Below are 57671 nucleotides of genomic sequence, written 5' to 3'. Positions count from 1 at the left end.
CATTCTCCAACAAAAAAAGTATCAATCTTGAGCTAAAAATCAACTCTTTTGGCGACAAAACTATCACAAACAAAGAGCTTTTGATAACTACTCCATATAGCAGTGAGTTTGATCAAAGACCACCAGCCACGATAAAAGATGGCACTCTTAAGGTAGATCCTATAAACTTAACAAAAGTTGGAAGATATCAACTCATCTTAAAGCTAACTGATTCTGATGGCAATGTTGGATTTTTTAAATTTGAGTTTTTTGTAGGCAATGATTGATGAGACTTTTAGTCTTTTCAAACAGTAGAAAGATAAGGGCACAAAGAGAACTTTTTAGCGATGGTTTTATTCCAGAGCTTATGACTATTGGCGAGTTTTTTAAAACTCTCCTCTATCACAAAAACCTAAAAGAGTGTGATGAGATAAGTAGAATTATCTTTATGCAAGAGGCTATCAAGCAGACTCGCATAAACTCTGCCTATCTAAACATTCCAACCACTTTTTACGCCTTTTTAAAAAACAGCCATTATCTTTTTTCGTTTTTTAAAGAGCTTGGTTATATGAGAGTTAGGATAGATGATCTTAGGCTAAGCGATACTTATGCAAATTATGATGAACACCTAGATATTTTAGAGGAGCTTTTGACTAACTACAAGGCGCTTCTTAAAAAAAATGGCTTTTATGATGAGATTACGATTTGCGATGAATTTGAGATAAATAGTGAGTTTTTAGAGCAGTTTAGTCAAATTTGCTTTACAGTTGATGGAGTTTTGACGAAATTTGAGATATTGCTTCTAAAAGAGGTGGCAAAGTTTTGCAAGATCGAGTTAAATTTTGAACTAAATCATCTTCTTTTAAAAAACTTATTAGATTTTGGAGTTACAAAAACTCTACAAATTGGACTAAATTACAGGCTAAATTTAAAGACAAAAGAGATAGTAGAGATAGAGAGCCAAAAAAGCCAAAAACCACTTATCTACCTTAAACAATTCCCAAAAAGAGCAATGCAGGCCTTTTATGTTTTTGAAAAGATCTCTACCTTTATAAAAGATGGCGTTGATCCTACAAATATAGCAGTTATCTTGCCAGATGAGAGTTTTGCCACTCTTTTGAAGGAGCTAGATAGCGCCAATATGCTAAATTTTGCCATGGGTATTCCGCTAAGCTCGGCTCTTTTTGCAAGAGTGCTGCTTTGTATTAAGGAGAGCATAGATCAAGAGCTTGATATAGAGATAAAAAAAGATTATTTTAAAGAGGCTGATGAATATAGGCTAGAAGATGTTTTTTTAAACAACATAGAGCTAGATTGCAAATTTGTAGAGATGATAAGAGAGCTTTATAACAAAGAGTGCGATTATGAGAAGTTTTATGAGATTATAAACTCTTTGCTTATCCAAACTTCAAATACCAACTATCTAAAAGAGCTAAAACAAGAGCTTTATGAAATTGAGCTTTTATCTAAGAGATATAAGTTTAAGCTAGCCGATCTGATTGAGATTTTGCTTTTGAAGATAGGGAGGATAAAGATAGATCACGTAGGTGGCGGAAAGGTTAGTGTTATCGGACTTTTGGAGAGTAGAGGTATGAAATTTAGCCACCTTATCATAGTTGATTTTTGCGACAATCTCGTTCCAAAAAGAGAGATAAACGATATGTTTATAAATAGCTCTGTAAGGCAACATGCAGGGCTAATTGGTAGGCTTGATAGAGAGGAGTTGCAAAGATTTTACTATCAAAGTGCCATTTTAAACTCCAAAGTAACAGCCATCTCCTATCACACAGAAGATGGTTTAATTCCATCAAGATTTTTGCTTAGTCTAGATACGATAGATGATAAAAATTACTCTATAAATGACTATTTAGAGCTATTTAAGGGCAGTTTGAAAGCTAGAGTTTATGATGATAGTAGCGAGTTTATAATAGCTCATGATTTTTTTAAAGAGCCACTCTCTTTTAGCAGACTGAAGTGTTTTAGTGACTGCCCAAAAAAGTATGCCTACTGCTACATAAAAAATCTCTCGCCCGCCAAAACTATCTCTCTTAGTTCAATGAATGCGGGATTAATTTTGCATAAAGCATTTGAAGAGAGCTATAAATTTAACAAAAATAGTTTTGACTTTGATAAATTTAAAGAGCTCTTTAGCTCTTTGGCAAAAGACAAGCTCCCTTTGCTTGAGATAGAGCTTATCCTTAAGAAAAGTAAAGATTTGGCATCTATTTTAAAACTTCACCATGATGATGGTTGGAGTGTCTATGCAGTTGAGCAAAATATAGAGTCAGTTTTATTTGAAGGAGTTGCTCTAAAGGGACGTATTGATAGGATTGACAAAAGAGGCGATGAGTTTTTTATCATCGACTACAAGCTTGGCGATGGCAATTCTAGCTCTTTACAACTTCCATTTTACCAAGCAATTTGTGGGTTAAAAGATGTAAAAGTAGCATATCTATCTTTAAAGAGTGCCAAATTTATCGGCAGTTCCAAGAGCTTGGAGGATTTAAAAGTAGCAATTGATGAGTTGAAACAAATTTCAGGCAAAGAGTTTGAGTTTGCCCCAACCACCAACACCACAACTTGCCAATATTGCGGCTACAAAAATATCTGTAAGCAGGAAAGTTAAGATGAAAGATAGATTTTTGGCGCTTGAGGCAAGTGCAGGAAGTGGAAAGACCTTTGCCATCGCAGTTAGATATATCGAACTTTTTTTAAGCGGTGCAAATAGCTCTGAAATTTTGGCCTTGACCTTTACTAGAAAAGCAACAGCGCAGATGAAAGAGCGCATAATAGATACTTTTTTAAATTTACAAGACAAAGAGGCAGAGCAGCTAGAGTTAGCAAAGGCGCTAAATATCGACAAAGCCAAACTATCCAACCAAAAAACCAATCCTCTCATCAAGCTAAGAGATGAAAATTTAAAGAGATTTTTAAACTCAGAGATTAAGATATTTACCTTTGATGCCTTTTTCTCTTTGATACTTCGCTCTTTTGCACTTAAATTTGGGATAAATTCCAACTTTTTAACTGTTGATGACTTGAGTGATATTGTAAAAAGAGAGTTTCAAAAGGAGCTTGAAAAGGACAGAGAGGCTCTTGATGAGGTTGTTGAATATCTCTATTTTGATACAAATTTGGATAGATTTTTAATAACGCTTGAGTATTTTTATAGTCAAATGAACTTTACGAAAAAAAGTTCGCCATACCCAAATTTGGAGCATTTAAACAGAAGTTTAAAAAAGCTAGAGGGTTTTTTAAAAAATAGCATTTCAAATTTGGAGATAGAGCTATCGCAAGCCACTACAAAAACCGCCATTTCAGACCTTTCTAAGACTATCAATCAAGCATCAAAGCTAATAGATGAGCTAAAGCAAAGTCCAAAAGAGCTACTTGGTAGGCCTTTTATACAAAGAGAGACACTAAACTACTCAACATTTAAAAAGATTTATGAAGTTGATCGTTCGATAGATTCGCTAGTTGGCGAGATAAAAGAGGAGCTAAGAAGATATTTTAACGAGCTTGAAGAGTATAAGCTCTACAAACTAAGCAAAGTTTTAGATCTCTACAAAAGGGCGAAATCCAACATCTACTCAAGGCTAAACACTCTAACTTTTGGAGATCTTTCAACATTAGTTTTCAACCTCTTAAGCGATGAAGAGGTCATTAATACCATCTATTTTAGGTTAGATAGCAGGATAAATCACATCCTAATAGACGAGTTTCAAGATACGAGCGTAAAGCAATATCAAATTTTAAAGCCGCTAATTAGTGAGATTTTGGCTGGATATGGACAAAAAGGTGTTGGTAGCTTTTTTTATGTTGGCGATATAAAGCAGAGCATTTATCGTTTTCGTGATGGTAAAAAAGAGCTTTTTAACATATTGGCAAATGAGTATAAGCAGATAGAGAAGAAAAATCTTGACTACAACTATAGAAGCTATAAGGCGATTGTAAGCTTTGTAAATGCTGTTTTTAAAGACAAAATAGATGGCTACACCATTCAAAAAATCCCGCAAAATAAAGATTTTAAGGATACTTTACAAGAGGATATAGAGAAAAATAGGGCACTTTTAAAAGAGTCCAAAACCAATCCCTACTTCAATGTAGAGGGTGATGAGTATGGCTATATAAAGATTCAAGAGGTAGAAAATGCCAAAGAAAATCTCTTAAAAGAGGCTGTTGCAAAGGTAGAGTTTCTTTTAGAAAATGGCGCAAGCCCAGAGCAAATAGCGATACTTTGTTGGAAAAACAAAGAGATAGATGAACTATCAGTACTTTTAAAAGAGAAAAAAATCCCATTTAACTCAGAAAGTAGTGAGCTTTTAGTTTGTCATCCTTTGGTTTTTGCGATTTTAGAGTATGCAAGATATTTAGTTACAAAAGAGGAAATTTACAAAGAGAGCCTTAAGCGAATTACTGGCAAAACTCATAAATTTATCACTCTTGATAAGAAAAAAAGCACGATGGAAAACATCAACTACATCAGAGAGCAGCTTGGTATTGGGCTTGAGGATAGCAATGTTTTAAAACTTATAGAGATTGCTTCTGAGTATAAAGATATAAGCGAGCTTGCCTTTTCCAAAATCGCGGTCAAAAAAGATGAAAGCAAAGAAAAGGGTATCAATCTCTTGACATTTCACAAGTCAAAGGGGCTTGAGTATAACCATGTCATAATTTGTGACAAAAACTCAAGAGATACAGCCGATTTTAACGAGTTTATCTATGAGTATGATAGCCAAAATGGCTGGGAGATAAAGCTTAGAGTTTCTGGTAGAGAATTTGTAGATAACAGCTACAAAGAACTTTCGGAAAAGATTGCGCTGCTTAATAGAGAAGAGCTTTTAAATATCCTATATGTTGGCTTTACAAGGGCCAAAAAGTCACTCATCATACTAAAGTCAGACAACAGCAGCTCACTTCTTTCGTTCAAAAAGGACAAAGAGGCGCTTTTAGAGCTGGAGGATTTTGAGTTTGGTATGGTTTTGAAAGATATTATAAGCAGCAAAGAAGAGGGTGGAGCTCAAAAGAAGATTGAGTTAGCAAAGGTTGAAAGACAGAAGATAAAAGATCTCAAAGAGGAGCCACTAGATAGCAATATTCACGCCATAAACTATGGTATTGCGCTTCACTACACCTTGCAAATGAGTGGAGATTTTACAAAAGATCTCATAGAAAAAGCGGTGCAAAAGAGCAAAAGCAGATATGGTAAATTTTTGCAAGAGGATGACTTTGCCGATATAAAGAGGCGAGTTTTTTCGCTTTGTGATAACGTGAAATTTAAAGAGCTTTTAAGTGGCTCTGAAATTTACAAAGAGCGCTCTATCAAGGTAGGCGGCAAGTTTATAAGACTAGATCTACTTCTTGTAAAGGAGAGTGAAGTTATTGTTGTTGATTATAAGAGCGGACTTGGCTTTGTAGAGGCCAATCAAGAGCAAGTTAGCTTCTATAAAGAGGTTTTAGCCTCGTTTTATAAAGACAAAATAATAAAAGCCTACATCATACGACTTTTAGAAGATGAGGTAAGGATAAATTTAGTTTAAAATATACTTAAATTAAGCTATCTATAAGTATAACTTCATTACAATAACAACTTATTAAATTTATTTCAAAAAGAAGGCATAACATGACAAAAAGTATAAAATCCAGCCAAGTAGAGCGTGACTGGGTAGTTATCGATGCTACCGATAAAATCTTTGGTAGAATGCTAACTCAAATCGCTACTTTACTAAGAGGAAAACACAAACCTTGCTATACACCAAATGTAGATTGTGGCGACTATGTAGTTGTTATAAATGCTTCAAAGGCAATTTATACAGGGGCAAACAAAGGTAGCGACAAACTATATCATAGACATTCAGGCTATTTTGGAAGCGTAAAAAGTGAGAAATTTGAAGATCTTTTAAAAGACAATCCAGTAAAACTTTATAGACTTGCAGTTAGAGGAATGCTTCCAAAGACAAAGCTTGGAAAAGAGATGATTAAAAAATTAAAAGTATATGAGGGAAGTGAACATCCTCACACCGCTCAAACCAATACACAAAAAGGAAATAAATAATGGCTTCTATAGTTTATGCAACAGGTAAAAGAAAAAGAGCAGTAGCTAAGGTATGGTTGAAGCCAGGAAGTGGCAAGATCGTAGTAAATGGTAAAGATCTAAACTCATGGTTAGGCGGTCACGAGGCAGCAAAACTAAAAGTTGTCCAACCACTATTGGTAACCAAACAAGAGAGCTTAATGGACGTTGTCTCTACTACATTTGGTGGCGGCTTCAATGCACAAGCAGAAGCTTTAAGACATGGAATCTCAAGAGCACTTTCACAACTTGATAGTGACTTTAGAGCACTTTTAAAACCGCAAGGACTCTTAACTAGGGATAGTAGAGTTGTTGAGCGAAAGAAATTTGGTAGAAAGAAGGCAAGAAAGAGCCCACAATTCTCTAAGAGATAATTTTTTAAAAGGGTGGAAAATGAAAAAGAGAGTTTTTGTATTAGCTTTGTTGCTATCAGCGTTACTTTTTGGCGATGAGAGCTACTATCATTGGGAATTTACACCAACAGTTGGTGGTGTCTCTGCTAGCCCAAAGAAAGATATAAAGCAAGGAACTCTCTTTTATGGTGGAAAGATTGCCAAAAATACAGCAACCGGTGTGGTTGATCAGTTTGAATTTGGCTATGACTATATAAATTTAAAGCTAAAAGAGAGCGATGCAAAGAGCAAGCTCCATCTCTATCAGATAAATTTAATCAAAAATATAGTCGATTTTAAAGAGCGATTTAAAATTTATGGTCTTCTTGGTGGTGGTTATATTGATGTTAAAAGCGGTGCCAAATCACTCACAAATAGAGGCTTGCAATATGGCGATAGCACCGGTTTTGGTCAGTATGGCTTGGGTATGAAACTCTATATTACTAGAAATTTTGCCGCAAGATTGGAGGCAAGACATGCCATAACTGTTGAAGAGAGGCAAAATCTCTTTTTATATACATTTGGTTTGTCGCTAGATTATGGCAAAAGACACAAAACTTCTATGCTAGATATCTCAAGAAAAAATCTCAAATTCGTAGATAGTGATAAAGATGGGGTTGTTGATAGTCTTGATCTTTGCCCAGACAGTCCAAAGGGAGCTGTAGTAGATGAGTTTGGCTGCGAAAAGATAGTTAGGCTTGGATTGATTTTTAAGAAAAATAGCACAAGAATAAGTCCAAAAGAGCGGCTAGAGATCGAAAAGATTAGCAACTATCTAAAAGAAAATCCCAACTACAAAGTAGTTGTTGAGGGTCACACTGACAATACAGGTAAGCCAACTTATAACCTAAATATCTCCAAAAAAAGAGCAGATGCCGTTGCAGCTGTTTTGGTAGAGCAAGGTATCGCTAAAGAGAGAATTGCAACTATGGGTTTTGGACAAAACATTCCTATTGCTAGCAACAATAGCAAAAAAGGGCGCATAGAAAATAGACGTGTTGAGCTTAAATTTCAAAAATAACTCTTTTTTACTATGAGCCAAAAACCTACAATTCTTTTTGATCTTGACGGAACGTTGCTTGATTCGGCAGAGACTATTTTAGACGCCTTTTACTTTGCTTACAACAAATTTAATCTCCCTTTGCCAAAAGAAGATGAGATAAGGGCGCTTATTGGATATGAGCTTAAAGATATGTTTAAAAAACTAAAAGCAAAAGATGTTGAGGCGATGATTGAGAGCTACTCTTTGCGCTATAAAAGCTCCTATCTTGACAATACCTACTTTTTTAGTGGAGCAAAAGAGGCTGTTTTAGAGGCTTCTAGCTTTGCAGATATTGCAGTTGTTACTACAAAGGCGGCAAGTTCATCAAGACCAATTATGCAAAAAGCAAATCTTAGTGATAAGCTAACTGTCATCGTAGGAAGAGGCGATACAACATATCTAAAGCCCCATCCAGAACCCATTCTAAAAGCGCTCTCTCTTTTAAATAAATCAACCAAAAATGCCTTTATGGTGGGTGATACAAAGCTTGATATGCTTGCAGCAAAGGCAGCAGGAGTTGTTGCCATTGGCGTTAGGTGTGGATATGGCGATAAAGATGAGCTTGCAAAAGAGAGCGACTATCTCTTTGATGATGTAAAAGAGGCGGTTGATTTTATTAAAAAACTGAAACTGACTCTTTAAATTTATAAATACTTTACCAAATATCACAAAATTACAATTTATTTTTAAAAAATTCTCTTTTTAAAGTGCATTATTTTTATAATAATGTTTTTTAATTATAATAGTTAAAAGCTTTTGATTGAGGAGAAAAGATGAGACTAAAAACAATGAAAACCATGGATGGCAATGAGGCGGCAGCCTATGTTTCATATGCCTTTACAGAAGTTGCAGGAATTTATCCTATAACTCCAAGCTCTCCGATGGCTGACTATACAGATGTTTGGGCGAGCAAAGGCAAGAAAAATATTTTTGGAATGCCTGTAAAAGTTGTTGAGATGCAAAGTGAAGGTGGCGCGGCAGGTGTTGTTCATGGCTCACTTCAAGCCGGTGCACTTACTACTACCTACACAGCTTCACAGGGTCTTTTGCTAAAAATCCCAAATATGTATAAGATCGCTGGTCAGCTACTTCCTGGAGTGATACATGTAGCAGCTAGAAGTATCGCCGCCCAGGCCCTCTCTATCTTTGGAGATCATCAAGATATCTATGCTTGCAGGCAGACTGGCTTTGCTATATTGGCAAGTGATAGTGTTCAAGAGATTATGGATATTGGTGGCGTTGCTCATCTTAGCGCTATCAAGGGCAGAGTGCCATTTTTGCACTTTTTTGATGGTTTTAGGACAAGCCATGAGATTCAAAAGGTCGAAGTTATGGACTATAGCCACTTTGAAAGATTGCTAGATAAAGAAGCACTTAATGAGTTTAGAAACAACTCACTAAATCCAGCCAATCCAAAGACAAGAGGCACAGCACAAAACGATGATATCTACTTTCAAACTAGAGAGCTTTCTAACCGCTATTATGACGCTCTTCCTGATATTGTAGAGCGCTATTTAGATGAGATCTCTAAGATAACGGGTAGAATTTACAAACCATTTGTCTATTATGGGGACAAAGAGGCAAGCGATATTATCATTGCTATGGGTTCAGTCAATCAAACTATAGAAGAGGTTGTGGATTTTTTAAATTTACAGGGCAAAAAAGTTGGACTTATAAAGGTGAAGCTCTACAGACCTTTTAGTGTAAAACATCTTCTTAAAGTTCTTCCAGAAAGTGTCAAAAAAATAGCTGTGCTTGACCGCACAAAAGAGCCTGGAAGTATCGGCGAGCCACTCTATCTTGATATCAAAACAGCTCTTTTTGAAAAAAGAGAGCAGGTGGTAATAGTAGGTGGGCGATATGGGCTTAGCTCCAAAGATGTTGATCCATCTCAAATCATCTCAATTTTTGAAAACTTAGAGCAAAACAATCCAAAAGATCACTTTACCATTGGTATAGTAGATGATGTAACAAATAGCTCTTTACCTTTAAAAAAGCGCCTATCTTTGGGAAATGAGGGCGATATTGAGTGCCTCTTTTATGGACTTGGTGCAGATGGAACTGTTGGTGCAAATAAAAACTCAATAAAAATCATCGGCGATAAAACCTCTCTTTATGCGCAAGCCTACTTTGCATATGACTCCAAAAAATCCGGTGGCTATACAAGAAGTCATTTAAGGTTTGGAAAAAAGCCTATCCGTTCAACATATCTAGTATCAACTCCTCACTTTGTCGCCTGTTCTGTTGCTGCCTATCTTGATATTTATGATGTAATTGGTGGCATTAGAGAAAATGGAGTCTTTTTGCTTAATTCCATTTGGGATGAAGAAGAGACTGTAAAAAGGCTTCCAAATAGTGTAAAAAAGATATTGGCAAGCCGCAATATAGAGTTTTATATCATCAACGCCACTAAACTAGCCTATGATATTGGTCTTGGCAATAGAACCAACACCATCATGCAGTCGGCTTTCTTTAAGCTTGCAAACATTATCCCTTTTGATGAGGCAAAGGTTTATATGAAAGAGTTTGCTAAACAAAGTTATGCAAAAAAGGGCGATGCTATAGTCCAGATGAACTATAGAGCCATAGATGAGGGGGCAGATCGTCTTATAAAGGTTGATGTCAAAAAAGAGTGGCTAAATTTAAGCGATGAGCCGCTCTGTGATGATAAATTTGACTCCAAATTTTATAGTAGTCAAAAAGAGCAAAAATTTATAGAAAATATTGTCAAGCCAATAGATAGCGCAAGGGGCGATGAATTGCCTGTTTCTGCCTTTTTAGGCTATGAAGATGGAAGTTTTGAGCCAGGTACTACCAAGTTTGAAAAGCGCGGAGTTAGCGTAGTTGTTCCAAAGTGGATCAAAGAAAACTGTATTCAGTGCAACCAATGTGTCTTTGTCTGTCCGCATGCGGTGATTAGGTCATTTTTGCTAGATAGTGATGATGAGAAAGATTCTCCAGCAACACTCAAAGAAAGAACGCTTGAGGCAAAAGGAAGAGAGCTAAAGGGACTTAAGTATAAAATCCAAGTAAGTCCGCTTGATTGCACAGGCTGTAGGCTTTGTGAGCAAATTTGTCCTAGTAAAGAAAAGTCCCTTATAATGGTCCCACTGCAAGAGCAGTTAGATGAGGGCGAGCAAGAAAATGCCAACTATCTTTTCAATGAAGTCGGCTATAAATCAGAGCTTATAAACAAAGAGAGCGTCAAGGGTGTTGGATTTGCCAAGCCATACTTTGAGTTTCATGCAGCATGTCCAGGGTGCGGTGAGACGCCCTATATCACTCTTATTACTAGACTATTTGGCGATCATATGATAGTTGCAAATGCCACTGGCTGTAGCTCTATATATGGTGGTTCAGCACCATCTACTCCATATACAAAAGATAGCAATGGTAGAGGAGTTGCGTGGGCAAACTCTCTTTTTGAAGACAATGCAGAGTTTGGATTTGGAATGTTTATAGCCAACAAAACTATCCAAGCAAGAGTTGAAAATATCATGAAAAATAACATTGAAGAGGCGCCTAATGAGCTAAAAGAGCTTTTTAATGAGTGGCTTATAGAGAAAAATGATTTTGCCAAGTCAAAACAGATAGCCCAAAAGCTCTCATCTTTGCTTTTAAAATATCAAAATTTAGACTATGCAAAAGAGTTATTGCTTTTAAAAGAGTATCTACCAAAGAGATCACAATGGATCATAGGTGGTGATGGCTGGGCGTATGATATCGGTTTTGGCGGACTTGATCACGTTCTTGCAAGTGGTGAAAATATAAATATGTTGGTGCTTGATACAGAGGTTTATTCAAACACTGGCGGACAAAGCTCAAAAGCTTCAAGAAGTGGCTCTATAGCGCAATTTACAGCCTCTGGTAAGCCTGTTAAAAACAAAGATCTTGGCTATATGATGATGACTTATGGCAATATTTTCATAGCGCAAATTAACTCAAATGCCTCACAAGCAAACACTATAAAAGCAATAGTTGAAGCTGAAGCTTATGATGGCCCAAGTTTAATAATTGCCTACTCACCTTGCATATCTCATGGTATTAAGGGCGGACTTGCAAGCTCGATAGATCAAGCAGCGCTTGCTACAAAGTGCGGATATTGGCCAACTTATACTTATAACCCAGCACTTTTAGCCAAAGGTCAAAATCCACTAAAAATAACTTCAAAAGAGCCAGACTGGGGACTTTATGAGGAGTTTTTGTTAAATGAGGTAAGATATAATTCGCTTAAGAAATTCAATCCTGACCACGCAAAAGAGCTTTTCTTAAAAAACAGGCAAGATGCTAAGTTTAGATATAGACAGTTAAAAAGAGTTGCAGCAGCAGACTTTAGTGATGAGGTGGATGATAGCTAGTCTTTAAAAGTAGTTTAATTTTATTTAGCCACTTTAAATAGTGGCGACTTTCACTTAAATTTGACTCTAAATTTAAGTGAAAGTCCATTAAAAAGGGTGTTGTAAGAGTTATTAAATTATATGAATTTAAGCAATTTTTAGATAAAGTTTTAAGACTAAAAGAGAGGGATCGCTATGAAAGAGAAATTATTAGATCTAAATTTCACCTACTTCAAAACTCAAATATCACAAAAAGTAACACTATGAAATCACTACTAAACATTAGACCATTTGCAATTTTTGTAGCAATAATGTTTTTGAATGTTGTCGTCGATATCGGACACAAAATAACAATCCAAAACTTACTTATAAAAAGCTTTGATGGACCAAAGTTACTTTTCTTAACAGCTTTGGTAAATTTGTTGATTATTTTGCCCTATATTGGACTTTTTAGCACAAGTGGATATCTAAACGATAGGTTTTCAAGGACGAAAATTACACGATATTGCTCTGTGCTTCAGATGATTTTTATATTTTTTATAACAATCTTTTACATAAGAGGATGGTTTTACGTAGCATTTGCTACAACTTTGCTTCTTGGCATACAAAGTGCCATCTACTCACCGGCCAAATATGGACTTATTAGGCGCATAGTTGGAGCAAAAAATTTAGGTATGGCAAATGGTATAGTTCAAGCATTAACGATAATTGCCATTTTAATTAGCTCATTTTTCTTCTCTACTGTATTTGAGCAATACTACATAGGCAGCGATATTGTTTCAAATTTACAAGCAGTTTGGATAATAGGCGCTATTTTATTTGCACTTGCTTTTTTGCAAGTTCTACTCTCTTTTTTACTTCCTATTTACAACGCAGCTGCGATTGATAGCAAATTTGACAAAAATAGATACTTTAAATTTGACTACTTCAAAGAAAATATCTCCTTTGCAAAGCAGGAAAATGTAGTCTTGCTATCCATAGTTGGACTAGCTATTTTTTGGGGTATCTCGCTACTTTGCATAGTTGTTTTTCCAGCTCACTATAAGATGATTGAGTTAAGTGACAATGTTGTGGTTATACAGCTTATAACCGCACTTACAGCAGTTGGCATTGTGCTTGGCTCACTCTTTGCTGGCAATCTCTCTAAAAATCACATTGAAGTTGGACTAACTCCATTTGGAGCCATTGGTTTGGGACTTGCACTTTTGATTGTTGCACTTTCTAGCTCTATCTTTTCTATGATGTTGGCGGCATTTTTGTTTGGTTTTGCGGGTGGCATTTTTGTCGTGCCACTTGAGGCAAATATCCAATTTTTCTCTAAAGAGTCCATTATGGGGCGAGTTATTGCTAGTAGCAACTTTATACAAAATCTCTTTATGGTGGCCTTTTTGCTCTTTGCTCTATTATGCGCGAGCTTTGACATAAGCACAAGAGCGATTTTTATCATAGCTGCGATTTGCGTCTTTGTCTGTGGCTTTTATGGTATTAAGCTGTTGCCACACCTTTTTGCAAGAGTTCTTACTCTTCCATTTATAAAGCTTGGCTACAAGGTCTATGTTGATGGCGTGCAAAATATTCCTCTAAGGGGCGGAGTGCTTCTACTTGGCAATCATGTGAGTTTTATTGATTGGCTAGTGCTTCAGATAGCCTGCCCACGTCCTATAAAGTTTGCAATGCATAGAAGTTACTACTCACTTTGGTATTTAAAGTGGTTTTTAAAGTGGTTTAAAACTATTCCTATCGACGATGACGCTAGCAAAACAGGAGTTAAGAAAATAAGAGAGTATCTACAAAATGGCGAAGTTGTAGCACTCTTTCCAGAGGGTCATCTTAGCTACAATGGCCAAGTAGATGAGTTTATGGAAGGTTTTGAAGTTAGCCTAAAGGATAGTGGAGCTTTTGTTGTGCCATTTTATATAAGTGGGCTTTGGGGCTCTACATTTTCAAGAGCCAATACCAAAAGCAAAAGTGTCTTTTATACACGTCGCCAAATCGGAGTTAATTTTGGAAAGGCTATGAGCGATAGCGCAACTGCTAAAGATGTCAAAAAAGAGGTAGTTGCCCTCTCATTTTTTGCCTTTGAAGAGGAGCTAAGAAATACAGCTCCATTGCAATACAACTGGCTAAAAACAGTTAAGAGAAATCCATTTAGAAATTTAATAGCCGACACAACAGGACTTGAGCTAAATGGTATCAAGTTTCTAACACTTATGCTTGTCTTTTTGAAAAAGATAGATCTTGGTGGCGACAAAAATATAGGATTGCTTTTGCCAAGCTCTGTTATGGGAAGCGCTATGAATCTTTTGGTGCTTATAAAGGGCAGAGTTGGCGTAAATTTGAACTACACCTTAAGCGAAGAAAATCTCATAAATTGCGTTGAGATGGCTGGTATAAAAAAGGTCATTAGCTCTAAGAAATTTGTAGAAAAGCTAAAAGATAGAGGCTTTTATCTTGAGCGAAGTATAGGCGAGAAGTTTATCTATCTAGAAGACATTGGCGCCACAGTTACAAAAAACGATAGAAAAATGGCATTTTTAAAGGCGCTCTTTTTTCCAAAGGCGCTCATTAAAGCTCTTTATTTTGAAAAAACTAGCATAAATGATGAGGCTTGCATACTCTTTAGTAGTGGAAGTGAGAGCTTGCCAAAGGGCGTTATACTAACTCACAAAAACATCATGGCAAATATACTTCAAATTTACACCCTTTTAAATAGCGATGACAAAGAGGTCATACTTGCCAACTTGCCGACCTTCCACTGCTTTGGGCTAACAGTTTCTGCCTATTTGCCACTTTCAACAGGGATTAAAAGCGTGCATGTGCCAGATCCAACAGATGGTTATATGGTAGGTTTGATGAGTGCAAAACATAGAGCAACAGTGATGTTTGGAACCTCTACTTTTTATAGACTTTATACAAAAAACAGAAAGGTAAACTCACTTATGTTTAGTAATATTCGTGTAGCCATCTCTGGCGCTGAAAAGCTAAATTTAAATGTAAGAACCGAGTTTAAGATGAAGTTTGGAGTAGATATCTATGAGGGCTATGGCACCACTGAGACAACACCTGTAATTAGCGTAAATACGCCAAACATATTAGAGCCTGACAACTACAAAGAGTTAGTCTTTTCAAAACTTGGAAGTGTTGGCTTGCCGCTTCCTTTTACCATAGTAAAAATTGTCGATGAAGAGAGCTTAGAAGAGCTAAAAACTGGCGAAGAGGGACTTATACTAATAGGCGGCGCGCAAGTTATGAAGGGATACTACAAAGATGAAAAAAGAACGGCTAAAGTCTTGGTTAATATTGATGGTGTTACCTACTATAAAACAGGCGATATAGGTTATATAGATAAAGATGGCTTTTTGTTTATCACAGATAGAGTTTCACGCTTTGCAAAGGTTGGTGGTGAGATGATAAGTCTTGGTTTGATAGAGAGCAAAATCAATGAGCTTTTAGATCAAGATGAGATTATTGCTATCACAAATGTGCCTGATGAGAAAAAAGGCGAGAGTATAGTGCTTTTTTATGTTGGAAACAAGGATAAAATAGAGCTTAATGACCTACTAGATAAAAGCCAACTTCCACCTATCATGAGACCATCAAAGATACATTTGGTAGAGAGCATTCCAACTTTAGGAAGTGGCAAAACAGATCTTGGCGCTACTAAAAAACTTGCACTCGAGTTAGAAGAGAGATGATTAAATTTGATTTATAAAAAGAGTGTAAAATCTCCTCTATTTTAAAATTTGGGAGAAAAATTGCTAAGAAAAGTTTTATTTATTTTAATAAGTGCAACTGCTCTATTTTGTGAGCCGCTTTCTCTAGATGAGGCATTTAAGTTAAAAGCTAGCACGAATGATGAGGCAGTTGTCTTTAAATTTCAAACTGATAGTAGTGTCTATCTATATAAAAAAGATCTTAAATTTAGCATAGATGGCGCCGATATTACAGCTTTTTTAAACTTTCCAGAGCCAAAGTTAAAAGATAGTTTTGAAATTTACAAAGGCGAGCTAGCTATAGAAATTCCTTTTGGAGTGCTACTTTCATCTAAAAACTATGCAGAAAAGGCGCTAGATAGGTTTAATATCGAAGTTTTTTTTAGCGGCTGTGCGGATGATGGATTTTGTTATGAGCCACAAAAAATCTCTTTTAAATTTATAAAAAGTGGCGATAGCTATGAGATTAGTAGCCAAAAAATCAATCCTAAAAAAACCTCTGTAGAAAATGAGATAGAGGAGAGTTTTTTTAGTAAAAGCACTCTTTGGCTTATTCTCTCGTTTTTTGGATATGGACTTTTTCTTTCACTCACTCCTTGCACGCTTCCAATGATCCCAATAGTCTCTTCCATCATTCTTTCAAACAAAAAGAACCCACAAAGCAGTGGCTTTTTGCTTAGTTTTATCTATGTTTTGGGTCTCGCTTTTGTCTATGCAATAGCTGGTGTTGGAGCGGCTATGTTGGGTGCTAGCGTGCAAGCCTATCTTCAAACTCCATTTGTAATAGTGCTTTTTGCTCTCTTTTTTGTTTTGCTTAGTTTATCGATGTTTGGGCTTTTTGAGATAAAGATGCCAAGTTTTATCACCAATTTTTCTAACAAAAAACTCTCTCAAAAAAATAGCGCAAATTTGGCAGCTATTTTTATAACAGGAGCGCTTAGTGCCTTGGTTGTTGGTCCTTGTATCGCACCACCACTTGCAGGTGCACTTCTATATATCGCTAGTAGCAAAGATATTTTACTTGGTGGAGCCGCTCTTTTTGTCCTTGGTATCGGTAGTGGAGTTCCGCTTTTGATTTTGGGTTTTGGAAGTGATAAGTTATTGCCAAAACCTGGATTTTGGATGAATGAGGTGAGCCGTTTTTTTGGCTTTTTGCTGCTTTTTATGGCCATTTGGATTTTGGGCAGAGTTATTGAGGGTAATATAACTTTACTTTTATACTCTATCGTTGGATTTGTGATGGTTGGTGCTCTTGGCTTTTTTGAAGCAAAGCAAGAGAGTCTTTATAGTGGCATAAAAAAGGGCTTTTTATTTTTTGTATTGACCTATAGCGTGATTTTGCTAGTTAGCTTTGCAAGTGGAGGCAAGGATGCATTAAGGCCACTTGATAAGTTTAGCGCCACTCAAAGCGATATTATTATAAAAAGAGAGATTTCAACTCTTACAGAGCTAGAGAAGTTGGTAAAAAGCGCCAAAAGAGCTGTTGTTGTTGATTTTTGGGCTAGCTGGTGCGTGGAGTGTGGGAAGCTTGATAGACTTTTTTTAGATAGCGAGATACAGAGCTTGCTAGATGAGTTTATCTTTGTAAAGGTTGATGTAACGCATATGGATAGCAACGACAAAGAGCTTATGGCCAAATTTAAGATATTTGGTCCACCAGCACTTATATTTTATAAAAATGGCGTTGAGCAAAAAGAGCTTCAAACTATAAATCCAGATAAAGATGAGCTAATTAGGATACTAAAGAGTTTAAAATAGACCTTAAGTTATGAAATTTATAACTTAAGGTTTTAAAAGTTTGGCTAGAAGTTATTTTTAAGGTTTTTGCACCAGTTTTTTACTCTCTCTTGCCATTTTGTGTCGCCTTTAAAATCCACACAAAGACCTATAAATTTGCCGTTTATAAAGGCAGATGAGAGTTTAAATTTGTATCCATCAGTTTCTGTTTGTCCAACTAGACTAGCCCCTTTTATCTTTGGCAAAAAATCAACCATAGCGCTACAAAAGCTATCTCCATGTCGTTCTTGATTGCCAACTCCTACAAGTGCTACAGTTTTGTCTTTGAAATTAACTTCGCTTAGTGTTGCAATCTTGCTCTTCCACTCATCACTTAACTCGCCAAAGCCATAGCTTGAAGTGGCAAAGATAACTTTATCAAAAGATGCAATTTTCTTAGATAGCTCCTCTTTTGATAGCTCTTTTATATCAAAAAGCTCTATTTTTAACTCTTTTGATATTAGATCGCAAACTTCTTTTGTTGCTCCGCTTTTTGTTGCAAAAAATAATGCCTCTTTTTTCATAACCTTCCTTTAAGTAAGAGCATCCAAAGATGCTCTGTTTTTAGTGAGTGATAGTTGGGTCTAGCTTGCTTTTTCTAAAGATGTAGCAAACTACCATGGCGATAAGTGCTGGTATCACCCAACCAAGCCCGCCGCTATAAAATGGCAAAAAGGCAAAAAGATCTGCAACTAAAGGAATCTTTAGTCCAAAGCTATATTGCAATGTATGAATAACACTTATTATTAGTGTGACATAGGCTGTGACGTTATAGATTACTTTGTCTGACTTGATGATACCATTTACCAAAGATAATACGATAAAGACAAGTGAAATAGGGTAGATGACACCAAGGATTGGAACTCCATATTGAATTATCTGTGTAAGTCCGGCATTTGCTATGATAGAGCTTATAACGCACCAGATAATTACCCATGAGCGATATTTTATCGATGTAAGACTAGCAAAATACTCACTAGCTGCAGATATTAGTCCAACAGTTGTAGTTAAGCAGGCAAGTCCTATTGTGGTGCCTAAAACTATATTGCCAAAAGAGCCAAAGAGATGATTTGTAACATTCGCCAAAATTTCAGCACCATTTTGTGGAGCCATAAAAATTGTCGCACCACTTTGATATACAGCTGCCAATTCACTTTTTAGAAGCTCGGCATTGTTTAGGACGTCAGGCATATTGTAAAGCGCCAAAAGATGTGGATTGCTACCCTCTAAGATGTAAAGTTTAGTTCCATTTTCAAAGACTTTAATCATCTCATCTAAGTTGCCACTAAATTTAAAAAGACCAAAGCTATGCATTCCTACATAAGCTAGCATAAGATAGATGGCGGCTAGGATTATTCCAGCTAAAACGCCAGCTCCTATTGTGTATTTTACAACTGAGCGCTCATCTTCTACGCCTATCTTTCTAAAGGCAAGTAAAACCACTAGTCCAAAGCTAAGAGAGGCAAGTGCGTCCATTGTTTGATAACCCTCTAAAACACCTTTTATAATAGGCGCTGTTTCATATCCAGCAATTGGCTCTAAAACTGCACCTTCATGCATAGGATTGATAAAGGCTGCTATAAATAAAACTGTTATTAAGATAAGTAGTAGCGGAGTTAGGATTTTGCCAAGCGCTTCTATTATTCTTGTTAAATTTTGGCACAAAAAGTAGTTGATGATAAAATAGACTATCGAATAGATAAAAAGTGGCATCCAACTAATTTGCAAATCTGTTTCTAAAAAAGGCTTGATAGTAAGCTCAAATGGCATGTTACCAGCTCTTGGTATGGCAAAAAGTGGTCCGATGATGAGCAACAAAGCTACGCTGTGAATGATTGCAAAGCGGTGAGATACTCTACTTGCAAGGTTATAAAGTCCGTTAGCTTTAGCAAATGCTGCAATTCCAAGGACTGGAAAAAGCACAGCTGTTAGACAAAATGCAAAAATTGCAATATGTGTTGAAGATCCTGCTTGCGAACCCAAAAATGGCGGGAATATGAAGTTGCCCGCTCCAAAAAACATAGAAAAAAGCATAAGTGCGATAGCAATAAAAGCTCGTTTGGATATATGCGACATAATTAACCTTATAAATTTATTAGAAGATTTCATTATAATTTAATTGTAATAAAAATTTCTTTAATTGATAATTTTTAGGACAAAACAGCTCATTTTTTTACAATATGTTACATTAAGCACTTTTTTAAGATATTTTTATCTCTACTTAGTTACAATCAATGGTTAAATTTAGACTTTCAAATTTGGAATGTTATGAAAAAGATATTTAGAGAGTATGACATAAGAGGCATTTTTCAAAAGGAGCTAACTAGCGACTCTGTAAAGGCGATAGGCGTTGCTTTGGGTGAAGTTTTTAGACAAAAAAAGATAAAAAAAGTAAGTGTTGGATATGACGCTAGACTTTCTTGCAAAGTGATAAAAGAGTGGCTTTTTAGCGGCCTAAACAGGATGGGAGTTGAAATTTATGATATAGGCTTGCTTCCAACCCCTGTTGGCTACTATAGTGTCTTTAGTGAAGTTTTTGATGCAAATATTATGATAACAGGCTCTCACAATCCAAAGGATTATAGTGGATTTAAGATTACAATAGGCAAAGAGAGTTTTTTTGGCACAGAGCTCTATAAACTTGGCGATAGAGTTTGTGAGATCTTGCAAGACAAAATGGAGATAGAGGACGATTTTAGGGCAAGTAGTTATGATGTAAAGAGTAGATATGTTGATTTTTTTAGAAAAAATTTCACTCATCTTAAAAATTGCGATATAAAGATGGTTGCAGACTGTGCTAATGGCGCTATGGGAGCTGTTCTTAGAGATGTTTGTGATGCGCTTTGCTTTAAAAATGTAGATATTCTTTACGAAAAACCAGACGGCAACTTTCCAAACCACCATCCAGATCCAACAGTTAGAAAAAATTTAAAAGATTTGCAACTACGTCTAAAAGAGCTTGGGGCAAAGATTGGCTTTGGCTTTGATGGAGATGGCGATAGAGTGGTAGTTGTCACTCCAAAAGGGGTGATAAATTGTGACTATTTAGCCTATCTTTTTGCATTAAATATCACAAATCCAAAAGTAGTTGGAGATGTCAAATGCTCTATAAATATGTATAACCAAATAGACAAATTTGGGACAACCTATATGGCAAAAACAGGGCATAGCAACATAAAAAAGGCGATACAAGAGCTAGGAGCAAATCTTGGCGCCGAGCTTAGCGGACATCTTTTTTTTGCAGATAGATATTTTGGTTTTGATGATGGTCTCTATGCGATGATAAGGGCTGTTGAGCTGCTTAATAGGGGCTTTGATTTTGATGAGATTCTTAGCAGCCTACCAACTCTTTTTAGCACGGATGAGATTAAGATAGAGAGTTATGATGAGACGAAATTTAGAGTTATTGAGGAGCTAAAAAAAGTGCTTGAAAAAGATGGTCTTAAATTTCAAAAGATAGAAAAACTCATAACAATAGATGGCGTTAGAGTAAATTTCAAAGATGGTTGGGCGCTAGTTAGGGCCTCAAATACAACACCTACTTTAGTTACTAGATATGAGGGTGTAAGCAAAGATTTTATAGATAGGGCGAGACGCGAGTTTGAAGAACTTATAAAAAAGATAGAAGATCGCTTAGAGAGGGAGAGAAGATGAAGGTCACAATCACACAAAATGATATTGTAAATTTGAAAATATTTATGCTAACAAAGAGTATGAATGCCAAGAAACAGCGCCTAGTTAGCTTTTATGCTATTCCGCTTGAGTTTTTTATAGTGGGAATTTTTATAGATGGGATCTTTAAACTAGTACCACTTGCAACTTTAGTCTCTTTAGCACTTGCTTTGTTGTGGCTCTTTTTTTACCCAAAGCTCTATTTTAAATTTGTAAATAAACATATAGAGCAGGCAAGGCAGATAGAGCCAAGTAGCATTGAGATGAACTTAGAGGTAAATGATAGCTTTATCTCATTTTCTGATGGAAAACCTCACGAGAGCGAGAAGTTTCCAATAGCCAACTTAAGGCATCTTGCAAAGAGCCAAGAGAACTATTTTGTAGGATTTAAACCAGGTATTTATATAGTTTTGCCTCAAAATCCGCAAACTAAAGAGGTAGTTGAAAATCTGAGCCGCCAATACAGACGCGACATTGAGTCTGTTGATATCAACTAAATTTAGTTGATATTTTTGCTAGCGCCGATATTTATGCCGCCTATATTTTGACTAACTCCTAAATTTACTCCGCCGCCTCCTAGTCCCATACCGACAAAGATGGAGGGCGCGCTACTTTTAGAGGCACAACCACCAAGAGCAAAAACCAACACGATGACTAAGACAACTCTTTTCATAACAAACCTTTAAATTTCTATCTCATTGCCAATTTTTTCATAGAGGTCGTGATAGTAGATAACAAATTCTCTGACATCTTTGTCATTTGGCAGATAGATATCGCCCACTTTTGTGCAAAACTTTCTAAGAAATTCCCAAGCATCAATCTTTTCGTGATATATTTTTGCCAGTAAAAGATAGTTAGCAAGCGCTAGTTTTTTGAAGTTTTCATAACCTCTTAAGGTAAAATCAACCTTTAGCTTTTTGCCATCAAATGTCAATACCTTGGCTCTAAAAAGAAGGGTTAAGTGGATAAGTCCCTCGCAGTAATAGGCCCTTACTTCATCTACTTTTTGCCAAGCAATCAGCCCAACACTTCGCCTAACAACATCATCCAAAATTGCTAGTCTAAACTCTCTATCTTCATTGAAAAAGAAGTTCACAAGTCCGCCAGTAGTGGCTTTATACTCCTCTATATACTTAAAAACACCACTCTCACTCATCTTAAACTCGCTCTCTTCATCGATAAAAAGCAGATGTCCAAACTCATGTCCAATTGTCGTTATTTCATAGACTTTTTTCCAGATATCGGCTCTATTTTGAAGGATATCTCTTCCAAATTTAAGATAACTAGGCTCAAAAATCTCACTTGAAATCCTCATATATGGTCTACTTTTTGCACTTTCATAGACATAATTTATAAAAGCAAAGATTTTTTTGCCACTATTTGCACTTACAAACTCATCATTTGGAACAACTTGCGCACTAAAAAGCCCATTTAAATCCGCCCCATAAAAGAGCATTGGCGTAGAGATGAAAACTTGAGTTTTATCGATGTTTGAGCAGACCATTGAGTGCATTATTTTGTTTGTGCCATCTATCTTTTTATAGACTCTATCAAAGCTATTTTTTATCTCTTTTTTAAATTTGAGCTCATCAAAATGACTTAACTCCTCAACTCTTAAATCCCACTCAAAGGCAACAGAGCGAGTATAGTTATCTTCATAATATTCAAGTGGATGACCAACTTGCAAAGCTCCCTTTATCTCCATCCACGCCATCTCTGCCTCTCTCCAAGCAGCGATTATTGATGAGTTGTCTGTCTGTCCAAAGGCGGCTTTTAGGCTTTTGAAGTATTGGATATAGGCCCTTTCTTCTCTTGTTGTTGCAATCGGTGTTAGTTTTTCTATGAGTTCTTTAAAACTCTCATCTAGCCTTTTAAACTCCTCTTTAAAAAAGAGCGCATATGGAACCATAGTTGGCTTTTCGCCTAGTTTTGCCACGCCATAACTTCTATCACAAATCTCTCCGTGAGGTGTTTTTTGATAGAGCTTATTCTCTTTTATGAAAAAATAGGGATCGCTCATTGAGCTAAATTGGGCTCTATTTTGCTCTATTTGCGCTAGCCATTTTGGATGAATTTCATTCATAATTAGACCTATTTTATGGATGCCTTCTAACAAAATAGTCATAAATTCATCTAAAAGTCTTTCATCTTTTATCTTTTTTAGTAGCACCTCAAATCTTTTTTCATATATTTTTGCTACAAATTTATAAAGATCGGCGCGTATAACTTTTATCTTTTCATCATCTTGGTTTAGCTTTTTAAGCTCAGCGATAACTGGATCTTCTTTAAGTTCTACTATGCGCTTGATAACAGCGGTTATTTGGCCACTCTCACCGCTAAATTTACAGATATCTAACGCCTCTTTTATAACCTTGCTATCTCTTTGTTGATAAAGAGTGCTTAGCTCCTTTTTGTCTTCTTTTATCAGTGTTAAAACTTGCTTTAAATTGTTCATATTTTTCCTTTGAATAGATGTGAAATTATATCTTTTTTTGTAAATTTGGAGCTTATAAATTTTGCTAAAGTGGCTTTTTTATCTGAAATTTAAGCAGTTAAATTTCAATATTTTAGATAAAGAGTATCAACTTATCAAAGTTTAAGTTAGTATAGCTATAATAATGATTATCATATTAGAATAATTAAACAAAACAAAAGGATAAAAGATGTCTGTACTTGTAGTAGGCGCCGATGAGATAACTCCAATCAAGGCAGTTTTGTCTGATCTTGGTGCTAGAAAAATAGAGCACTGGGATGCAAGAAGCGAAAACAGAGTAAATAGAAAAAGCATTCCACTTGATGTTGATTGTGTTGTGATGCTAACGTCATTTTTAAATCACAACACAATGAAAAAGATCAAAAACGAGACAAAAAAGCGCAATATTCCGCTAGTTTGTGCAAAGCGAAGTGTAAGTTGTGTTTTTTGTGAGTATTGCAAGGTCTTTGGCTTGGACAAAGAGTTTTCTTGTAACAAATAAATTGTAAGGCAAGTTGTGTTTTTTGGCTTTGATAGCGATGGGGATTTTGTTCCAACTCTCTTTAGAAACAGAGATAAAGAGTTGGTTTTCTACACTTTCTTGGTCCAATACAATATCGCGGTGGCACAAAACTACCGCATTCCTTATCGCTACATCAAGAGATCAAACTCCATAAAAGAGCTCTTTTTAAACTATATAGAAGATCTTTTAAAACCAAAACCTCTTAAATTTCAAAGAGCAAAAACTCTATGCATAGAGTCAAATTTAGCTATAAGTTACTACAAAAATGGTGGCAAAAAACCTTTGATAGGAGAGCCAAGACTTAAAGTTGCAAAGCTAATTTGGACTATTTTTTTAAGAGAGTCTTTTGGGATCTGTTTTAGTGCAGAGGAGCTCTTTTTTGACTATGTATTTAAAAAGGTCACAACTTGTAACAAAAGCAGAGAGATTGTGGTAGAAGATGACTGTATCTATATCACCAAAGAGGACAATTCAAGGCTTGGACTTTTGGTTTGTATGGATAAATTTAGACTAAAAGAGTTAAATATCAAGGCAAAAATTCAAAAAGCCTTTTTGTTAAGTGATGAAAAGACAGAAATTTATCTACTTTTTCCAAAACAACAGGGACTTTGTAGATATCTTTGCATAAAAGAGGACAACTCAATTGATGCAAAAAGTATCAAAATAGTTCCATATTCAATAAATAATAGATTAGTAAAAGGAAGATTATGACTTTAGCAATAGTTTATGGTAGTTCAATGGGCAATACAGAAGATGCAGCAAAGATGATAGGTGATGAGTTGGGGCTAGATGCCGACATTATAGATGTAGCAAAGGCAGATCCAGAAAAACTCAATAGCTATGATGGGCTAATTTGCGGGACTTCAACATGGGGATGTGGTGATATGCAGGATGATTGGGATGGCTTTGACTTTGATGGGTTAAATTTAGCTAACAAAACTGTAGCTGTTTTTGGACTTGGCGATTCACAGGGTTATGGTCACGAATTTTGCGATGGTATGGGACTTTTGTATGAGCTTTTGAAAAAGAGTGGTGCAAAGATGATAGGCGAGTGCTCAACTGATGGATATAATTTTGATGAGAGCCACGCTATCAATAAAGAGGGCAAATTTGTAGGACTTGCGCTTGATGCGGACAATGAGGATGAGCTAAGCAAAGAGCGTATCAAAAAATGGGTTAGCTCCATAAAAGAGAGCTTTATCTAGTCTCTTTTCCATAGGATTTTTTTGCCAAAGCCAAGCTTGTTGTCTGTCATTTTTATCTCATTTAGGTAAAAACTCCAGTAGTTTGGCTTTAGCACTCTTGCGTATGGATAGCTCTTTAGATAGATTTCTTTTTCACTCTCTAGCGCCTCTTTGACAACTCCTTTTAACTGCAATCCTCTTATGATGGCTACATTTTTGGTCTGTAGCGCCACTATTCCAGACATGAGTGGATTTTTTAGGGCAATTTGCATATGGGCGCTGTTGATATCGCTTGCAAAAACTAGGCAGTTTGCATCGCTACTATAGCTATAAAAGGCGCTAAAACTATGTGGTTCGTTGTTGCTACAAACTGTTAGTGCAACTATGTGATTTTGTCTTAAGAAATTTATCATCTTTTCATCCATAAAAATCCTTTTTTAAGAGCTTTTGATGACATTTTGGCTTCTATTTTTTGATTTAGATTATATGAAAATTATCTAAAAAAAGCTATAATCTTGCAATTTTTTAGATAAATTTAGAGATTTTTGGAGAGAAGATGACAAATTTTAAAAAAACAGTCATATTTGTTGGATTGGGACTTTTTGTTTTTTTTGTTGCAAGAGCTTGGCTTTTTGTAGAGTATTATTCATACTTTAAAGAGCTTAGTTTTGGCGAGGTTTTGGTTGGTTTTATACATGGAATTAGATTTGATTTAAATATCCTTTTTACATTTTTATCTCCTATGATATTGCTCTTAAATTTACCTTTCAAATTTACTCAAAATAGAGCCTATCAGGCCATTTCTTTTATCTTTGGCTTTGTGATTTTGTCTGTTATGGCGGGAATTCTTTTTGGGGATGTTGCTTATTTTGATGAGTGCAAACGTCATATGGGCAATGAGATGTTTATGCTTGGTGCTGATAAGTCTTTTATAGTTGAGATGATTCCGCTCTATTTTTATCATAGTTTGGCAGCTATTTTTATGATGATAGTGGTTGGATTTATGGGCTATCTTCTTTATAAGGCGCCAACTATTGCCTCCAAACATCCGATATATCTGCTTTTGCTTTTGATAGTTGTTAGTTTTGCTGCAATAAGAGGTTCATTTGCCTCAAAGCCAATCACAATCGCAAATGCCTTTATAGGCACCAACACAAAGCAAGGAACACTTAGTTTAAATGGCGCTTTTACCACCTTTATCAACTACAAAAGATTGAGTAAGACAAATTTAAACTACTACGAGCTTCCAAAAGCTTTGGAAAATTTGGGCTTAGAAAACAGCAAATATCCACTACTTCAACAATACAACGCAAAAAAAAGCGGCTTAAATGTCGTGCTTATCCTTTTTGAGGGCTGGAATATTGATTTTGTTGGGGCATATGGCTCAAAAGATGGACTAACTCCTAATTTTGATGAGATTGCTAAAAACTCTATGAAATTTAACAACTTTTTTGCTTGCGGACAGCGCAGTATTGAGGGTATTCAGTGCTCTATGACGGGCATTTTAGGAGTTCCTGGCAATCTTTTTGTAGGCTTTGGTTTGGAAAACTCAAATTTACCACGTCTTGGAGCGATGCTTAAAAAGCACAACTACAGCACCATTGTTGGGCAAACTAGCAATAGAAGCTCTTATTATGTTGATTCTATATTTAGGACTCTTGGCTTTGGTGAGTTTTTTGGCAAAGAGGATATGAAGATATTGCTTGAGTATCCTGTTATGGAGTTTCCAAAGTTTGGTTGGGATTATGAGGGATTTGATATGCTTTTTCAAAAGATTAATAACCGCAAAGAGAAAAACTTCTTTGGCTTTTTATTTACAGGAACGACGCATATACCATATCCTAGACTTCCAAAGCAGTTTGAGAAATTTAACTATGACGGAGAAAGCGGCGTAAATAGTTATAAAAATACTATAAACTATGCTGATTGGGCGCTTGGCGAGTTTATGAAACGTGCAAAAGAGCAGAGTTGGTTTGATGATACTGTCTTTATAATCACAGCCGATCACACAGTTAGAGTCTCTGGCGATAGCTACTATAAGGACTTTTATCACACTCCATTCTTGATCTATTCGCCAAAACATCTAAAAGCGCAAGAGGTTGATAAATATGCCTCACAACTAAATATCATGCCAACTATTGTGGATTTGCTTGGATTTGATGAGCCATTTTATGCTCTTTATCCCTCTATTTTTGATGATAAATCTCTAGAACCAACAACTCACGCAGGCGATGACTCTTTTGGGATAATTAGCAAAGATGGCTATGTTCATAGAACTTATGAAAGAGTGATTTCTAGCGACTTAAATGGCTCTTTAAAAGATGAGCAAAATGACAAGCTCTTTAGTATCGCAAGTTTGTTTTATAGATTGGTGTTGGAAAATAGGGTTGCACCGTAGTAGGCTTTGAAATTTAAGTTATAATTGATAGAAACAAGGGGTTAAGATGAGAGATATTGAGCTTATAAAAGAGATGCTTTTAATGCAGCAAAAACTAAACGATGATACCAACTCAAAGGGTTGGGAAGATGGCTATAACAGCCTTGGCAAGCTAATAAACTGGAAGAGATGCATCTATATGGAGTGTGCTGAGCTTGTTGACAATTTTGCATGGAAGCACTGGAAAGATGTAAAAAAACCAACTGATTATGAAAATGTAAGAATTGAGCTTGTAGATATTTGGCACTTTATATTGAGTTATGCATTGGAGCAGGCCTACAGCAAGGATATCGATATCGAAACTCTTAGCAAAGAGATAGCCTGCTCTCATGGTTTTGTTAAGTTTTGTAATGAGCCATTTAGCCCAAAAGAGCACTCCATGTATGAGGTGATAAACGATATTGAGGTTATTATCCATGGTTGTAGCGGTTCTAAATTTGAACTAAACGATCTTTTGACAGCCTTTTTTAGAGTTGCTTGGAAGTGCGGAATGAGCTTTGATAATCTTTATAAAATTTATATAGGCAAAAATATCTTAAATAAATTTCGTCAAGATCACGGCTATAAAGAGGGAAGTTATAAAAAGATGTGGAATGGCAAAGAGGACAACGAAATCCTTGCAAAGTTCCTTGATAGCGATAAAATCTCTAGTGGGGATCTATATAAAAAGCTAGAGGAGTTTTATAAAACGCTTGGTTAGCCACTATTTTGTCTTTGTCATGGTTGGCTAAGGGCTATTTTGTCTATTTACTAGCTGTTTATTAAGATAAGTTAGACTCACCCATTTAATAAAATAGAATTTTAAGGTAAAATCACAATGAAAAAAATCTCATCACTAAATTTCATACTGCTTTTTGCACTCTATCTTTTGGTAGTTAATTTTATGTTTTTCAACAGAGTTTATACATTTTTGCCAGATATAGAGAAATTTAAGATTGCGCCACTTATTTTGGCGGGTTTGTCAATCTGTCTTTTAATTTTGTCACTTTTATTTGTCAAGTTTCTAACAAAACCGCTTAGTATTTTGATAGCTTTTATTAGTGGAGTGTGCGGCTATTTTATGTATGCTTACGGAATTGTTGTAGATACTGAGATGATTGCAAATGCCGCTCAAACAGATGCTTTGGAGGTTAAAAATCTCTTAAATATTAAATTTTTCATCTGGCTCTTTTTCTTTGCTATTTTGCCAACTATTTTTATTGTAAAAATTAAAATTGAATATTTTTCACTTCTAAAAGAGCTAAAATTAAGGGCTATTTTGATAGCGTTTGCTTTAGTGTCGTTTGGCGCCGTCTATGCTACTTTTAGCAAAACCTACATCCCACTTTTTAGAAAACATGCCGACAATATTCGTCCCTATACATTGCCATTTTATCCCATCTACTCTGCTGTTTTGTTTGCAACGGATTCGTTAAAAACTCCGCCACATTTTGTCTCTTTTAAAAACAATGTCCTAAAAGACAAAGAGCAAAACTCACTTCTTGTTTTTATTATAGGCGAAACTCAAAGAAGTGCCAACTATTCGCTAAATGGCTATAGTAAAAATGAGACAAATTTATATACAAAAAATATAGAAAATCTTGTAAGTTTTACCACATTTTACTCATGCGGAACCAACACAGCAGTCTCTCTTCCTTGCATGCTTAGCGACTTAGACCGCAAAAGATTTAGTAGAGGCGAAGCGAAATTTAGACAAAATTTAATTCAAATTTTAATGGAAGCTGGCGTTGATGTCTATTGGTTTGGCAACAATAGTGGTGGTTGCAAGGGAGTTTGCGACGATCTTGATGAGAGTCACAAAGTAGAGTTAAAAGCTAGAGGAATGGATAGGGAGATTTTTAATTTGGCAAAAGATGTTAAGGTTAAAGAGCGCCCAACTGCGATATTTTTACATATTCAAGGAAGTCATGGTCCTGCATATTTTAAAGATTATGAAGTTGCCAAATTTAAACCTACTTGCGACACAGCTGATTTGAGTAGTTGCACAACCGATCAAATTGTAAATACCTATGACAACTCTATTTTATATCAAGATGAACTTCAAAGTGATCTCATAGCACATCTAAAGAGTTTTGGTGATGATAAAAAGATATTTTTCCTTTTTGTGAGCGACCATGGTGAGAGCCTAGGCGAGAATGGACTCTATCTTCACTCTATACCTTATGCTATAGCACCTGATTTTCAAAAGAGAGTTCCAGCGCTTTTTTGGTTTAATGATGCAAAAATGAGCGAGAATTTTCAAACTATGAAAGATAGTTATCACTCTCATGATAACCTTTTCCATACAATCTTGGGATTTTTCAAAATAGAGAGTGAAGCTTATGATAAAAACTTAGATATGTTTGTGAAAGAGTAAATTTGAAATGGTGGTTAGAGGCAGAATTGAACTGCCGACACGCAGATTTTCAGTCTGCTGCTCTACCGACTGAGCTATCCAACCACCTTTGTGAATAAATAAAAATGTATTTTATCTCTTGCAAGCTTAATTTATGGTTAAATTTATAAATTTCCAATGAGATTTTTAAACTCTTCTCCCCGTTTTATATAGGAACTATATTGATCAAGGCTTGCACAAGCAGGACTCAAAAGCCCAACTTCGCCAACTTGCAGCTCTTTGGCTATCTTTTCAACAGCAATTTTTAAGAATTCGCACTTTGTAGCTACAAGTCCAAATTTATCGCACAAATTCATTATTTTTTCACAATTTGAACCGATAGCATAAATTTTGATATTTTTGTTTAGTGCTGTAAAGTCCTTAAAAAAGGAGTTAAGATCAACCCCCTTATCATCGCCACCCAAAATAAGATAGGTTTTTTTATCTTTATAACACTTGATTGCCTGAAAAGCGGCATCAATGTTGGTAGCTTTTGTATCATTTACCCAAAGCCTGTCAAATCTATCCCTTATCTCTTCTAATTTATTTTTTTCTATCTTAAATTTATTCAAAAGCAAGACATTGCAGTTATCAAAGATGATTTTTTGCGCACTAAGAGCTAGAAGACTATCTAGCAAAAAAGGGCTTTTAAAGGCGATATCTTCTATCTTTATGTTGCAAAACTTAGCAAGATCTTCTTCATCTTTATAGGGAATTATTGTTGCATTTGTAGGAAAATCTTTAAACTTATAAGGCACCACCGCAACATCGCCTTCGCCCATCATGGTAAGTGGCTTTAGCTTTGCCTCTATATAGTCACTCATCGAGCCATGCCAACTTAGGTGATCTGGCGTTATTGGAAGTAGCAGATAGATGTGAGGATAGGCTTTTTTTGTGTAGTGAAGTGTAAAAGAGCTAGTCTCAAGTATCCAAAGTTTTGCACTTATATCAAGGCAAGCAAGCGGCGTTCCTACGTTGCCACCCATCTGTGAGCCACAAGATGCAAGCAAAAATTGAGTCATTTGAGTTGTTGTTGTTTTGCCGTTGGTGCCACTTATCCAGATGGATGGTGGCATTTTTGGAAAAAAGTAGTCATACTCACTTATTAAATTTTTAGCTTTTTTTACTAGATTGTGAGTAGGCGGGAAGCCAGGACTTGGTATCTCAATCATACTTTTATCTGCATCAAAAAAAGAGGGTGGAAGCAAATTGTTGCCAAACTCATCGCTCTTTGGCTCATCAAAATGATCATCGTAGATATCCCATTGACCCTCTTTTATCTGAAATTTAGCCAACGCCTTTGTAGTAACTCCATAACCAAATAGACTTTTTTTCATCTTTTACCTCAATTTTAGTGATGCTAGAGCAATTATATTTACTATGAGTGCAATTATCCAAAAACGCACTATTATCTTATTTTCAACCCACCCTTTAAGCTCAAAATGGTGGTGCAGTGGCGCCATCAAAAAGATTCGCTTTTTAAATATCTTAAAGCTTCCAACTTGTAATATCACAGAAACAGTCTCAATTACAAAGATAAAGCCAATTATTATAAGTAAAATTTCATTTTTGGTAACAATGCCACAATAGCCGATAAACCCGCCTATGCTAAGACTCCCACTATCGCCCATAAAAATCTCTGCTGGATAGCAGTTAAACCATAAAAAGCCAAGCAGCGAGCCAATAAGAGCGGCGCATATTATGCAAAGCTCTGCACTTCCTGCTATTTTTGGTAAAAAGAGATAGTCAGAGTAGATAGCATGACCTACAAGATAGGCAAAAACAGCCAAAGTTGCTAGCGAAAAGACAGATGGAATTGTCACAAGCCCATCAAGTCCATCAGTTAAATTTACCGAGTTAGAGCTTGCTACAAGCACAAGTGTCCAAAAGATGATAACAAAAAAACTCATATCAAAAAGTGGATATTTATAAAATGGAATATAAAAAAGCGAGCCAACATTTGAGAAGAAAAACAGCACCAGCGCAATTAACAAAGAGAGCGCTGTTTGCATAAGAAACTTTTTCTTAGCGCTAAGTCCGGCGTGGTTGCTTTTGCCAACTACTTTTGCGTGGTCATCTTTGTAGCCAATATATGTAAAGCCTATCAAAACTACAACTCCCAAAATAAGATAGATGTTTGTTAGGTTGCCACAAAGTAGGCTTGCAAAGATGGCGCTACTTAAGAAAAATAGTCCGCCCATGGTTGGGATTTTGCATTTTTGTTGATGAGTTTTTGGTGCAAGTTCAAAGATTGGTTGATTGGCTCTTTTTACCTTTGCCCATCTTATAAATTTAGGAAGTAGATAGAGTGTCAGTAAAAAGGCTATAAAAAAAGCCATACCAGCTCTTACTGTGATGTAATTGAAAAGATTGATTTTAAAAATTTGACCAAGATACAAAAGCATAAAATTTTACCTTTAAATAATTAAAAGCGAAATTTTACTATAATAAACCTTTAGAATAAATTTATAATGGAACTAAGATGTATAATAAAGCAGTTTTGGTCATAACAGATGGCATTGGACATAACAAAGAGAGCAAATTTAACGCATTTTACAACGCCAAAAAAAGCGCGTATGACTATCTATTTAAAAATGCAGCCCACTCACTCATAGCTACCTCAGGCAAGGCGGTTGGTCTTCCAGATGGACAGATGGGAAATAGCGAAGTTGGTCATATGAGTATAGGAAGCGGACGGCTTATCTATCAAAATTTAGTAAAGATTGACAATGCCATTTTAGATGGTAGTTTTGCAAAAAACAGAGCACTTAAAAAACTTATCGCTAACTCCAACAGAATCCACATTATAGGACTTTATAGCGATGGTGGTGTCCATTCTCACTTAACTCACTTTAACAAAGCTATAGAGAGTATAAAAAGTGCCAACAAAGAGGTCATAATTCACGCCATCACAGACGGACGTGATGTTTTGCCAGATAGTGCTCTTGCCTTTATAAAGGAGCTTGAGTCTAAATTTCAGATAGCTTCAATTTTGGGAAGATTTTATGCTATGGATAGAGATAAGAGGTGGGAGCGGGTCCAAGAAGCATATGAGGTCATTGTCAATGGAGCAAATTTGAAAGAAATAGCACCAAGCGAGTATATAAAAGAGTCTTACAAGAGTGGAGTTTTTGATGAGTTTATAAAACCTGCCTCTTTTTATGATTTTGGTGGAGTGAAAAAAAATGATGGAGTTTTGTTTATAAATTTCAGAAATGATCGCATGAAAGAGATAGTTAGTGCCTTTGGTTGTGCTGACTTTGATGGCTTTAAGCAAAAAGAAATATTTAAAAACATTGCCACAATGACAACTTATGATGATACGTTTGGCTTTGATGTGCTTTTTGAAAAAGAGGAGATCAAAGAGACTTTGGCAGAAACTATAGCAAGTGTGGGACTATCGCAACTTCACACAGCAGAGACTGAAAAATATGCACATGTGACCTTTTTTTTAAATGGCGGCAAAGAGGAGCCTTGCATTAACGAAACAAGAGTTTTAGTTCCTAGCCCAAAGGTCAAAACATATGATCAAAAGCCACAAATGAGCGCTTTTGAAGTCTGTGATGTTGTTTTAAAGGGTATGGATGGTGGAGAGGATTTTATAGTTGTAAATTTTGCAAATGGCGATATGGTGGGGCATACTGGCAATTATGAAGCAAGTATAAAGGCGGTTGAGGCTGTTGATAAGTGTCTTGGAAAAATTATTGCAAAGGCAAAGGAGCTAGGATATGCCTATATCCAGACAAGCGACCATGGAAATTGCGAGGCGATGAGAGATGAGAGTGGCAATATACTTACCAACCACACGACATTTGATGTCTATTGCTTTGTCTTGGCAGATGGTGTAAAATCCATCAAAAATGGGCGACTTAGCAACATTGCCCCAACAGTTTTGAAGCTCATGGGGCTTGATGTTCCTTTGATTATGGACGAACCGCTCTTTTAGATAAATTTGGAGCAATTTTTATATAGTTAAATTTAAAAATGTATAATAATCAAAAATCAATTTAAAGGTAGAAGATGAAATTTAGTGGAAAAAATGTTTTAGTAACAGGCGGAAGCAGGGGAATTGGTGCTCAAATTTGCACTACTTTGGCAAGTTTTGGGCTAAAGGTCTGGATAAACTATAGAAGCAATCCAGCAGCAGCCGATGCACTTTTGCAAAAGATAGAAAAAGAGGGCGGAAAAGCAGCTGTTATTGGCTTTGATGCTACAGATGAAGAGGCCTTTGTGAAGGCTATTGCGCTTATTGTTGAGTGCGATGGAGAGCTAAGCTATCTAGTAAATAACGCAGGTATTACAAATGACAAATTAGCCATTAGAATGAAGTTAGAGGACTTTACATCTGTCATAAATGCCAACTTAACTTCAGCTTTTATTGGCTCAAGAGAGGCGCTTAAAGTGATGAGTAAGAAACGCTTTGGCGCAGTTGTAAATATAGCTTCGATTGTTGGAGAGATGGGAAATTTAGGTCAGACAAACTACTCTGCAAGCAAAGGCGGAATGATAGCGATGAGCAAATCTTTTGCAAAAGAGGGCGCTAGTAGAAATATTAGATTTAACAGCGTAACACCGGGCTTTATAGCAACAGATATGACAGATAAATTAAGCGATGAGATTAAAAAAAGCTACATTGATGCTATCGCTTTGAAAAGATTTGGAGAGCCAAAAGAGGTGGCAGATGTCGTTGCCTTTTTGTTAAGTGACTACTCATCATATGTTACAGGCGAGACCATCAAAATAAATGGCGGACTCTATATGTAGTTTAAGTTAGGTTTAATTTTGGTGTTTAAAAAATATGATATAATAAACGACATCAAAATTTGGCTAGCTTTATGATAAATTAGTCTGTTTTGATTATATAAATTTAAGGAGAAATAGATGGCTATATTCGATGATGTAAGAGACGTAGTAGTTGAGCAGCTAAACGTTGAGCCAGAGCAAGTTAAGTTGGAGTCAAAGATTGTTGATGACCTTAATGCAGATTCACTTGATGTTGTTGAGCTTATTATGGCTTTGGAAGAGAAATTTGAAGTTGAAATTCCAGATGCTGATGCTGAGAAGCTACTAACTATTCAAGATGTAGTAACATATATAGAAAAATTAGAGAAATAAGTTTAAATAAGAGAGATAAATGAAGCGAGTTGTAGTAACTGGTATAGGTATGATAAATGCACTTGGCAACGATAAAGAGAGTGCATTTGAAAATATCTGTGCGGGTAAGTCAGGTGTGTGTAAGATAACTCAATTTGATGCAAGCCAATTCCCTGTTCAAATCGCTGCTGAGGTCAAAGACTTTGATCCTGTAGATGTTGTAAAAGATGCAAAAGATATAAAAAAGATGGATAGATTTATCCAATTGGGATTGAAGGCTGCCAAAGAGGCAATTAGCGATGCTAAAATAGATCTTAATAATTTTGACTCTACTGAGTTTGGAGTAAGCTCTGGTGCGGGCATCGGCGGACTTCCAAACATAGAAAAAAACTCGAATGTCTGTCTAACAAGAGGACCAAGAAGAATTTCGCCTTTTTTCATACCATCTGCACTTATCAATATGCTTGGTGGAATGGTCTCTATCGAACACAATCTCAAAGGACCAAACATAGCTAGTGTTACAGCGTGTGCTGCCTCTACTCATGCTATCATTGAAGCTGCAAAAACTATTATGATAGGTGAAGCAAAGGCAATGCTAGCAGTTGGTGCTGAGTCTGCAATATGCCCTGTTGGTATAGGCGGGTTTGCAGCTATGAAGGCACTTTCTACTAGAAATGATGATCCTTTAAGAGCGTCAAGACCATTTGATAAAGAGAGAGATGGCTTTGTTATGGGAGAGGGTTCTGGAGCTTTGGTGCTTGAAGAGTATGAGAGTGCCAAAAAACGAGGAGCTAAAATCTATGCTGAGATAGTTGGTTTTGGACAGAGTGGTGATGCATTTCATATAACAGCACCAACTTTAGAAGGACCACTTTTGGCTATGCGTAAAGCCCACAAAATGGCAGGCGAGCCAAAGATCGACTACATAAATGCTCATGGTACTTCAACTCCTACAAATGACAGAAACGAAACAGCAGCGCTAAAAGAGCTCTTTAAAGGAAGCGTTCCACCTGTTAGCTCAACAAAGGGTCAGATTGGTCACTGTTTGGGCGGAGCTGGTGCTATAGAGGCAGTTATCTGTCTAATGGCTATGGAGAGAAATTTAATGCCTCCAACCATCAATCAAATAGTCAAAGATGAGGAGTGTGATCTTGATTATATTCCAAATGTTGCTAGAGAAAAAGAGCTTAAATTTGTCATGAGTAACTCTTTTGGTTTTGGTGGTACAAATGGCTCTATAATTTTTAAAAAGATTGATTGATGGCAAGTTATTTGGAGTTTGAAAAGGGTATTGGGCAGATTGACGATGAGATGTCAAGTGCCAAAATAAGAGGCGACAATGATGCAGTTGAGATACTTAAGAAAAATTTAGAAAAAGAGATAAACAAAGTCTATAAAAATTTAAACGAGTATCAGCGACTTCAGTTGGCAAGACATCCTGATAGGCCCTATGCGCTTGACTATATAAAAGTACTTTTAAAAAATGGCTATGAACTTCATGGCGATAGAGCTTTTAGAGATGATCCAGCTATAGTTTGCTATCTAGGTTATATCTCAGATAAAAAAGTTATGGTTATTGGAGAGCAAAAGGGCAGAGGAACTAAAAATAAGCTTAAAAGAAATTTTGGTATGCCTCATCCAGAAGGATATAGAAAGGCTCTTAGAGCTGCTAAATTGGCAGAGAAGTTTGATATTCCTATACTTTTTTTGATAGATACACCGGGTGCTTATCCTGGCATTGGTGCTGAAGAGCGCGGACAAAGTGAGGCTATTGCTAAAAATCTCTATGAGTTTAGCTCACTAAGAACTCCAACCATAGCAGTAGTCATAGGTGAAGGCGGAAGTGGTGGTGCTCTTGCTATCGGTGTGGCAGATAGATTGGCTATGATGCAAAATTCTGTCTTTTCTGTCATATCGCCTGAGGGTTGTGCCGCTATTTTATGGGACGATCCATCAAAACAGGAGATGGCAACAAAAGCTATGAAGATTACTGCAGAGGAGCTTTTGGAGCTAAAGCTTATTGATGCTTTGATAAAAGAGCCAAATATGGCAGCGCACAGAGATATGCAAGGTGCTGCTATGGAGCTTGCAAGCTATTTTTTAAAGGAATTAAAAATCTTAGAAAAGGTTGATAAAGAGAGTCTCGTAGAGCAAAGGCTAAATAAAATCTTAAGTATTGGTCTTTTTAAAGAGTAATTTTGTTAATAAATAGTTTAAATTTTGAATATAAAATTTTACAATTAAATTTGAAAGGAAATTTATGAAGAGAGTTTTAGTTTTATCATCAATTGCATTTGCATTGACAACAACTCTATTTGCTCAAGATGCAAATGAGACAGAAGCTGCTAGTGCAGAAGTAGTTCAAGAAAAAGTTGCTTTTACAGCTGGTGATGCACAAAAGGGTGCAGCTGTTTATAAGAGATGTATTGCCTGTCATGGTCAAAAAGCTGAGTTACAATATCTAAAAAAAGTACCACCACTAAATACTTTAGAACCAGCTCAAATGGTAGAAGATATGCTTGCTTATAAAGTTGGCGAGATAGGTGGCGGTAAAGGTAGATTTAACATGGGTGCAGTTATGAAAGGTCAAATGGCTCCACTTAGTAAAGAGGACATGGAAAACGTAGCTGCTTATATAGAGACACTTAAATAAATTGTCTTAACCACCCACCTTTGGGTGGTTTCCTACCTACTTATCTATCAATTTTTCTCTTTCTATCATATCGCACAATTTTAAAATTTCATCTCTATTTACCAAAAAGCTACTTTTATTTGCAACTAAAAAGGCGGAACTTTGCATAATAACTTCAGCTACTTTTAGTCCATTTTGCTTCAAAGTGGCGCCAGTTTCTACATTATCAACTATAGCGTCTGCGATTTGTAGTATTGGGGCAAGCTCTATCGAACCATAAAGTTTTATAACTTCAACTGCAACAGCTTTTTTGGCAAAATACTCTCTTGTTATGTTTGGCATCTTGGTGGCAACTTTTATTTTTGGGACATTGTAGTCCATTTTTTTCTCTTTTTTAATGCCCACACAAATTTTACATTTGCCAATATCAAGATCAATTAGTCTAAGAACATTGCTTTTATGCTCTGTAAGCACATCAAGCCCAACTACTCCGACATCAGCACCGCCCTTCTCTACATAGGTTGGGATATCTTGACTTCTAACAGATAAAAATCTAAAATTTTCCTCTATAAGTATGAGTTTTCTATCTTCAAATTTAAACTCTTTATTGAAAATCTTGCTAAAGATTTTTAGCGTGTCATCTGCTATTCTACCCTTAGGTAAAGCTATAGTAATCACTCTATACCCCTTTCATTAAGTGCTTTTATCATACCTCTAAAGATGAGTGCCTTGTCATAAATAGATCGTTTAAAAAATTGACAAAAAAAATGTCCATCACCACCTGTAAAGTAGATGGCCTTGTCTTTGGCAACTTTCTCTACACAAAGCACAACAGAGTTGATGATGCCATAAGAGATGGCGTTTGCTGTTGTTTGTGGAGCTAAATTTATATCAACACTTGAGTTAAAATGGACAAAAAGAGCGGGCGATATGGCTCTGTATTGCTCTAAAGTTGCGTTTATGCCAGGTAGTATAAAGCCGCCAACATGAACTCCGTTTTCCATAATATCTACAGTTATTGCCGTGCCAACATCAACAACAACGCCATCTTTTATGGTATAACAACCTGCTATTCTATCGATTCCTAGCCCTATATATTGTGTTTTAAACTCCATAAAATAGCCACTCATATCTATAAATTTGTCGTTATCTAGCCTTATTTTTGGATTGACATTTATAAAATAGGTCTGTTTTTTGGGCTTAAATTTGGCAAATTCTTCAAAACTATAGGAGATGATTTTGCCATTGTCATAGAGTTTGACAAAGCTATTTCCAATATCACAAAGCTGCATTACTCTTCCATTTTGCCTCTTTTAACTCCTCTTTAGCTTTGCTACAAATTTGCGAGTTATAAAAGAGCCATTTATATTTAAATTTGATATTTTCATTTTGGCATATCATATCTGCAAGCTCAAAAATCTTTAAAACTTCACTTTTCAAAAGCCTACTTTTTGCATCTCTAAAGATAATCAAAAGGTTATAATCATCCAAGTCGCTTGCTATGATGGCTTTGTAAGATCTAGCTTTGGTAAATTGTCTTAGGTCGATAGTTTTTTGGTTTTTTACTAAAAGACCTGCCTCTAGCAGCCACTTTTCTATAGTCATTCTATCTCTATCTTTTTGCTACCTATATAAAAACTTCTATCTGTGCTAAATGTTTTATCTTTGATCTTGCCACCAATCTTATAAATTTGGTAGTTTTGAAGTAGGCTGTCAAGTTTGATGAGATAGCCCATCTTTTCTAAAACATAGAGATTGCCATCTTTTATAGTAGCATTTGTAAAGATTGCAAAGTCAAATTTAGCGCTATTTAATAGGTTTAAATTTCTATCAAATCGTCTTATTTCACCATTTGTCATCAAAGCATAGATAAAGTTTTTATCTTTTAAAACTATCTTTATATCGCCATCAATTACCTTTGTTCTTTTTTGAGAGATTTGCATAAGTTTTGTGCCAGTAGCAGCATAGATAGAGTCTTCATCAATATCTAAAAATATTATGTTGTTAAAAAATGGCTCGCTACTTATATGCATAGTTCTTATAATGCCGCCATATCGCCTATCTATGAGGTAAATTTTGCCATCAAGAGTTGGATAAACTACAATATCTTCCAAAAATATCGGCGCTTTTACTCTTGCATCTTGTGCATAGACATCTGCAATTTTGTGAAATGAGATGATTGAGTTTTGTGGTATTTTGATAAGATAAATAATGTTTTGTGCAGTTATGAGAGCTAGGTCATCATTTTGCATGGAAGCCGCAACTACTTTGCTTTTAAAACGTCTTTCATAGATAATTTTGTTGTTTTTAATGATTTTAAACTCACCATCCAAGCCAGAGAGTGCAACCATTTCACCATCTATGGCTATGATGCTTTCTGTATTGCTAAGAGTGTTTTTTTTGAGTCTATTTTTTTTATCTACAGCATTGCCACTTTTAAATGTAGCTACATCGCCATTTGCCGTTGTTAGTTTGTCACCTATAGAAGTTGGGTTTATGGCTCCAGAGATCTCATTTGAAGATGGTTTAAAATACTCTTTCCTAGAACATCCACTTAGTAGTAAGAACGCAAGTAGAGAGAATAAAGCTATTTTTCTCATTGTTTGCTTCCTCTATAATGTGCCAAATTTTTTGCAGCTTTATAGAGTGGCGAACTAAATGAAATTTTGGCAAATTGTGCATTTGCTCCATCTATATCTCCGGACTTTAAAAGTCTATATCCAGTAAGTAATAGGTTATAATCACTCATCAAAACGCTATTTGCTTCGGTTTTTGTCTTGATAATCTCTTTTAGGATTGGGTCTATGTTTAGTTTTAAAAGCTCATTTAGCTCTTTTTGATCATTTTGACTCACTTTAAATTTGTATAGAGCATATAAATTTAGATCTTTATCTTTTAAATTTTCAAGCTCTTTTTGGTTGTTTGGGTCTTTTAAAAGAGCGGTGTATGAAGCATTTGCACTTTTTATTCTGCTGCTTTCTATGTAGTTATAGCTGCTATAGCCAATAATCCAAGCTATAAAAATAACCAAAAGAGCTATTAAAGTATTTTTATACTTTTTTACAAAGCGCTCACTCTTTATAATACCCTCTAAAAACTGCTCTTCAGAGCCTATTCTTGCCTTTATATCATCTAAATTTTGTTTAATAGCCAAACCAATATCCTTTGAAAAATTTCCGATAATTGTAGCATAAAAATAGTTAAATATATAATAAAGTTCTAAATTTAGGCGGCTTCAATCGCTATATAAAATAAATTTATCTTTAAATTTCAGTTGCCAATTGATTACTAATATTCAATCTTTTTGATATTGAGCTATAAAAATAGAGCAATTTAAACTGAGTTGTGTTATAATGGCTAGTTATCAAAATAAAGGAAATTATATGATTGTAGATGACAAGTTGCTAGTTAAGCTAGAAAGGCTTAGCGCCCTAAAGATAGAAGATAGCCAGAGAGAAAATATCAAAAAAGAGCTTAGCGGAGTTGTTGAGTTTGTAGAAATTTTAAATGAACTTGATTTGGAAAGTAGCGATGTTATGGTAAGTGTTTTGGACGGTGCTACCCCTTTAAGAGAGGATGTTGCTATAAAAAACTCCGAAGTTATAGATGATCTACAAAAACATGCACCTAGCTTTGCAAATGGATATTTTGTAGTTCCAAAAATCATAGAATAGGAGAGCTAAATGCAAGAAAGTACTCAGCAAACAACCCAGCAGCAAACCGCCACTTCACAGGCAAGAAGGCTAAATTTTGATGTTCATATGCTTTTAAAAACCATCGTCAAAAACAAGGCAAGTGACCTACATTTAGTAGGTAGAAGTGCTCCACAGATTAGAATAGATGGCACACTTAGACCTTTGGCGCTTCCTGTGCTTGATGGACATGATATAGAGACTCTTTGCTACGCTGTCATAAGTGAGGCTCAAAAGAAAGATCTAGAAGAAAATAGAGAGCTTGACTTTGCTTTGGAGATAGCAAATGTTGGTCGTTTTAGAGGCAACTATTACTATACGATGAATGGTAGTTTGGCTGCAGCTTTTAGAACAATTCCTATCCATATACCATCTTTGGATGATTTGGGTGCTCCTGCAGTTTTTAAAGAGGTTGTAAAGAGAGAGAAGGGAATGATTTTGGTAACTGGTCCTACAGGTAGCGGTAAATCAACTACTCTTGCCGCAATGCTTCATGAGATAAATAAAACCGAAAGAAAGCATATTATCACCATTGAAGACCCTGTTGAGTTTGTTCATCAAAATGATAAATCGCTATTTTCGCACAGAAACGTTGGAACTGATACGCACTCATTTGCAAGTGCTTTGAAGTTTTCTCTTCGTGAAGACCCAGATATTATACTAGTTGGTGAGATGAGAGATAGAGAGACAATCTCTACTGCTATAACAGCAGCTGAGACTGGACACCTTGTCTTTGGTACTCTTCACACAAACTCAGCAATGCAAACAATAAACAGAATTATCGATAGCTTCGATGGAACAGAGCAGACACAGATTAGAAATATGCTTTCAGTTTCACTTTCAGCTGTCATTTCACAATCGCTTTTGCCACGTATTGGCGGTGGTAGATATGCAATACATGAGATTTTGATAAACAACAACGCTGTCGCAAACTTGATTCGTGAAAATAAAGTCCATCAAATTTACTCACAAATGCAGCTAAATCAGCAAGAAACAGGCATGATAACTCAAACTCAAGCTATGTTAAAAGCGATAAAGCAAGGTCTTGTCTCTAAGCAAGACGCCATAAGATACTCTACAAGCATGCAAGAGCTTATCAATATAGTTGGAGATTGATATGGGTGCAAATTGGCTTGATATCATCGTCTTAGCCCTTATACTAATCTTTGGCCTAAAGGGGCTAAAGAGCGGAATGGTACGAGAGATTTTTGGCATAGCAGGACTAATTGGTGGTCTTTACTTTGCCATAAGATACAAAAGTGGTGCTGGAGCTTGGATAGATCAAAATATCTATAGCCTAGATAGGATAAATATCGTCGGCGGAGATGGCACGCAGGTCGCCGTTGGCTTTTTGGCACTTCTTTTTTCTATTTGGATTATTTGTCTTATCTTAGGCGAGATTCTTGCAAAACTTTTTAGTCTAAGCGGAATCTCTTTTGTAGATAGAATTGGTGGTTTTTTATTGAGTGGCTCTAAGATATTTTTGATACTCTCTGTCTTTGCAGCACTTATAAAAACTTCTGCCTTCCTAAACGAAACAACAAGACCTTATTTTAAAGATAGCCTGATTTTTCCATATCTTTTATCAACTGGACAAAAGATCATGGATATAGACTACACAACTATAAAAGAGAGTATAGAAAATGTAAATAATGGTGCTAAAAAGCTTGAAAAAGTTATGGTTATCGAAGATGAAGATAGCGACGACAATACAACGAATTGATAAAGTCATGATAGGAGAAAAGATATGAAAACAATTTCTAAAAGCCCTATAGAAAATTTAGAATTTGATGCTTTGCTTGAGAAATTTAAAAGAATTCTCAAAAAAAATAAGCTCAAATATACAGTCCAAAGAGGTGTGCTTTTAAAGATACTTTACAATAGTGATAAGCACTTTACTCCAGAAAATTTGTATTTGGAAATAAAAGAGCAATATCCAAATATGAACATCGGTATAGCAACGGTTTATAGAGCCTTAAATTTATTAGAAGATGCTGGTCTTGCAACAACTATCTCTTTTGGAACGCAAGGTAAGAAATTTGAACTTGCTATTAAGCCACATCACGATCACCTCATATGCAAAAAGTGCGGCCTTATAGTTGAATTTCACGACAATACCATAGAAAAACGACAGCTAGTAATTGCCAAAGAGTATGGTTTTCATATGACTGGTCACATAATGCAACTATATGGAGTTTGCAAAAAGTGTCAAGAAAAAAACAAGGAGTAAAATAAGTGATTTTTAACAACCAACTTGAGATTCAGCGCTTACAAAAAGCAGAGACATTAAGGGAGCTTGGCATCAATCCCTATCCACATTTTCTAAAAAAAGATATGAGTATAGCTGAGCTAATAAACAGATATGAGCCAACTACCAAAAAAGAAAATCCAGATACTACACTTAGCATTGCTACAGCAGGAAGATTGAAGCTAAAGCGAGTTGCGGGAAGATCTACTTTTGCAAATATAGAGGATGAGAGTGGCAATATCCAAATTTACTTCTCAAAAGATAGTTTAGGTGAAGAGAGCTATCAAAACTATAAAAAATTGCTTGAAGTTGGAGATATCGTAGTAGTTAGCGGCTACCCTTTTTTTACTAAAACAGGCGAGTTTTCGCTTCACGTTACAAAACTAACTTTAGCTTCTAAAGCTATAACTCAACTTCCTGAAAAATATCACGGACTTGTAGATATTGAGGCAAGATATCGCCAAAGATACCTTGACATGATAATGGACCCAGAGGTTAGAGATGACTTTAAGAAAAGATCAAAAATCATCTCACTAATTAGACGTTTTTTTGAAGAGAGAGGCTTTTTGGAGGTTGAAACTCCTATGATGCACCCAATTGCCGGTGGAGCCAATGCAAAACCATTTGTAACTCATCACAATGCACTTGATGTTGATAGATATCTTAGAATCGCACCAGAGCTCTATCTAAAAAGACTGATTGTTGGTGGAATGGAAGCTGTTTTTGAGATAAATAGAAACTTTAGAAACGAGGGAATGGATCTAACTCACAATCCGGAATTTACAGCTATTGAGTTTTATTGGGCGTGGCACAACTACAATGAGGCGATGGATTTAACAGAAGAGCTTTTTAAAGCACTGTTAAAAGAGTTAAATTTGACTCAAATTTTGGAGTATGATGGCAAAAAAATTGACTTTTCAAAGCCATTTGCAAGAGTTAAGTACCTTGATGCGATTGTTAAGATTGGTGGACTTTCAAAAGATATCATCAATGACAAAGAGAAAATTTTAGAAAAACTAAAAAATGATGGCTTTGAAGCAAATCCAAATTTAGACCTTGGACATCTACAAGCTGAACTTTTTGATAATTATGTGGAAGAGAAGCTTATAAACCCAACTTTTATAGTTGATTTTCCAATCTCAATAAGCCCACTTTCAAGAAGAAGCGATGAAGATTCAACTATTGCTGAGAGATTTGAGCTATTTATTGCAGGAAACGAACTTGCAAATGCCTTTAATGAGCTAAATGATCCACTCGATCAATATGAGAGATTTAAGGCTCAAATTGAGGTCAAAAATGCAGGAGATGAAGAGGCTCATGCTATGGATGAGGACTATGTAAAAGCCCTTGGTTATGCTATGCCGCCGACTGTTGGTTGGGGGCTTGGGATTGATAGACTTGTAATGCTTTTGCTTGGAAAGACATCGATTAGAGATGTTATTTTATTCCCAGCTATGAGACCACTTAAAAATCAAAAGGAGAAAGAATGAGCTTAAAAGAGTTTGATAGTAAAATTTACAAATTAACAGATAGTGAGCTAAAAAGACAGTGCGATTATCTAGAGATGATTGCTAGCGAAAACTTTACCTATCCTGAAGTAATAGAGGTAATGGGTTCGATACTTACTAACAAATATGCAGAGGGCTATCCAAATAAGCGCTATTATGGCGGATGTAAGTTTGTAGATGAGATAGAGCAGATTGCGATAGATAGATGTAAAAAGCTTTTTGGTTGCAACTTTGCAAATGTCCAGCCAAACTCAGGAAGTCAAGCCAATCAAGGCGTTTATGGCGCTCTTGTAAAGCCAGGAGATAGGATCTTGGGTATGGATTTAAGTCATGGCGGACACCTAACTCATGGCGCAAAGGTAAATGCTAGTGGCAAGTATTATGATAGCTTTTTTTATGGAGTTGAGCTTGATGGTCGAATAAATTATGACAAAGTTGCACAGATTGCCAATATTGTCAAGCCAAAACTCATAATTTGTGGTGCAAGCGCCTATCCTAGAGAGATAAATTTTGCCAAATTTAGAGAGATTGCAGATAGTGTTGGTGCCTATTTGTTTGCAGATATAGCACACATTGCAGGTTTGGTTGTAGCAGGTGAGCATCCAAGTCCATTTCCACACGCACATGTTGTAAGCTCTACAACACACAAAACTTTAAGAGGCCCAAGAGGCGGAATCATCATGACAAATGATGAAGAGTTGGCAAAAAAGATAAACTCAAGCATATTCCCAGGTATTCAAGGCGGACCTTTGATGCATGTAATTGCCGCAAAAGCAGTTGGTTTTAAACACAACTTAAGCGACGAGTGGAAAGTTTATGCAAAACAGATAAGAGCAAATGCCAAAGTTTTGGCTAAGACTTTAATGGATAGAGGCTATAAATTAGTAAGTGATGGGACTGACAACCATCTTATTTTGATGAGCTTTTTGGATAGAAGTTTTAGCGGAAAAGATGCTGAGATGGCACTTGAAAATGCAGGAATTACAGCAAACAAAAACACAGTTCCAGGCGAGACTAGAAGTCCTTTTGTAACAAGTGGTATAAGACTTGGAAGTCCAGCGCTTACTGCAAGAGGGATGAAAGAGGCTGAGTTTGAGTATATTGCAAACAAAATAGCAGATATATTAGACGACATTGAAAATGTTAAGCTTCAAGAAAAAATTAGAGGTGAGATAAAAGAGTTTGCTTCTAAATTTATAATCTACGATAGAGCGATGTATTGATAGACAGGAGGCGAGAATGAAAGATGAGAACTATATTATAGACGACCTTTTTGTTCCAAATGAGAAAGAGAGCAAGATAACTAGTGTCAAAAAGACACTTTTAGCTATCGCTGCTGCGGTTGTGCTATTTTTGATCATTTTAATCATAATGAAATTTATCAATAGTGATGAGATAGATACTAAAAAGCCTCCTGTTATCCCTACCAAGACAGAAAAACCAGCTTCAGAGAGTAAAGTTATAGTAGTCCAACCAGAAAAAAAGGTGGAGTTAAAAAAGGTAGAAGAGCCTATAGAGTTATCGCCAAAACCTACTATCAAAAAAGAGGAGCCTAGAGAGCCAAAACCTGTTGTTGAGACAAAAAAGATAGAGCCACCAAAAGTTACAATAGAGCCACCAAGGGTCACCATAGAACCAAAAGTCACAACTCCTGTAAAAAAGGAGGAGAGAGTTATTGTAGTAAGTGAGCCAAAAAAAGTAGTTAAAAAGACAAAAAAAGATACAGAGATAAATTTAAAACAGGTTGCTCCTACAAAAAAGAGTGCCACTACAAAGAGTGTCTCAAGTACGCATAATTATGTGCAGGTGTTGGCAACTAAGAATTTCAACAAAGACTCTGCTGAGATAAAAAAACTAACTTCTTTAGGATATAGCTATATTCTTCACGATTCTATGGTAAATGGAGTCAAATACACCAAAGTTTTAGTAGGTCCATTTGATGAAAAGTCACTCAATCAAGCTCTAAATCGCATTAGAAAAGAGGTCAATAAAGACTCTTTTGTATTTAGAAAATAGCGATGTTGAAATTTGCAGTTTTTGGCAACCCGATCTCTCACTCCATCTCGCCGCTTCTTCATAACTATGCTATAAAGGAGCTTGACATTGATGGCTTTTATGGTAGAGTTTGCCTAAGCAAAACAGAGAGTAAATTTGCTCTAAAAAACAGCTTTGAAAAACTTGGGCTTAGCGGGGCAAATATTACTCTTCCATTTAAAGAGATTGGACTTAGCATTTGCGATAAGTTAAGTAGCGACGCAAAAGAGATAGGCTCAGTAAATACCATTGTCAAACGAGCTGATGAAATTTATGGTTACAATACCGATGCTAGCGGTTTTTTTGACGCTGCTGTTAGTATGGGAAAGTTTAAGAATGCGCTTATTATTGGTTGTGGCGGAACAACTAAAGCTATCTCTTATATACTTTATAAAAATAGAGTTAAATTTGACATTTTAAACCGCACAAAAAGAGATAAAAAAACGATAGAGCTGCTTAGGTGCGATAATTTTTACACATGTGATGACAAAGAGTTGCTAGATGGACGCTATGATCTAGTTATCAATGCTACTTCAGCTGGACTTAATGATGAGTTTTTGCCTGCACCAAAAGAGCTTTTGGAACTACTTTTAAAGAGGGCTAAATTTGGATTTGATCTTATTTATGGTAAAAATACACCATTTTTACAACTTTGTTTAAAAAATAGTCTAATTGCCAAAGATGGGCTTGATATGCTTATTGGGCAAGCTGTTCTTGCATTTGAACTCTTTTTTGATGGGAAATTTAAAAAAGAGGAGATCGCTCTTCTTATGAAAAAGGCAGCCGCTTTAAGAGTTTTTTGATAGCTTCTTAGCTATTTTTATTTGTAATTTGGGGCTCACCAAAAAACTTCGATAGCTCATCCATTATGCTCTCATCTTTGCTCTTGCTAGAGGTGCTATTTTTTACTCTTTCAATGAGTTGGGAGTTGTCAATATCTTGTTTTTTGTCCTCTGGTGCAATCGCTTCGACGATATCAAGTATCTCATCTATGTTTTGCTTTGGCTCAATTTTTTCTTTTGACTGCTCTATCTTTATCTTTGCACTCTCTCCATAGCACTCTTTTAAAACAGATAAAATTGCCCTTGAAGAGGCTCTTAAGAGTGTTTGATCTTCTCCTTTTGCTAAAGAGCTAAGCAACAAAACGCCATCTTTAAAAGAGATAAATTTAACATTTCTATCAAAGCACTCGCCAAGCTCAAAACTTCTATCATAGATAGATTTTAAAAAGTTCTCAAAACTTTTGTCTTTGTTATTTGGCTCTTTTTTTTGCACTACATCGGTTTGAAATTTAGCTGTTGTAGCACGAGTTTGAACCTCTCTTGCAGGAGCTTCAATAGTCTTTTCTTCTATAAGCTCATCAATATTTTTAAGTGAAGTTGCCTCCATCATCATAAAAAATAGTATAGATAGTACAAAACTACCATCTGAGTTTAGTGACAAAAGGCTCTTTGCCTCGCTGAGTATCCTAAAAAATCGCTCATACATAAGTAGGCTAAATTTGGGATTTTTGTTTAAAAAAGCCTCTTTTAAATAGCTGCTTATCTCATCGATAATAGAGTCCGCATCTTGATTTTCAAGCTCTTTTATAAGCTCTATTGCCCTGTTTTTGTCCTTTAGAATAATAACATCTAGTATCTCTTCTATCTTTTTTGGATCCAAAAGTCCAAGCATTGCAGCAACATTTTTTGCAGTTATCTTGCCTTCTGCATAGACAATTGCTTGATCTAGCAAAGTTATAGTATCTCTAAGTGAGCCAGAGCCGCTTCTTGAGAGAATTTCTAGCGCCTCTTTTTCATATGGAATATTTTCATTTTTAAGTATAAACTCAAGTTGCCCAACAATGGCACTTTTTGAAATAGGCAAAAATCTAAAGTGTTGTGTTCTTGAAAGTATTGTGGCAGGGAGCTTTAAAGGATCTGTTGTAGCAAGTATAAATTTCACATAGCTTGGTGGTTCTTCAAGTGTCTTTAAAAAGGCATTAAAAGCCTCTTTTGTTAGCATATGGACCTCATCTACTATAAAGACCTTATATCTTGCCATTGTTGGTGCATACTTTACATTTTCTATAAGCTCTCTTATGTCGTCTATTTTGCGGTGACTTGCACCATCTATCTCGACGATATCCATATGGCGATTTTCGTTTGCCATAATGCAGTTTTGGCAGACTTGACATGGCTTGGATGTTGGTCCATTTTCGCAGATAAGTGCTTTTGCAAAAATCCTAGCGCTACTTGTCTTGCCACTTCCTCTAAGGCCTGAGAAGAGATAGGCATTTGCAACTCTTTTAGTATCAAGTGAGTGAGAGAGGCTTTTGGCTATGACGTCCTGACCGATAAGTTCGCTAAAGTCTTTTGGGCGGTATTTTAGTGCAAGAGGTTGCATTATCTTAACTCAAATTTAATCTTAACTACAGCACCAATATCTAGCTCGCCCATATTTGAAACGCCATCATTGTAGCTCTCAACCATTCTAGTGTTGTTTAGCGCTCTATTGTATATTGCTACATTGTTATCATCAAACTCTTCTATCTCTATGGCCTCACCAACCTCTTTGTTGGCAGCTTTTGCCATATCTGCCGCCTTTGCTCTAGCTTTTTTTATAGCAGTGATTCTTGCCTCTTGTCTCTTTTCTTTTGCTTTGGTGCTATCTAGCGTAATATAAAAAGAATCAACCCCAATCTTGATAAGCTCATCTATAAAAAGTGCGTAGTTTTTGCTCCTATCTAGTCGCACCGATACCGATCTTCTTGCCTCATATAGTGTTACTTTTTTGTTTTTAAATTTACTATACTCTTCATAGCGGACTACCTTATTTAGACCAACCATTCGAAGCTCTATATCTTTTGCGGTGATGTTTTGATCTCTAAACAAAACTTCAAGATTTTTGGTTGCCTCATCTGCTCTGTTTTTAGCAACAATTGGAGTTTGCGCCTCATTTACAATGTCAAAATTTACAAAGACAATATCAGGTGTAACCTTAAAATGTGCATCGCCATAGACTGTGATATATGGCTGTGCCATTAAAATTGTCTGAGTAAAAAAAATAGATAGTAGTAAGATTTTTTTCATAAATATCGCCTTATTCATTCATAACAGATAGAAGCTCTTCGTTGTCTTTTGTCTTTAGGATTTTGGAGTAGAGAAATTTAAGCGCCTCTATCTCATCCATTGTAGCAATCACCGATCTTATAGCCCATATTTTTTGAAGGTCGCTTGGATCTTGCAACAACTCCTCTTTTCTAGTGCCTGACTTGATGATATTTATTGCAGGATAGATACGTCTATCGCTTATATCTCTATCAAGAATTATCTCGCTATTGCCAGTGCCTTTAAACTCTTCAAAGATAACATCATCCATTCTAGAACCCGTATCAATAAGTGCAGTTGCTACTATCGTAAGACTGCCACCTTGCTCTATATTTCTAGCTGCTCCAAAAAATCTCTTTGGTTTGTGAAGTGCATTGGCATCAACACCACCACTTAGAACCTTTCCGCTACTTGGCGTTACTGTGTTGTAGGCTCTTGCAAGACGAGTTATACTATCAAGAAGAATTATGACATCTTTTCCCATCTCTACCATTCTCTTGGCTCTTTCAATGACAAGCTCAGCAACTCTTACGTGATTTTGTGCAGGAAGATCAAATGTAGAGCTAAATACCTCACCTTTTACGCAGCGCTGCATATCAGTGACTTCTTCTGGTCTTTCATCTATCAAAAGTACCATAAGTTCGGCCTCTGGATGGTTTCTAGCAATGGCTTGTGCAAGCTCTTTCATAAGCTCTGTTTTACCTGTCCTTGGTGGAGCTACGATAAGTCCTCTTTGTCCTTTGCCTATGGGAGTAAAGAGATCAAGAACTCTACCTGTTAGTTTCATTGGGTTATATTCTAGTTTTAGTTTTTCTGTTGGAAAGACTGGAGTTAGATTGTCAAAAAGTGGTCTTTCTCTAACCTCTTGTATGGATTTGTAGTTGATAGCTTCGATTTTTAAAAGAGCGTAGTATTTTTCTTGATCTCTTGGCTCTCTAACTTGCCCTGTTACGATATCACCCACTCTTAGGGCAAATTTTCTTATCTGGCTTAAACTTACATAGGCATCATTTATGCTATCGCTAAAGTTTGCATCTATCCCTCTTAAAAAGCCATATCCATCATTTGTAATCTCTAAAATTCCGGTAAAAAGGATAAAGCCGCCCTGTTTTGTCTGTGCCTTTAAGATCTCAAAGACAAGCTCTTGTCTTCTAAACTCACTTGGTTTTTCAACTCCTAGCTCTATGGCTATTTTGGTAAGATCTTCAAGCTTTAAGGCTCTTAACTCCTCTATTTTGTAGCCATCAACTGGCGTATGAGTTGTTTTTGCATTTTGTTTTTTGCTGTTTTCCATACTTCTCTCTTTAAATTTATTTAGAATGGCAGTTTAAGTGTGTAAGCATTGTGTATTTTAGTAGAATTTAAAAGCTCTGTCAAGAAATAGAGATGAAAAAAAGTATGCTCATAGAGAAAGAAAGTGCGATTCTATTGGAGAGAGTTATCTTTTGCGATTTAAAAATAGAGAGCAACTCATCTCCTTTTTGATATCTTTGAAAGAGCCAAAGTTTTAAAACAATGTCGCTTATATAGAGCGTGTAGATAAAAATAGTCAAAAAAGAGTAAATTTGAAGATAAAAAATACAAAAACTAAGAAGCAGAAAGTTTAAATTTGTCATAAAAAAGAGAATAGGGCTCTTTTTGTATCTCTCTATATAGCTAAGGCAGAGCTCTTTTAGGTCACTTTTGTTGTTAAGCCTGATATCTATTAACTCAAATATAAAAAATAAAAGTGTCAAATAGTAACTCATAATACTCCTTAAATTTCAAATGCTCTATTATAACAATTAAATTAAGGCTATAATTATTATAAATTTAAAACTAACTCTTAAGGAAGCAAATGCAAAGGTGTAGGCATTGTCGTCAGTTTTTTAAGGATGAAGAGCTAATAAACGACGAGTTTGGCAATAAATTTTGTTGTAATGGCTGCAAACAGGTCTTTTATCTACTCTCATCAAAAGGGCTTGATGAGTTTTACAATAAACTTGGCAAAAATAATCTTGATAGAGCCAACATAGATGAGGTTGGCAAAAACGAAATAGCAAGTATCTATAGAAACTTTGTTCGTAAAAATAGTGATGGATTTAGTGAAGTTTTTATCATCATCGATGGCATTCACTGTAGCGCTTGTGTCTGGCTAAATGAGAAGATTTTATTTTCGGCTAAAGGAGTTCTTGAAGCTCAGATTAACGCACAGACAAAAAAGGCAAAGATAGTTTGGGATGAGAGCCAAACAGACTTAGCAACCATTTTTCAACTAATTACTCAGATAGGCTACCGACCATATGCCTATGATCCAACAAGAGCACAAGAGAGCATCGATAAGACTAGAAGAGCTTTCTATGCAAAGTTGTTAGTTGGTATCTTTGCAACTATGAATATCATGTGGATAGCAATTGCTCTATATAGCGGCTATTTTAGCGGTATGGACGAAAATATAAAAGATATCTTTCACTTTGCCGAGTTTATCTTAGCAACTCCTGTACTATTTTTTACGGGAAGTGTCTTTTTTAAAGGGGCAAAGACAGCCATTAAAAATCGCTATGTCAATATGGATCTGCTAATAAGTGCAGGAGCAAGTCTAACCTACATCTACTCAGTCTATGCGATGTTTAGTAGGAGTGCCGAGGTCTATTTTGACTCTGTTGTTATGATTGTAACTTTTGTCTTTATTGGTAAATTTTTAGAAGTTGTTAGCCAAAAAAACTCAGTTGATACGCTAGATAGTCTTTCAAAGTTGGTAATAAGCGATATCTGGGTAAAGCAGGGAGAGAAATTTAGCTCTAAAAATATCTATGAAGTGACAAAAGATGACCTAATCCTTGCTAGAAGTGGCGATAAGATTCAAATCGATGGTATTGTAGAGAGTGGCGAGGGAAGTTTTGACTATGCTAGTTTAACAGGCGAGAGCCTTCCGCTTTTTAAAAAAAGAGGCGATGAGCTTTTAAGTGGCGCTGTTTGCCTTGATGGGCGGGTTGAGTATAGGGCTTTGAGTGATTTTAAAAGTTCTACTCTTAGCAAGATGATAAACTTGCTTGAAAATGCCTCACTAAAAAGACCACTCATTCAAAACATAGCTAACAAAATTTCAGGATATTTCTCTATAACAATACTCTCTTTGGGCTTTTTAAGCTTTCTTTTTTGGTATATAAGTGGTGCAACTTTTGAAAAATCTCTTATGATATTTATCTCTATTATAGTCATTGCTTGTCCGTGTGCTTTGGGACTTGCAACGCCAGTAGCCTCTCTTGTAGGACTTGCAACTGGGCTTAAAAAGGGAGTTATTTTCAAAGAGGCAAAGGTGCTTGAAGAGGTTGCTAAGTGCAACAGCATAGTTTTTGACAAAACAGGCACACTTACAAAATCCAACCTAAAGATAGTAAATAGCAAAAAATATTTTGATTTTGATGAAAATATCATGGCAAATCTCTTAAAGGGATCGATCCATCCAATAAGCAGAGCCATTTTTAAAGAGTATAAAGAGAGCTTTAAGGCAATAGAGCTTAGAAATTACGAAAACATAGAGGCAAGGGGAGTTAGCGCTACTTATAATGGCATAGCGCTAAATGGCGGAAGTGCAACCTATATGAGAGAGCTTGGCATAAAGTGCGATGATAGCGATATGACAAACTACTATTTTAGTATAGGTGGCAAAGTTGCTATGAAATTTGAGCTTGAAGATGAGTTAAGAGATGGGGCAAAAGAGAGCATAGATAGACTTTCTAAGCTTGGATTTGAAATTTATCTTTTAAGTGGAGATAACTTTAATGTTGTAGAAAAGATTGCAAAAGAGCTACACATAAAAAACTTTTATGCCAACCAGCTCCCAACACAAAAGGCGGAATTTATAGACGAACTTATAAAAAATAGAGATAGAGTGATAATGGTAGGCGATGGTATAAATGACGCTATAGCGCTTAGCAGTGCCAATGTTGGGATCTGTCTTGGAAGTGGCGCAAGTATAAGTCTTGAAAAGAGCGATATTATCGTCTTAAATGACTCGCTAGCAACTCTTACAAATGCCATAAAGCTATCTAAACAGACCTATCGCACCATAAAACAAAATTTAGCCTTTTCTCTCTTTTACAACTCAGTTACAGTCCCTCTTGCTATAATGGGATATGTTATACCGCTAGTTGCAGCTATCTCTATGTCGCTTAGCTCATTGGTGGTGGTTTTAAATAGCCTAAGAATAAAACTTATAAAGGATTGAGATGAGTGGTGGAGTTCTTGCTATGATGCTTGCAACCTCATTGGTGCTTGGTTTTATAGCTCTATTTGCCTTGCTTTGGGGGCTTAAGACAAAGCAGTTTGAGGACTATACAAAGTTTTTGGATGGGACTAAATTTGATAGTGAAGAGTCGCTAAATGACGCCTATGAAGTTGAAGCTAGAAAAAAAGAGGCAAAAGAAAAAAAGAACTATAGACCGCCGGATTAGTAGGTTTTGGCTAATGAGAGTAAGTTTGAAGCTCTCTTTAGCCAAATTTAACTAAATATCGCCAAATAACTCTTTTAAGTTTTCTAACCCTGTTTTTGTATCTTTTTTGTCGCTGCTTTCTTCTACAAGCTCTATTCTATGTCCGCAAAGAGTTGAAGCAAGGCGGATATTGATACCATTTTTTCCTATTGCTTTGCTTTTTTGCTCACTATTTATATGAACTGTTGCTATCATATCTTTTATTGTGACTGAGTTTACAATAGCCGGCGCCATCGCCCTTGCTATCAAAACTTCAGGTTTTGGAGAGTATTCAATAACATCTATATTTTCATTGTTTAGCTCTTTGCTAACGGCATTTATCCTAACTCCCTTTACTCCAACTGTTGCGCCAACTGGATCGATGTTTGGTCTTGTTGCACTAAGCGCAACTTTAGCTCTCTCGCCTGGAATTCTAGCGCACTTTTGTATGATGACACTTCCATCTTCTATCTCAGGCACTTGAACTTTTAAGAGAGCCTCTAAGAATTTTGGAGAGGTTCTTGAGATCTCAATTCTTATACCCTGTTTATCAAGATAAATTTTTCTAATAACCGCCCTTACGATATCTCCAACTTCAAAATTTTCGCCTTTTATGCGGTTTTTGCGTGGCATATATACCTTTGCATCATCAATTTCAAGGTAGGTTGTCTCCCACTCATCGACACGTATAACAGTGCCAAAAATAATCTCATCCATCTTCTCTTGATAGTGCTTATAGTTGGTCTCTTCAACAAGCTGTTGAATGTGATAGCCAAGCTCTCTTGAAAGAATCGCAGAGGCAGTTCGTCCAAAGTCACTAAAGTCTATGTAGTATTTGATCTCATCGCCGACACTTATCTCTTTGTTTAGTTTTTTTGCCTCACTAAGTGCCATAAAATGGTTATTATCAACTCTCTCATCATCATTTTTTACTACTAAAATTTTGTGATAGACCTTTATGTTTTTTTGATTTGAACTAAATTCAACATCGTAGTTGTAGTCCTCTCCAAAAAGCTCCTTTGCGCAGTTGATAAAGGCGAGTCTTACCTTTTGTTTGACATCTTCTATGTTTAGATTTTTTTCATTTGCAATAGACTCTACAATATCGCCCATTCTCTCCATCTCTTCTCCTTAACAGCGGTAATTTTCTACTTGGATTTAAATTTATATAAGCTTTTAAATTTATATAAGAGATACAATTATACAAATTTCGCCTTGATTTTAGTTTAATCGGTTTTTTACATAAAATTTGTTATACTCACGAATTCAAAAAATAAAAGGATGGAAAATGGTGTTTAAGCTAGCAAAAAAAGAACTATCCAGCAAGAGTGAGAGTATAAGTATAGAGCAGATTGAAGAGGGTGTAACCAAAAAAGGACATAAAATTTTTTATTTGGATAAAGAAAATAGTAATAAAGAGCTAAAAGCCCTGATAGAGTATTTTGAAAAAAAGGGCTACACAGTCTATCCAAATACCGTAAAATATGGCCTTGATGATGGTGACTATATGTATGAGGTGCATATTTTTGAGTAAGCTGCTCTTTATTGAGACTTTAGGTTGTGCTATGAATGTGCGCGATAGTGAGCACATCATAGCCGAATTAAAAGATGAATATACTCTAACAGATGACGCTACAAATGCAGATCTTATCATCATAAATACCTGCTCAGTAAGAGAGAGGCCAGTGCATAAGCTCTTTAGTGAGATTGGCGGGTTTGAAAAGATACGAAAAGAGGGAGCCAAGATAGGAGTTTGTGGCTGTAGTGCAAGTCATCTTGGTAAAGAGATTTTTAAAAGAGCACCTAGTGTTAGCTTTGTGCTTGGTGCTAGGAATGTCTCAAAGATTACAGAGGCGATAAAAGTAGATAAGTTTATAAGCACCGATATCAACTATGACGAGAGCGAATATGCCTTTGGCGAGTTTAGAAGTTCGCCATACAAATCATTTATAAATATCTCTATAGGATGTGATAAGAAGTGTAGCTACTGTATCGTTCCATATACTAGAGGCGAAGAGATCTCAATACCATCAGAGCTTATTATAAATGAGGCAAAAAGAGCTGTTAAAAGTGGTGCAAAAGAGATTTTTTTACTTGGACAAAATGTCAATAACTACGGCAGACGCTTTTCTAGTGCTCATGACAAGATTGATTTTAGTGACCTTTTGGTAGAGCTTAGTAAGATTGATGGAGTTGAGAGAATAAGATTTACAAGCCCTCATCCTTTGCATATGGATGATAAATTTATCGATGTTTTTGTAAATAATGACAAAATTTGCAAATCCATGCATATGCCACTTCAAAGCGGTTCTAGCAAAATTCTAAAAGCGATGAGAAGGGGCTATACAAAAGAGTGGTTTTTAGATAGAGCTTTGAAGTTAAAGGAGCTTTGTCCCGATATCTCTATAAGCACCGATATTATCGTGGGATATCCAGGCGAGAGTGATGAGGATTTTAAAGAGACTATGGATGTGATAGAAAGAGTTAAATTTCATCAGATATTTTCTTTTAAATTTAGTCCACGTCCGCTTACTCCAGCTGCTAAACTAACGCCACTTGATGATGAGATTGCAAGTGCTAGATTGAGTGCTCTTCAAAGCAGACACAATGAGATTTTAGATGAGATTGCACTTGGTCAAAAGGGCAAGACTATGGAGGTCTATTTTGAAGAGTTTAGAGAGGGCGGAGTTGTTGCAGGAAGAAGCTTTTCAAATTTTTTGGTTCAAGTAGATGGGGGCAGAGAGCTTTTAGGAGAGTGTAGAAAAGTCCTTATAACAGAGCCAAAAAGAATGGTCTTAAATGGAAAGATTGTCTGTTAAAAAGAGGCTATTTTGCACCGTGTTTGGCTATTTGCTTGCATTTGTCATTAGAGCTATAGCCTGGACTTGCAAGCTCAAATTTAGCGATATCACTCTTCCACAAAAGCCCTGTGTCGTTGTCTTTTG

General features: G+C 36.0%; 54 protein-coding genes and 1 tRNA gene (2 of these 55 only partly in view). 37 read left to right on the top strand and 18 right to left on the bottom strand.

What is annotated here, in order from left to right:
• The 10 genes from Q0X52_RS03785 to dsbD all read left to right on the top strand — a co-directional run.
• Positions 1-266, top strand: the 3' portion of a protein-coding gene (locus tag Q0X52_RS03785; RefSeq protein ID WP_297575061.1) for a hypothetical protein. It extends 235 nt beyond the left edge of the window; the window shows 266 of its 501 coding nt (coding positions 236-501); its start codon lies off the left edge, out of view; its stop codon occupies positions 264-266.
• On the top strand, positions 266-2605 hold the full coding sequence (locus tag Q0X52_RS03780; RefSeq protein ID WP_297575059.1) for a PD-(D/E)XK nuclease family protein: 2340 nt from the start codon (positions 266-268) through the stop codon (positions 2603-2605). The genes Q0X52_RS03785 and Q0X52_RS03780 overlap by 1 nt, the downstream gene beginning before the upstream one ends.
• Positions 2529-5519, top strand: a complete 2991-nt coding sequence (locus Q0X52_RS03775) for a RecB-like helicase (protein WP_297575056.1) — start codon at positions 2529-2531, stop codon at positions 5517-5519. Before Q0X52_RS03780 ends, Q0X52_RS03775 begins: the two co-directional genes overlap by 77 nt.
• Positions 5520-5602: 83 nt before the next feature.
• Positions 5603-6034 carry a 50S ribosomal protein L13 gene (gene rplM, locus Q0X52_RS03770; protein WP_297575054.1) on the top strand — a complete coding sequence of 144 codons (432 nt, stop codon included), beginning with the start codon at positions 5603-5605 and terminating at the stop codon, positions 6032-6034.
• Positions 6034-6426 (top strand): 30S ribosomal protein S9, encoded by a 393-nt coding sequence (gene rpsI / locus Q0X52_RS03765; protein ID WP_297575051.1) that lies wholly within the window; start codon positions 6034-6036, stop codon positions 6424-6426. Before rplM ends, rpsI begins: the two co-directional genes overlap by 1 nt.
• Positions 6427-6445: 19 nt before the next feature.
• On the top strand, positions 6446-7465 hold the full coding sequence (locus tag Q0X52_RS03760; protein ID WP_297575048.1) for an OmpA family protein: 1020 nt from the start codon (positions 6446-6448) through the stop codon (positions 7463-7465).
• A 12-nt stretch (positions 7466-7477) separates the two neighbouring features.
• The gene (locus Q0X52_RS03755; RefSeq protein ID WP_297575045.1) at positions 7478-8128 is read left to right on the top strand and encodes an HAD family hydrolase; all 651 of its coding nucleotides are present in this window, start codon (positions 7478-7480) and stop codon (positions 8126-8128) included.
• A 131-nt stretch (positions 8129-8259) separates the two neighbouring features.
• Positions 8260-11844: a pyruvate:ferredoxin (flavodoxin) oxidoreductase gene (gene nifJ, locus Q0X52_RS03750; RefSeq protein ID WP_297575043.1), complete on the top strand. Its 3585-nt coding sequence runs from the start codon at positions 8260-8262 to the stop codon at positions 11842-11844.
• Positions 11845-12086: 242 nt separating this feature from the next.
• Positions 12087-15518 carry an acyl-[ACP]--phospholipid O-acyltransferase gene (locus Q0X52_RS03745; RefSeq protein WP_297575041.1) on the top strand — a complete coding sequence of 1144 codons (3432 nt, stop codon included), beginning with the start codon at positions 12087-12089 and terminating at the stop codon, positions 15516-15518.
• Between the two features lie 60 nt (positions 15519-15578).
• Positions 15579-17294: a protein-disulfide reductase DsbD gene (gene dsbD, locus Q0X52_RS03740; RefSeq protein WP_297575039.1), complete on the top strand. Its 1716-nt coding sequence runs from the start codon at positions 15579-15581 to the stop codon at positions 17292-17294.
• A 44-nt stretch (positions 17295-17338) separates the two neighbouring features.
• Here dsbD and Q0X52_RS03735 read toward each other — a convergent pair whose 3' ends face one another.
• Together Q0X52_RS03735 and brnQ are read right to left on the bottom strand one after the other, a co-directional pair.
• Positions 17339-17836, bottom strand: coding sequence for a flavodoxin domain-containing protein (locus tag Q0X52_RS03735; RefSeq protein WP_297575036.1), 498 nt, complete (start codon positions 17834-17836; stop codon positions 17339-17341).
• Between the two features lie 40 nt (positions 17837-17876).
• On the bottom strand, positions 17877-19388 hold the full coding sequence (gene brnQ, locus Q0X52_RS03730; protein ID WP_297575034.1) for a branched-chain amino acid transport system II carrier protein: 1512 nt from the start codon (positions 19386-19388) through the stop codon (positions 17877-17879).
• A 192-nt stretch (positions 19389-19580) separates the two neighbouring features.
• Between brnQ and Q0X52_RS03725 the strand changes: the two genes are divergently transcribed.
• On the top strand, positions 19581-20966 hold the full coding sequence (locus Q0X52_RS03725) for a phosphomannomutase/phosphoglucomutase (RefSeq protein ID WP_297575031.1): 1386 nt from the start codon (positions 19581-19583) through the stop codon (positions 20964-20966).
• A complete protein-coding gene (locus Q0X52_RS03720) occupies positions 20963-21481 on the top strand; it encodes a hypothetical protein (protein WP_297575028.1) in 519 nt (172 codons plus the stop codon). Before Q0X52_RS03725 ends, Q0X52_RS03720 begins: the two co-directional genes overlap by 4 nt.
• Before the next feature lie 2 nt (positions 21482-21483).
• Here Q0X52_RS03720 and Q0X52_RS03715 read toward each other — a convergent pair whose 3' ends face one another.
• Both Q0X52_RS03715 and ciaB read right to left on the bottom strand, forming a co-directional pair.
• Positions 21484-21657 carry a hypothetical protein gene (locus Q0X52_RS03715; RefSeq protein WP_297575025.1) on the bottom strand — a complete coding sequence of 58 codons (174 nt, stop codon included), beginning with the start codon at positions 21655-21657 and terminating at the stop codon, positions 21484-21486.
• Positions 21658-21666: 9 nt separating this feature from the next.
• A complete protein-coding gene (gene ciaB, locus Q0X52_RS03710; protein WP_297575023.1) occupies positions 21667-23439 on the bottom strand; it encodes an invasion protein CiaB in 1773 nt (590 codons plus the stop codon).
• Positions 23440-23647: 208 nt separating this feature from the next.
• Between ciaB and Q0X52_RS03705 the strand changes: the two genes are divergently transcribed.
• From Q0X52_RS03705 to Q0X52_RS03695, 3 genes are read left to right on the top strand one after another with little or no spacing between them, the layout of a single operon-like run.
• Entirely contained in the window at positions 23648-23959 is a 312-nt protein-coding gene (locus tag Q0X52_RS03705; protein ID WP_297575021.1) for a DUF2325 domain-containing protein, read from the top strand.
• A 15-nt stretch (positions 23960-23974) separates the two neighbouring features.
• Positions 23975-24691, top strand: a complete 717-nt coding sequence (locus Q0X52_RS03700; protein WP_297575019.1) for a hypothetical protein — start codon at positions 23975-23977, stop codon at positions 24689-24691.
• Complete coding sequence (locus tag Q0X52_RS03695; RefSeq protein ID WP_297575017.1) at positions 24688-25185, top strand: flavodoxin; 498 nt, start codon at positions 24688-24690, stop codon at positions 25183-25185. The genes Q0X52_RS03700 and Q0X52_RS03695 overlap by 4 nt, the downstream gene beginning before the upstream one ends.
• On the opposite strand, the gene Q0X52_RS03690 is transcribed toward Q0X52_RS03695, so the two are convergent.
• Positions 25182-25589, bottom strand: a complete 408-nt coding sequence (locus Q0X52_RS03690) for a hypothetical protein (RefSeq protein ID WP_297575015.1) — start codon at positions 25587-25589, stop codon at positions 25182-25184. The two genes, Q0X52_RS03695 and Q0X52_RS03690, sit on opposite strands and share 4 nt — an antisense overlap.
• A gap of 131 nt (positions 25590-25720) precedes the next feature.
• Between Q0X52_RS03690 and Q0X52_RS03685 the strand changes: the two genes are divergently transcribed.
• The 3 genes from Q0X52_RS03685 to Q0X52_RS03675 all read left to right on the top strand — a co-directional run bounded on the left by Q0X52_RS03685 (position 25721) and on the right by Q0X52_RS03675 (position 29957).
• Positions 25721-27562: an LTA synthase family protein gene (locus Q0X52_RS03685; RefSeq protein ID WP_297575013.1), complete on the top strand. Its 1842-nt coding sequence runs from the start codon at positions 25721-25723 to the stop codon at positions 27560-27562.
• Between the two features lie 46 nt (positions 27563-27608).
• On the top strand, positions 27609-28301 hold the full coding sequence (locus Q0X52_RS03680; RefSeq protein ID WP_297575011.1) for a dUTP diphosphatase: 693 nt from the start codon (positions 27609-27611) through the stop codon (positions 28299-28301).
• Positions 28302-28418: 117 nt separating this feature from the next.
• Positions 28419-29957 (top strand): phosphoethanolamine transferase, encoded by a 1539-nt coding sequence (locus tag Q0X52_RS03675; protein WP_297575009.1) that lies wholly within the window; start codon positions 28419-28421, stop codon positions 29955-29957.
• Between the two features lie 8 nt (positions 29958-29965).
• On the opposite strand, the gene Q0X52_RS03670 is transcribed toward Q0X52_RS03675, so the two are convergent.
• The 3 genes from Q0X52_RS03670 to mraY all read right to left on the bottom strand — a co-directional run bounded on the left by Q0X52_RS03670 (position 29966) and on the right by mraY (position 32380).
• Positions 29966-30041 (bottom strand) — tRNA-Phe (locus Q0X52_RS03670).
• A gap of 59 nt (positions 30042-30100) precedes the next feature.
• Positions 30101-31312, bottom strand: a complete 1212-nt coding sequence (gene murD / locus Q0X52_RS03665; protein ID WP_297575007.1) for a UDP-N-acetylmuramoyl-L-alanine--D-glutamate ligase — start codon at positions 31310-31312, stop codon at positions 30101-30103.
• 3 nt (positions 31313-31315) lie between these two features.
• Positions 31316-32380, bottom strand: a complete 1065-nt coding sequence (mraY, locus tag Q0X52_RS03660; protein ID WP_297575004.1) for a phospho-N-acetylmuramoyl-pentapeptide-transferase — start codon at positions 32378-32380, stop codon at positions 31316-31318.
• Positions 32381-32457: 77 nt separating this feature from the next.
• On the opposite strand from mraY, the gene gpmI reads away from it, so the two are divergent.
• The 6 genes from gpmI to Q0X52_RS03630 all read left to right on the top strand — a co-directional run bounded on the left by gpmI (position 32458) and on the right by Q0X52_RS03630 (position 37722).
• Positions 32458-33921: a 2,3-bisphosphoglycerate-independent phosphoglycerate mutase gene (gpmI, locus tag Q0X52_RS03655; RefSeq protein ID WP_297575002.1), complete on the top strand. Its 1464-nt coding sequence runs from the start codon at positions 32458-32460 to the stop codon at positions 33919-33921.
• 74 nt (positions 33922-33995) lie between these two features.
• The gene (fabG, locus tag Q0X52_RS03650) at positions 33996-34739 is read left to right on the top strand and encodes a 3-oxoacyl-ACP reductase FabG (RefSeq protein ID WP_297575000.1); all 744 of its coding nucleotides are present in this window, start codon (positions 33996-33998) and stop codon (positions 34737-34739) included.
• Positions 34740-34856: 117 nt separating this feature from the next.
• Positions 34857-35090: an acyl carrier protein gene (gene acpP, locus Q0X52_RS03645; RefSeq protein WP_297574998.1), complete on the top strand. Its 234-nt coding sequence runs from the start codon at positions 34857-34859 to the stop codon at positions 35088-35090.
• A gap of 19 nt (positions 35091-35109) precedes the next feature.
• Positions 35110-36330, top strand: coding sequence for a beta-ketoacyl-ACP synthase II (locus Q0X52_RS03640; RefSeq protein WP_297574995.1), 1221 nt, complete (start codon positions 35110-35112; stop codon positions 36328-36330).
• Complete coding sequence (accA, locus tag Q0X52_RS03635) at positions 36330-37265, top strand: acetyl-CoA carboxylase carboxyl transferase subunit alpha (RefSeq protein WP_297574993.1); 936 nt, start codon at positions 36330-36332, stop codon at positions 37263-37265. Before Q0X52_RS03640 ends, accA begins: the two co-directional genes overlap by 1 nt.
• Before the next feature lie 64 nt (positions 37266-37329).
• Positions 37330-37722, top strand: coding sequence for a c-type cytochrome (locus Q0X52_RS03630; protein WP_297574990.1), 393 nt, complete (start codon positions 37330-37332; stop codon positions 37720-37722).
• A 36-nt stretch (positions 37723-37758) separates the two neighbouring features.
• Here the strand turns inward: Q0X52_RS03630 and hisG are convergent, their stop codons facing one another.
• From hisG to Q0X52_RS03605, 5 genes are read right to left on the bottom strand one after another with little or no spacing between them, the layout of a single operon-like run.
• A complete protein-coding gene (gene hisG, locus Q0X52_RS03625) occupies positions 37759-38379 on the bottom strand; it encodes an ATP phosphoribosyltransferase (protein ID WP_297574988.1) in 621 nt (206 codons plus the stop codon).
• Positions 38376-38993: a type III pantothenate kinase gene (locus Q0X52_RS03620; RefSeq protein ID WP_297574986.1), complete on the bottom strand. Its 618-nt coding sequence runs from the start codon at positions 38991-38993 to the stop codon at positions 38376-38378. Before Q0X52_RS03620 ends, hisG begins: the two co-directional genes overlap by 4 nt.
• A complete protein-coding gene (locus tag Q0X52_RS03615; RefSeq protein ID WP_297574983.1) occupies positions 38980-39306 on the bottom strand; it encodes a hypothetical protein in 327 nt (108 codons plus the stop codon). The genes Q0X52_RS03620 and Q0X52_RS03615 overlap by 14 nt, the downstream gene beginning before the upstream one ends.
• Positions 39303-40301, bottom strand: coding sequence for a hypothetical protein (locus tag Q0X52_RS03610; protein WP_297574980.1), 999 nt, complete (start codon positions 40299-40301; stop codon positions 39303-39305). Before Q0X52_RS03610 ends, Q0X52_RS03615 begins: the two co-directional genes overlap by 4 nt.
• Positions 40298-40855, bottom strand: coding sequence for a tetratricopeptide repeat protein (locus Q0X52_RS03605; protein WP_297574977.1), 558 nt, complete (start codon positions 40853-40855; stop codon positions 40298-40300). The genes Q0X52_RS03610 and Q0X52_RS03605 overlap by 4 nt, the downstream gene beginning before the upstream one ends.
• A gap of 229 nt (positions 40856-41084) precedes the next feature.
• Between Q0X52_RS03605 and gatC the strand changes: the two genes are divergently transcribed.
• From gatC to Q0X52_RS03565, 8 genes are all read left to right on the top strand, one after another.
• On the top strand, positions 41085-41375 hold the full coding sequence (gene gatC / locus Q0X52_RS03600; RefSeq protein WP_297574975.1) for an Asp-tRNA(Asn)/Glu-tRNA(Gln) amidotransferase subunit GatC: 291 nt from the start codon (positions 41085-41087) through the stop codon (positions 41373-41375).
• A gap of 87 nt (positions 41376-41462) precedes the next feature.
• Entirely contained in the window at positions 41463-42509 is a 1047-nt protein-coding gene (locus tag Q0X52_RS03595) for a type IV pilus twitching motility protein PilT (RefSeq protein ID WP_297575152.1), read from the top strand.
• A gap of 1 nt (position 42510) precedes the next feature.
• A complete protein-coding gene (locus Q0X52_RS03590) occupies positions 42511-43116 on the top strand; it encodes a CvpA family protein (RefSeq protein WP_297574971.1) in 606 nt (201 codons plus the stop codon).
• Between the two features lie 24 nt (positions 43117-43140).
• Positions 43141-43623 (top strand): Fur family transcriptional regulator, encoded by a 483-nt coding sequence (locus Q0X52_RS03585; RefSeq protein WP_297574968.1) that lies wholly within the window; start codon positions 43141-43143, stop codon positions 43621-43623.
• A gap of 8 nt (positions 43624-43631) precedes the next feature.
• Complete coding sequence (gene lysS, locus Q0X52_RS03580; protein WP_297575146.1) at positions 43632-45131, top strand: lysine--tRNA ligase; 1500 nt, start codon at positions 43632-43634, stop codon at positions 45129-45131.
• Complete coding sequence (locus Q0X52_RS03575) at positions 45128-46372, top strand: serine hydroxymethyltransferase (RefSeq protein ID WP_297574965.1); 1245 nt, start codon at positions 45128-45130, stop codon at positions 46370-46372. Before lysS ends, Q0X52_RS03575 begins: the two co-directional genes overlap by 4 nt.
• Positions 46373-46388: 16 nt before the next feature.
• Entirely contained in the window at positions 46389-47165 is a 777-nt protein-coding gene (locus tag Q0X52_RS03570; protein ID WP_297574962.1) for an SPOR domain-containing protein, read from the top strand.
• Positions 47166-47167: 2 nt separating this feature from the next.
• Positions 47168-47986 carry a shikimate dehydrogenase gene (locus Q0X52_RS03565; RefSeq protein WP_297574960.1) on the top strand — a complete coding sequence of 273 codons (819 nt, stop codon included), beginning with the start codon at positions 47168-47170 and terminating at the stop codon, positions 47984-47986.
• Between the two features lie 7 nt (positions 47987-47993).
• Here the strand turns inward: Q0X52_RS03565 and Q0X52_RS03560 are convergent, their stop codons facing one another.
• The 4 genes from Q0X52_RS03560 to Q0X52_RS03545 form a co-directional block, all read right to left on the bottom strand.
• Positions 47994-49568: a DNA polymerase III subunit gamma/tau gene (locus tag Q0X52_RS03560; RefSeq protein ID WP_297574959.1), complete on the bottom strand. Its 1575-nt coding sequence runs from the start codon at positions 49566-49568 to the stop codon at positions 47994-47996.
• A complete protein-coding gene (locus tag Q0X52_RS03555; protein ID WP_297574948.1) occupies positions 49568-50254 on the bottom strand; it encodes an SIMPL domain-containing protein in 687 nt (228 codons plus the stop codon). The genes Q0X52_RS03560 and Q0X52_RS03555 overlap by 1 nt, the downstream gene beginning before the upstream one ends.
• Before the next feature lie 10 nt (positions 50255-50264).
• Complete coding sequence (rho, locus tag Q0X52_RS03550) at positions 50265-51566, bottom strand: transcription termination factor Rho (protein ID WP_297574945.1); 1302 nt, start codon at positions 51564-51566, stop codon at positions 50265-50267.
• Between the two features lie 79 nt (positions 51567-51645).
• Positions 51646-52020 carry a hypothetical protein gene (locus Q0X52_RS03545; protein ID WP_297574943.1) on the bottom strand — a complete coding sequence of 125 codons (375 nt, stop codon included), beginning with the start codon at positions 52018-52020 and terminating at the stop codon, positions 51646-51648.
• Positions 52021-52109: 89 nt separating this feature from the next.
• Between Q0X52_RS03545 and Q0X52_RS03540 the strand changes: the two genes are divergently transcribed.
• Together Q0X52_RS03540 and ccoS are read left to right on the top strand one after the other, a co-directional pair.
• Positions 52110-54482 (top strand): heavy metal translocating P-type ATPase, encoded by a 2373-nt coding sequence (locus Q0X52_RS03540; RefSeq protein WP_297574940.1) that lies wholly within the window; start codon positions 52110-52112, stop codon positions 54480-54482.
• A gap of 1 nt (position 54483) precedes the next feature.
• Positions 54484-54708, top strand: a complete 225-nt coding sequence (ccoS, locus tag Q0X52_RS03535; RefSeq protein WP_297574937.1) for a cbb3-type cytochrome oxidase assembly protein CcoS — start codon at positions 54484-54486, stop codon at positions 54706-54708.
• Positions 54709-54759: 51 nt separating this feature from the next.
• Here ccoS and nusA read toward each other — a convergent pair whose 3' ends face one another.
• Positions 54760-55848, bottom strand: coding sequence for a transcription termination factor NusA (gene nusA / locus Q0X52_RS03530; protein ID WP_297574934.1), 1089 nt, complete (start codon positions 55846-55848; stop codon positions 54760-54762).
• Positions 55849-56014: 166 nt separating this feature from the next.
• On the opposite strand from nusA, the gene Q0X52_RS03525 reads away from it, so the two are divergent.
• The 3 genes in view from Q0X52_RS03525 to Q0X52_RS03515 are tightly spaced (each overlapping or abutting the next) and all read left to right on the top strand, a layout consistent with a single transcriptional unit that may run on beyond the window.
• Entirely contained in the window at positions 56015-56260 is a 246-nt protein-coding gene (locus Q0X52_RS03525) for an HP0268 family nuclease (RefSeq protein ID WP_297574931.1), read from the top strand.
• Positions 56238-57545, top strand: a complete 1308-nt coding sequence (gene miaB / locus Q0X52_RS03520; RefSeq protein ID WP_297574927.1) for a tRNA (N6-isopentenyl adenosine(37)-C2)-methylthiotransferase MiaB — start codon at positions 56238-56240, stop codon at positions 57543-57545. Before Q0X52_RS03525 ends, miaB begins: the two co-directional genes overlap by 23 nt.
• Positions 57526-57671: the start of a lysophospholipid acyltransferase family protein gene (locus Q0X52_RS03515; protein WP_297574924.1), read on the top strand. Its footprint extends 502 nt past the window's final position; the window shows 146 of its 648 coding nt (coding positions 1-146); it begins with the start codon at positions 57526-57528; its stop codon lies off the right edge, out of view. Before miaB ends, Q0X52_RS03515 begins: the two co-directional genes overlap by 20 nt.

Origin of the sequence: uncultured Campylobacter sp., from assembly GCF_947255105.1 — a bacterium.
Lineage (GTDB): Bacteria > Campylobacterota > Campylobacteria > Campylobacterales > Campylobacteraceae > Campylobacter_B.
The sequence above is the reverse complement of the archived record's forward strand: the minus strand, read 5'-3'. Positions and strand labels throughout refer to the sequence as shown.

Bases quoted from the DNA above. Each gene is read 5' to 3' on its own strand.
- Q0X52_RS03620 (WP_297574986.1), bottom strand. From the start codon at position 38,993: ATGCAGCTTTGTGATATTGGAAATAGCTTTGTCAAACTCTATGACAAT.
- Q0X52_RS03680 (WP_297575011.1), top strand. From the start codon at position 27,609: ATGAGAGATATTGAGCTTATAAAAGAGATGCTTTTAATGCAGCAAAAA.
- rpsI (WP_297575051.1), top strand. From the start codon at position 6,034: ATGGCTTCTATAGTTTATGCAACAGGTAAAAGAAAAAGAGCAGTAGCT.
- Q0X52_RS03640 (WP_297574995.1), top strand. From the start codon at position 35,110: ATGAAGCGAGTTGTAGTAACTGGTATAGGTATGATAAATGCACTTGGC.
- rplM (WP_297575054.1), top strand. From the start codon at position 5,603: ATGACAAAAAGTATAAAATCCAGCCAAGTAGAGCGTGACTGGGTAGTT.
- Q0X52_RS03555 (WP_297574948.1), bottom strand. From the start codon at position 50,254: ATGAAAAAAATCTTACTACTATCTATTTTTTTTACTCAGACAATTTTA.
- Q0X52_RS03675 (WP_297575009.1), top strand. From the start codon at position 28,419: ATGAAAAAAATCTCATCACTAAATTTCATACTGCTTTTTGCACTCTAT.
- Q0X52_RS03695 (WP_297575017.1), top strand. From the start codon at position 24,688: ATGACTTTAGCAATAGTTTATGGTAGTTCAATGGGCAATACAGAAGAT.
- Q0X52_RS03575 (WP_297574965.1), top strand. From the start codon at position 45,128: ATGAGCTTAAAAGAGTTTGATAGTAAAATTTACAAATTAACAGATAGT.
- fabG (WP_297575000.1), top strand. From the start codon at position 33,996: ATGAAATTTAGTGGAAAAAATGTTTTAGTAACAGGCGGAAGCAGGGGA.
- brnQ (WP_297575034.1), bottom strand. From the start codon at position 19,388: ATGTCGCATATATCCAAACGAGCTTTTATTGCTATCGCACTTATGCTT.
- Q0X52_RS03725 (WP_297575031.1), top strand. From the start codon at position 19,581: ATGAAAAAGATATTTAGAGAGTATGACATAAGAGGCATTTTTCAAAAG.
- acpP (WP_297574998.1), top strand. From the start codon at position 34,857: ATGGCTATATTCGATGATGTAAGAGACGTAGTAGTTGAGCAGCTAAAC.
- Q0X52_RS03760 (WP_297575048.1), top strand. From the start codon at position 6,446: ATGAAAAAGAGAGTTTTTGTATTAGCTTTGTTGCTATCAGCGTTACTT.
- miaB (WP_297574927.1), top strand. From the start codon at position 56,238: ATGAGGTGCATATTTTTGAGTAAGCTGCTCTTTATTGAGACTTTAGGT.
- Q0X52_RS03755 (WP_297575045.1), top strand. From the start codon at position 7,478: ATGAGCCAAAAACCTACAATTCTTTTTGATCTTGACGGAACGTTGCTT.
- ciaB (WP_297575023.1), bottom strand. From the start codon at position 23,439: ATGAACAATTTAAAGCAAGTTTTAACACTGATAAAAGAAGACAAAAAG.
- Q0X52_RS03540 (WP_297574940.1), top strand. From the start codon at position 52,110: ATGCAAAGGTGTAGGCATTGTCGTCAGTTTTTTAAGGATGAAGAGCTA.
- rho (WP_297574945.1), bottom strand. From the start codon at position 51,566: ATGGAAAACAGCAAAAAACAAAATGCAAAAACAACTCATACGCCAGTT.
- murD (WP_297575007.1), bottom strand. From the start codon at position 31,312: ATGAAAAAAAGTCTATTTGGTTATGGAGTTACTACAAAGGCGTTGGCT.
- Q0X52_RS03685 (WP_297575013.1), top strand. From the start codon at position 25,721: ATGACAAATTTTAAAAAAACAGTCATATTTGTTGGATTGGGACTTTTT.
- accA (WP_297574993.1), top strand. From the start codon at position 36,330: ATGGCAAGTTATTTGGAGTTTGAAAAGGGTATTGGGCAGATTGACGAT.
- Q0X52_RS03570 (WP_297574962.1), top strand. From the start codon at position 46,389: ATGAAAGATGAGAACTATATTATAGACGACCTTTTTGTTCCAAATGAG.
- Q0X52_RS03705 (WP_297575021.1), top strand. From the start codon at position 23,648: ATGTCTGTACTTGTAGTAGGCGCCGATGAGATAACTCCAATCAAGGCA.
- Q0X52_RS03565 (WP_297574960.1), top strand. From the start codon at position 47,168: ATGTTGAAATTTGCAGTTTTTGGCAACCCGATCTCTCACTCCATCTCG.
- Q0X52_RS03610 (WP_297574980.1), bottom strand. From the start codon at position 40,301: ATGAGAAAAATAGCTTTATTCTCTCTACTTGCGTTCTTACTACTAAGT.
- Q0X52_RS03595 (WP_297575152.1), top strand. From the start codon at position 41,463: ATGCTTTTAAAAACCATCGTCAAAAACAAGGCAAGTGACCTACATTTA.
- Q0X52_RS03630 (WP_297574990.1), top strand. From the start codon at position 37,330: ATGAAGAGAGTTTTAGTTTTATCATCAATTGCATTTGCATTGACAACA.
- Q0X52_RS03735 (WP_297575036.1), bottom strand. From the start codon at position 17,836: ATGAAAAAAGAGGCATTATTTTTTGCAACAAAAAGCGGAGCAACAAAA.
- Q0X52_RS03780 (WP_297575059.1), top strand. From the start codon at position 266: ATGAGACTTTTAGTCTTTTCAAACAGTAGAAAGATAAGGGCACAAAGA.
- Q0X52_RS03590 (WP_297574971.1), top strand. From the start codon at position 42,511: ATGGGTGCAAATTGGCTTGATATCATCGTCTTAGCCCTTATACTAATC.
- Q0X52_RS03585 (WP_297574968.1), top strand. From the start codon at position 43,141: ATGAAAACAATTTCTAAAAGCCCTATAGAAAATTTAGAATTTGATGCT.
- Q0X52_RS03560 (WP_297574959.1), bottom strand. From the start codon at position 49,568: ATGCAACCTCTTGCACTAAAATACCGCCCAAAAGACTTTAGCGAACTT.
- Q0X52_RS03745 (WP_297575041.1), top strand. From the start codon at position 12,087: ATGAAATCACTACTAAACATTAGACCATTTGCAATTTTTGTAGCAATA.
- nifJ (WP_297575043.1), top strand. From the start codon at position 8,260: ATGAGACTAAAAACAATGAAAACCATGGATGGCAATGAGGCGGCAGCC.
- Q0X52_RS03720 (WP_297575028.1), top strand. From the start codon at position 20,963: ATGAAGGTCACAATCACACAAAATGATATTGTAAATTTGAAAATATTT.
- Q0X52_RS03545 (WP_297574943.1), bottom strand. From the start codon at position 52,020: ATGAGTTACTATTTGACACTTTTATTTTTTATATTTGAGTTAATAGAT.
- Q0X52_RS03690 (WP_297575015.1), bottom strand. From the start codon at position 25,589: ATGGATGAAAAGATGATAAATTTCTTAAGACAAAATCACATAGTTGCA.
- gpmI (WP_297575002.1), top strand. From the start codon at position 32,458: ATGTATAATAAAGCAGTTTTGGTCATAACAGATGGCATTGGACATAAC.
- Q0X52_RS03715 (WP_297575025.1), bottom strand. From the start codon at position 21,657: ATGAAAAGAGTTGTCTTAGTCATCGTGTTGGTTTTTGCTCTTGGTGGT.
- gatC (WP_297574975.1), top strand. From the start codon at position 41,085: ATGATTGTAGATGACAAGTTGCTAGTTAAGCTAGAAAGGCTTAGCGCC.
- mraY (WP_297575004.1), bottom strand. From the start codon at position 32,380: ATGCTTTTGTATCTTGGTCAAATTTTTAAAATCAATCTTTTCAATTAC.
- Q0X52_RS03525 (WP_297574931.1), top strand. From the start codon at position 56,015: ATGGTGTTTAAGCTAGCAAAAAAAGAACTATCCAGCAAGAGTGAGAGT.
- nusA (WP_297574934.1), bottom strand. From the start codon at position 55,848: ATGGAGAGAATGGGCGATATTGTAGAGTCTATTGCAAATGAAAAAAAT.
- ccoS (WP_297574937.1), top strand. From the start codon at position 54,484: ATGAGTGGTGGAGTTCTTGCTATGATGCTTGCAACCTCATTGGTGCTT.
- Q0X52_RS03615 (WP_297574983.1), bottom strand. From the start codon at position 39,306: ATGACTATAGAAAAGTGGCTGCTAGAGGCAGGTCTTTTAGTAAAAAAC.